Annotated in this window: 54 protein-coding genes and 3 tRNA genes (1 of these 57 running past the window's edge); 23 read left to right on the top strand and 34 right to left on the bottom strand. The window is 45.3% G+C overall.

All coding sequences use genetic code 11. The features are described from left to right. Nucleotides 1-54 precede the first annotated feature (54 nt). Nucleotides 55-1017, top strand: a complete 963-nt coding sequence (locus DN730_RS16040) for a hypothetical protein (RefSeq protein ID WP_115469167.1) — start codon at nucleotides 55-57, stop codon at nucleotides 1015-1017. 230 nt (nucleotides 1018-1247) lie between these two features. Continuing rightward, nucleotides 1248-1961 (top strand): hypothetical protein, encoded by a 714-nt coding sequence (locus DN730_RS16045; protein WP_115469168.1) that lies wholly within the window; start codon nucleotides 1248-1250, stop codon nucleotides 1959-1961. A gap of 121 nt (nucleotides 1962-2082) precedes the next feature. On the opposite strand, the gene DN730_RS16050 is transcribed toward DN730_RS16045, so the two are convergent. The 3 genes from DN730_RS16050 to DN730_RS16060 form a co-directional block, all read right to left on the bottom strand. Then, on the bottom strand, nucleotides 2083-2349 hold the full coding sequence (locus DN730_RS16050; protein WP_115469169.1) for a hypothetical protein: 267 nt from the start codon (nucleotides 2347-2349) through the stop codon (nucleotides 2083-2085). Further along, entirely contained in the window at nucleotides 2331-2561 is a 231-nt protein-coding gene (locus DN730_RS16055; protein WP_158541230.1) for a KilA-N domain-containing protein, read from the bottom strand. Before DN730_RS16055 ends, DN730_RS16050 begins: the two co-directional genes overlap by 19 nt. A gap of 122 nt (nucleotides 2562-2683) precedes the next feature. Then, entirely contained in the window at nucleotides 2684-4069 is a 1386-nt protein-coding gene (locus DN730_RS16060) for a DUF6161 domain-containing protein (protein WP_115469171.1), read from the bottom strand. A 523-nt stretch (nucleotides 4070-4592) separates the two neighbouring features. Here DN730_RS16060 and DN730_RS16065 point away from each other — a divergent pair. Then, entirely contained in the window at nucleotides 4593-5093 is a 501-nt protein-coding gene (locus DN730_RS16065; protein ID WP_147290592.1) for a fascin domain-containing protein, read from the top strand. A 327-nt stretch (nucleotides 5094-5420) separates the two neighbouring features. Here DN730_RS16065 and DN730_RS16070 read toward each other — a convergent pair. From DN730_RS16070 to DN730_RS16105, 8 genes are all read right to left on the bottom strand, one after another. Further along, nucleotides 5421-5507, bottom strand: a tRNA-Leu gene (locus DN730_RS16070). Between the two features lie 13 nt (nucleotides 5508-5520). Next, a tRNA-Cys gene (locus DN730_RS16075) sits at nucleotides 5521-5594 on the bottom strand. A 25-nt stretch (nucleotides 5595-5619) separates the two neighbouring features. Further along, nucleotides 5620-5694: transfer RNA gene (locus DN730_RS16080), tRNA-Gly, on the bottom strand. A gap of 117 nt (nucleotides 5695-5811) precedes the next feature. After that, a complete protein-coding gene (gene pgsA, locus DN730_RS16085; RefSeq protein WP_115469173.1) occupies nucleotides 5812-6372 on the bottom strand; it encodes a CDP-diacylglycerol--glycerol-3-phosphate 3-phosphatidyltransferase in 561 nt (186 codons plus the stop codon). 42 nt (nucleotides 6373-6414) lie between these two features. Beyond that, on the bottom strand, nucleotides 6415-8232 hold the full coding sequence (gene uvrC / locus DN730_RS16090; RefSeq protein ID WP_115469174.1) for an excinuclease ABC subunit UvrC: 1818 nt from the start codon (nucleotides 8230-8232) through the stop codon (nucleotides 6415-6417). An 18-nt stretch (nucleotides 8233-8250) separates the two neighbouring features. Beyond that, on the bottom strand, nucleotides 8251-8892 hold the full coding sequence (locus tag DN730_RS16095; RefSeq protein WP_115469175.1) for a response regulator: 642 nt from the start codon (nucleotides 8890-8892) through the stop codon (nucleotides 8251-8253). Nucleotides 8893-9038: 146 nt separating this feature from the next. Beyond that, nucleotides 9039-9848 carry a replication protein P gene (locus DN730_RS16100; protein ID WP_245957995.1) on the bottom strand — a complete coding sequence of 270 codons (810 nt, stop codon included), beginning with the start codon at nucleotides 9846-9848 and terminating at the stop codon, nucleotides 9039-9041. Further along, nucleotides 9754-10518 (bottom strand): DnaT-like ssDNA-binding domain-containing protein, encoded by a 765-nt coding sequence (locus DN730_RS16105; protein ID WP_245957996.1) that lies wholly within the window; start codon nucleotides 10516-10518, stop codon nucleotides 9754-9756. The genes DN730_RS16100 and DN730_RS16105 overlap by 95 nt, the downstream gene beginning before the upstream one ends. Nucleotides 10519-10839: 321 nt before the next feature. Here DN730_RS16105 and hpf point away from each other — a divergent pair, with 321 nt between their 5' ends. The 6 genes from hpf (at nucleotide 10840) to DN730_RS16135 (ending at nucleotide 13387) form a co-directional block, all read left to right on the top strand. After that, on the top strand, nucleotides 10840-11157 hold the full coding sequence (gene hpf / locus DN730_RS16110) for a ribosome hibernation-promoting factor, HPF/YfiA family (protein WP_115469176.1): 318 nt from the start codon (nucleotides 10840-10842) through the stop codon (nucleotides 11155-11157). A 136-nt stretch (nucleotides 11158-11293) separates the two neighbouring features. Continuing rightward, nucleotides 11294-11950: a Bax inhibitor-1/YccA family protein gene (locus tag DN730_RS16115; RefSeq protein ID WP_115469177.1), complete on the top strand. Its 657-nt coding sequence runs from the start codon at nucleotides 11294-11296 to the stop codon at nucleotides 11948-11950. Between the two features lie 81 nt (nucleotides 11951-12031). Beyond that, nucleotides 12032-12424, top strand: coding sequence for a sulfurtransferase complex subunit TusD (tusD, locus tag DN730_RS16120; RefSeq protein ID WP_115469178.1), 393 nt, complete (start codon nucleotides 12032-12034; stop codon nucleotides 12422-12424). A gap of 1 nt (nucleotide 12425) precedes the next feature. Beyond that, nucleotides 12426-12770 (top strand): DsrE family protein, encoded by a 345-nt coding sequence (locus DN730_RS16125; protein ID WP_115469179.1) that lies wholly within the window; start codon nucleotides 12426-12428, stop codon nucleotides 12768-12770. A gap of 8 nt (nucleotides 12771-12778) precedes the next feature. After that, complete coding sequence (locus DN730_RS16130) at nucleotides 12779-13063, top strand: DsrH/TusB family sulfur relay protein (protein WP_115469180.1); 285 nt, start codon at nucleotides 12779-12781, stop codon at nucleotides 13061-13063. A 3-nt stretch (nucleotides 13064-13066) separates the two neighbouring features. Next, a complete protein-coding gene (locus DN730_RS16135) occupies nucleotides 13067-13387 on the top strand; it encodes a TusE/DsrC/DsvC family sulfur relay protein (protein ID WP_115469181.1) in 321 nt (106 codons plus the stop codon). A gap of 53 nt (nucleotides 13388-13440) precedes the next feature. Here the strand turns inward: DN730_RS16135 and cobA are convergent, their stop codons facing one another. The 7 genes from cobA to DN730_RS16170 form a co-directional block, all read right to left on the bottom strand. Next, nucleotides 13441-14181: a uroporphyrinogen-III C-methyltransferase gene (gene cobA, locus DN730_RS16140; RefSeq protein ID WP_115469182.1), complete on the bottom strand. Its 741-nt coding sequence runs from the start codon at nucleotides 14179-14181 to the stop codon at nucleotides 13441-13443. A 59-nt stretch (nucleotides 14182-14240) separates the two neighbouring features. Continuing rightward, complete coding sequence (gene serS, locus DN730_RS16145; RefSeq protein WP_115469183.1) at nucleotides 14241-15536, bottom strand: serine--tRNA ligase; 1296 nt, start codon at nucleotides 15534-15536, stop codon at nucleotides 14241-14243. Nucleotides 15537-15591: 55 nt separating this feature from the next. Then, complete coding sequence (gene crcB, locus DN730_RS16150; RefSeq protein WP_115469184.1) at nucleotides 15592-15963, bottom strand: fluoride efflux transporter CrcB; 372 nt, start codon at nucleotides 15961-15963, stop codon at nucleotides 15592-15594. Continuing rightward, complete coding sequence (locus DN730_RS16155; protein ID WP_115469185.1) at nucleotides 15960-17312, bottom strand: replication-associated recombination protein A; 1353 nt, start codon at nucleotides 17310-17312, stop codon at nucleotides 15960-15962. The genes crcB and DN730_RS16155 overlap by 4 nt, the downstream gene beginning before the upstream one ends. A 3-nt stretch (nucleotides 17313-17315) precedes the next feature. Continuing rightward, complete coding sequence (gene lolA, locus DN730_RS16160) at nucleotides 17316-17921, bottom strand: outer membrane lipoprotein periplasmic chaperone LolA (protein ID WP_115469186.1); 606 nt, start codon at nucleotides 17919-17921, stop codon at nucleotides 17316-17318. Between the two features lie 22 nt (nucleotides 17922-17943). Continuing rightward, nucleotides 17944-20637, bottom strand: coding sequence for a DNA translocase FtsK (locus DN730_RS16165; protein ID WP_115469187.1), 2694 nt, complete (start codon nucleotides 20635-20637; stop codon nucleotides 17944-17946). Nucleotides 20638-20741: 104 nt separating this feature from the next. Beyond that, a complete protein-coding gene (locus DN730_RS16170) occupies nucleotides 20742-21560 on the bottom strand; it encodes a hypothetical protein (RefSeq protein ID WP_115469188.1) in 819 nt (272 codons plus the stop codon). 470 nt (nucleotides 21561-22030) lie between these two features. Between DN730_RS16170 and aat the strand changes: the two genes are divergently transcribed. Next, entirely contained in the window at nucleotides 22031-22786 is a 756-nt protein-coding gene (aat, locus tag DN730_RS16175) for a leucyl/phenylalanyl-tRNA--protein transferase (protein WP_245957997.1), read from the top strand. Nucleotides 22787-22921: 135 nt separating this feature from the next. Further along, on the top strand, nucleotides 22922-23140 hold the full coding sequence (gene infA / locus DN730_RS16180) for a translation initiation factor IF-1 (protein WP_055461515.1): 219 nt from the start codon (nucleotides 22922-22924) through the stop codon (nucleotides 23138-23140). A gap of 73 nt (nucleotides 23141-23213) precedes the next feature. On the opposite strand, the gene clpA is transcribed toward infA, so the two are convergent. Both clpA and clpS read right to left on the bottom strand, forming a co-directional pair. After that, nucleotides 23214-25478, bottom strand: a complete 2265-nt coding sequence (gene clpA / locus DN730_RS16185; protein ID WP_115469189.1) for an ATP-dependent Clp protease ATP-binding subunit ClpA — start codon at nucleotides 25476-25478, stop codon at nucleotides 23214-23216. Between the two features lie 20 nt (nucleotides 25479-25498). After that, on the bottom strand, nucleotides 25499-25846 hold the full coding sequence (clpS, locus tag DN730_RS16190) for an ATP-dependent Clp protease adapter ClpS (RefSeq protein ID WP_115469190.1): 348 nt from the start codon (nucleotides 25844-25846) through the stop codon (nucleotides 25499-25501). 276 nt (nucleotides 25847-26122) lie between these two features. On the opposite strand from clpS, the gene DN730_RS16195 reads away from it, so the two are divergent. From DN730_RS16195 to DN730_RS16220, 6 genes are all read left to right on the top strand, one after another. Further along, nucleotides 26123-26362 (top strand): cold shock domain-containing protein, encoded by a 240-nt coding sequence (locus tag DN730_RS16195; protein WP_115469191.1) that lies wholly within the window; start codon nucleotides 26123-26125, stop codon nucleotides 26360-26362. A 98-nt stretch (nucleotides 26363-26460) separates the two neighbouring features. Continuing rightward, nucleotides 26461-27165 (top strand): pseudouridine synthase, encoded by a 705-nt coding sequence (locus DN730_RS16200; protein WP_115469192.1) that lies wholly within the window; start codon nucleotides 26461-26463, stop codon nucleotides 27163-27165. After that, on the top strand, nucleotides 27098-27496 hold the full coding sequence (locus tag DN730_RS16205; protein ID WP_115469193.1) for an NUDIX domain-containing protein: 399 nt from the start codon (nucleotides 27098-27100) through the stop codon (nucleotides 27494-27496). Before DN730_RS16200 ends, DN730_RS16205 begins: the two co-directional genes overlap by 68 nt. A gap of 76 nt (nucleotides 27497-27572) precedes the next feature. Then, nucleotides 27573-28682 carry a tRNA 2-thiouridine(34) synthase MnmA gene (gene mnmA, locus DN730_RS16210; protein ID WP_115469194.1) on the top strand — a complete coding sequence of 370 codons (1110 nt, stop codon included), beginning with the start codon at nucleotides 27573-27575 and terminating at the stop codon, nucleotides 28680-28682. Nucleotides 28683-28707: 25 nt separating this feature from the next. Further along, nucleotides 28708-29337, top strand: coding sequence for a high frequency lysogenization protein HflD (gene hflD, locus DN730_RS16215; RefSeq protein WP_115469195.1), 630 nt, complete (start codon nucleotides 28708-28710; stop codon nucleotides 29335-29337). 266 nt (nucleotides 29338-29603) lie between these two features. Beyond that, nucleotides 29604-31823 (top strand): NADP-dependent isocitrate dehydrogenase, encoded by a 2220-nt coding sequence (locus DN730_RS16220; RefSeq protein WP_115469196.1) that lies wholly within the window; start codon nucleotides 29604-29606, stop codon nucleotides 31821-31823. Nucleotides 31824-31966: 143 nt separating this feature from the next. Here the strand turns inward: DN730_RS16220 and gbdR are convergent, their stop codons facing one another. From gbdR to DN730_RS16240, 4 genes are all read right to left on the bottom strand, one after another. After that, a complete protein-coding gene (gene gbdR, locus DN730_RS16225) occupies nucleotides 31967-33073 on the bottom strand; it encodes a choline metabolism transcriptional regulator GbdR (RefSeq protein ID WP_115469197.1) in 1107 nt (368 codons plus the stop codon). A 365-nt stretch (nucleotides 33074-33438) separates the two neighbouring features. Further along, nucleotides 33439-34149 carry a 3'-5' exonuclease gene (locus tag DN730_RS16230; protein ID WP_115469198.1) on the bottom strand — a complete coding sequence of 237 codons (711 nt, stop codon included), beginning with the start codon at nucleotides 34147-34149 and terminating at the stop codon, nucleotides 33439-33441. A gap of 14 nt (nucleotides 34150-34163) precedes the next feature. Further along, nucleotides 34164-36047: a DUF294 nucleotidyltransferase-like domain-containing protein gene (locus DN730_RS16235; RefSeq protein WP_115469199.1), complete on the bottom strand. Its 1884-nt coding sequence runs from the start codon at nucleotides 36045-36047 to the stop codon at nucleotides 34164-34166. A gap of 30 nt (nucleotides 36048-36077) precedes the next feature. Beyond that, complete coding sequence (locus DN730_RS16240) at nucleotides 36078-37205, bottom strand: FAD-binding oxidoreductase (RefSeq protein ID WP_115469200.1); 1128 nt, start codon at nucleotides 37203-37205, stop codon at nucleotides 36078-36080. Between the two features lie 285 nt (nucleotides 37206-37490). On the opposite strand from DN730_RS16240, the gene DN730_RS16245 reads away from it, so the two are divergent. Beyond that, nucleotides 37491-38765: an aromatic ring-hydroxylating oxygenase subunit alpha gene (locus DN730_RS16245; protein WP_115469201.1), complete on the top strand. Its 1275-nt coding sequence runs from the start codon at nucleotides 37491-37493 to the stop codon at nucleotides 38763-38765. 437 nt (nucleotides 38766-39202) lie between these two features. Here DN730_RS16245 and DN730_RS16250 read toward each other — a convergent pair whose 3' ends face one another. The 9 genes from DN730_RS16250 to DN730_RS16290 all read right to left on the bottom strand — a co-directional run bounded on the left by DN730_RS16250 (nucleotide 39203) and on the right by DN730_RS16290 (nucleotide 51025). Beyond that, a complete protein-coding gene (locus tag DN730_RS16250; protein ID WP_115469202.1) occupies nucleotides 39203-40783 on the bottom strand; it encodes a BCCT family transporter in 1581 nt (526 codons plus the stop codon). Between the two features lie 374 nt (nucleotides 40784-41157). Then, on the bottom strand, nucleotides 41158-41400 hold the full coding sequence (locus tag DN730_RS16255) for a hypothetical protein (RefSeq protein ID WP_115469203.1): 243 nt from the start codon (nucleotides 41398-41400) through the stop codon (nucleotides 41158-41160). Nucleotides 41401-41412: 12 nt separating this feature from the next. Continuing rightward, nucleotides 41413-42183, bottom strand: coding sequence for an electron transfer flavoprotein subunit beta (gene etfB, locus DN730_RS16260; protein WP_115469204.1), 771 nt, complete (start codon nucleotides 42181-42183; stop codon nucleotides 41413-41415). Further along, entirely contained in the window at nucleotides 42173-43429 is a 1257-nt protein-coding gene (gene etfA / locus DN730_RS16265; RefSeq protein ID WP_115469205.1) for an electron transfer flavoprotein subunit alpha, read from the bottom strand. Before etfA ends, etfB begins: the two co-directional genes overlap by 11 nt. Further along, nucleotides 43429-45342, bottom strand: a complete 1914-nt coding sequence (locus tag DN730_RS16270; RefSeq protein WP_115469206.1) for a (Fe-S)-binding protein — start codon at nucleotides 45340-45342, stop codon at nucleotides 43429-43431. The genes etfA and DN730_RS16270 overlap by 1 nt, the downstream gene beginning before the upstream one ends. Before the next feature lie 87 nt (nucleotides 45343-45429). Beyond that, on the bottom strand, nucleotides 45430-47493 hold the full coding sequence (dgcA, locus tag DN730_RS16275; RefSeq protein ID WP_115469207.1) for a dimethylglycine demethylation protein DgcA: 2064 nt from the start codon (nucleotides 47491-47493) through the stop codon (nucleotides 45430-45432). A gap of 45 nt (nucleotides 47494-47538) precedes the next feature. Further along, entirely contained in the window at nucleotides 47539-48084 is a 546-nt protein-coding gene (locus tag DN730_RS16280; protein WP_115469208.1) for a DUF5943 domain-containing protein, read from the bottom strand. 145 nt (nucleotides 48085-48229) lie between these two features. Further along, complete coding sequence (locus DN730_RS16285; protein WP_115469209.1) at nucleotides 48230-49207, bottom strand: dipeptidase; 978 nt, start codon at nucleotides 49205-49207, stop codon at nucleotides 48230-48232. A 216-nt stretch (nucleotides 49208-49423) separates the two neighbouring features. Next, nucleotides 49424-51025: a methyl-accepting chemotaxis protein gene (locus DN730_RS16290; protein WP_115469210.1), complete on the bottom strand. Its 1602-nt coding sequence runs from the start codon at nucleotides 51023-51025 to the stop codon at nucleotides 49424-49426. A 203-nt stretch (nucleotides 51026-51228) separates the two neighbouring features. On the opposite strand from DN730_RS16290, the gene purB reads away from it, so the two are divergent. The 3 genes from purB to DN730_RS16305 all read left to right on the top strand — a co-directional run bounded on the left by purB (nucleotide 51229) and on the right by DN730_RS16305 (nucleotide 54299). Further along, the gene (gene purB, locus DN730_RS16295) at nucleotides 51229-52602 is read left to right on the top strand and encodes an adenylosuccinate lyase (protein WP_115469211.1); all 1374 of its coding nucleotides are present in this window, start codon (nucleotides 51229-51231) and stop codon (nucleotides 52600-52602) included. A gap of 71 nt (nucleotides 52603-52673) precedes the next feature. Further along, entirely contained in the window at nucleotides 52674-53873 is a 1200-nt protein-coding gene (locus DN730_RS16300; protein ID WP_115469212.1) for a cupin domain-containing protein, read from the top strand. A gap of 9 nt (nucleotides 53874-53882) precedes the next feature. After that, nucleotides 53883-54299: a GNAT family N-acetyltransferase gene (locus DN730_RS16305; protein WP_115469213.1), complete on the top strand. Its 417-nt coding sequence runs from the start codon at nucleotides 53883-53885 to the stop codon at nucleotides 54297-54299. Nucleotides 54300-54375: 76 nt separating this feature from the next. Here the strand turns inward: DN730_RS16305 and bamJ are convergent, their stop codons facing one another. After that, nucleotides 54376-54996: a BamJ family beta-barrel-assembly machinery protein gene (gene bamJ, locus DN730_RS16310; RefSeq protein WP_115469214.1), complete on the bottom strand. Its 621-nt coding sequence runs from the start codon at nucleotides 54994-54996 to the stop codon at nucleotides 54376-54378. A 327-nt stretch (nucleotides 54997-55323) separates the two neighbouring features. Between bamJ and DN730_RS16315 the strand changes: the two genes are divergently transcribed. Together DN730_RS16315 and DN730_RS16320 are read left to right on the top strand one after the other, a co-directional pair. After that, nucleotides 55324-55809 (top strand): universal stress protein, encoded by a 486-nt coding sequence (locus tag DN730_RS16315; protein WP_115469215.1) that lies wholly within the window; start codon nucleotides 55324-55326, stop codon nucleotides 55807-55809. 363 nt (nucleotides 55810-56172) lie between these two features. Next, nucleotides 56173-57671: the 5' portion of a DNA topoisomerase III gene (locus DN730_RS16320; protein WP_115469216.1), read on the top strand. 445 nt of this gene lie beyond the right edge of the window; only the first 1499 of its 1944 coding nucleotides appear in the window; it begins with the start codon at nucleotides 56173-56175; the stop codon falls past the right edge of the window.

Genomic DNA, 57671 nt, shown 5'->3' on the forward strand with positions numbered 1-57671 from the left:
TCAGCTTGTTTCAAAATCGCCATAATCTGGCTGTCGGTATAACGTGACTTTTTCATGCAGAACCTCCTGCGTTTAGATTACGAGAAAATTCTACTTTTGGCTGCTGTTAATTTTCGGGGGGATTACCAAACGACCATCAAAGGAATGAGGAATGCTGACGTGATTGAGACCCCACCAGAACTTTACAGATATTTAGAACAAGAAGCTCAACTAGCTCAGAGTCTGCTAACAAGTGGGCTACAAGAAATTGCAAATGCAGATTTTTGCGATTACTCAAAGGGAAAGTTTTACGGCGGTGCTTTCCAGCTATCAATTGGTTTAGAAAGGCTATTTAAGCTAACGGTAACACTTGACCATATGCTAAAAAATGACTTTCAGGCACCAACAAGTAAACAGCTCAGGTCTTATGGGCACAACCTAGTTGATCTCTACCAAAAGCAAATAGAATTGCTCGACGTAGAATGCGAGGATATTTTTGCTCCCGAAACATGGGAATTTCAAACCATTGAAATACTGTCCGAATTCGCAAAGGAAACCAGATATTATAACTTAGACAGAATACACGATGCTTCTCAAAACTTAGACCCAAGGGGGCCTTTTGTCGATTACGACTCCAAAGACCCACTCACTAAAATCGTTCTCCACATCGCCAGACTTTACGAAAACCAATCAAGAGAACACGTGAGGCAAGCACGACTATTTAAAGCATGGAACACCCTGACCCATTCGGAAACCAATTCATATGTTAGATCCCCAATTACAGGTGGGCTAGATATGTACGTAGATGTCGTACAGCTAGAAAACTATGTTTATTATGGAAAGGGTCATTTTAATTTTAATATCATTAGATACATGCGCTTAGCCTGCACATTGCTGGAATCCTTAGTCGAAAAATGCCACGAGTACGAATTGAGCCGTGGGTTAACTAAAACTGTTGTAGTTCCTTATCTACACCATTTTTTTCCTCTTCAGTTTACATCAAAGCAAGATGCTCTAAAAAGAAAACGATGGGGCTAGCCCGTCAGGCATCTACCATGTCAAAGCAACCGCATTTTATGCGTAACTCTATGATACAAATACAAAACATTTACGTTTTACGCACTTAAATCACGGCCATTATATAGCAACTAAATCAAAGACTTAGATTGATAACAGAAAAAGCTTTATCTATCTTTGACTGCTTTTTCGCTTTGTATCCTGAACATTTTTGTTGGTAAACTGAGCCAACAACCAATGCAGAGATCGCAATGTCTGTTTTACCACTTCACCGTTCACGCATATTTACTTGCTGGCTAATTTTCAGTGTTATCACCACTATTGCTTTAACCAATTGGTTAACGCCTCTAGGCTTCATTAGCAAAGCGGTAATTCTGAATACACCGGAGCAGTTTAAAGTTTCGCTAGCGTACGCTGGATTCTGTATTACTATCCTCACCATAATCTCGCTAGTACATAGATCGATAGAGACGAATGAGCAAATCAACCTTAGCAATAAGCAATTCAAATTCGCTACAAACCAAGCTAATATTCAGCTAAAAATCAAGCTTATGGAGCAAGCAAATCTTACAACTGCGACTATTATGCGCCTTCAAGATAGAGCTTTTCACTTCAATTCATTAATTGATAATGCGGTTAACACTTATGAACTTGAATTTAAGGTCCATAAAAAGATCCACTCAGCAATAAAAGTTAATATATCGGAAAGTTACCGCATATATGAGAGCATGCTTGACAACAGTGCTGAGCTTTTAAATCACATATCACAGCCTGTTCAACAGAACATTGATGCCAAACTCTATGGCGCATTTCAGGCTGTGTCTATATGGTTTGATGACCCTTATGAAGTATCCACAAAAGAACTAACTTCAGCTAGGATGAACATTCAACCTCTTAAGGATTTTGAAAGCCAGGCAAGAAATGCTTCTTTACAAGCAAGCAAAAGACTACAAGTAGCTTATTAACGAGTCAGCGTAAAATCATAGTCAAACCATGAAGCATCCCGCTTAGTTCTCAATCACAATCAAGGAGGACTGCGAACTCGCCTCCGTTTTAATCGCAGACATCTCGGAAGCCCCTGTATAGTTATTTATAGGTCAAATAAAAAGGTGTGCGAACTGCAACGATCATACGACTGACTTCTTGGTTTGGAATAACCACAACAGGTTGTTTGAAATCCATTGAAATGACGATATTGCGTGTGAGTAATTTCTTCGGGTACGTTCGGGCCAACACCTGCGGTACGGACAATTGCTCTGATCCGATATTTGGAGTTGATCGAATGCACAGATTACTTTGAGGTAAAAACTTGGGCTGATCCATATTGCGTATGCTTAGACCAGTTCTTTGCATACCCAAGCTCCTATTCCGCGAACTGTCTTCACGAGGTTGTCCATATCTGGACAACCTACCATTTCTTCAATCAGCCCTTTTGTTTGATCTAGGCGAAGAAACTTTGCTGGGCGAAATTTGTCTTGCCCTCCACTAGCTTGTTGCAGATCGTTAAGAGAGTACATTCCGTGATAGGTACGGATTTCTTTCGAGAGGATAATTAGATTTGCCATCATTGGCCCCCTTGCATTTTTCTGAAATGATTGGTGTCAGGAGGTTCAGAACGACTGTAAGAAACCGCAAGCGGCTTTCCCATAAAAGTGTTGCATCACTGCTACCCTCCCGACATAGAACACTAATTAGGCTTAGATGACTGCCTTTCAAATATTTTTACGATAGTGTCAGACGGAACGATATTATGACTCGCATCGTTGAATATACCTGTCTGTGCAGGGCGGAAAAGCGTATCCAGTGCAACCTTCCGGTCTTCTTGTTCTTTGAGCTTGTTCTCATTCATCAGCGCTAGATAGGTCATAAGCATTACCTTACGCTCTTCGGCCTCTAAGTATAGATGCTGCTGCGTTGAGTACTGTTTAGCGAAAAACTTAATTAAATAACTGATAGCCGATATTGCAAGTATGGTACTAACCAGCTCTAAAGGATTGGTGCCTAAGCTTTTTAAAACACCTACCGCACTATCAGCTGTAACCGTAGAATCAGCACTACTAAAGCGGCCGTGCAAAAGATATGGGGTAAGAGCAATCATTGCGACTAATGAGAAAAGGCCACCCATCCATGAATTTTTAGAGCGTTTATGGATTTGACCTTTTGTTTTCCAGTACTGCACTGATGCATCTAACTCAACTTGGGATAAGTAGGTGTCTTTTGCTTGCTCGACTACCTGCAAGCTCTCCTCGTACTTCGCATCTACACTTTTTCTAAAGTCTAAACTTTTCCGAATTAAATCCCTGGCAAGCCTCCGTGCAAATTTATCACTACGCGCAACAACCTCAGACTGCTTGCTTTCATTTGACTCAACAAATTTAGATGACCAATTAGTCACACTCTCCTCAAGATCCGCAAAATATTCAGTTAGCTTTTCATTACTCTTTCGAGCCCCCTCCATGATTCCTTCAAGCTCTTCAATTCTATTAGTGAGGTAGTCATCACTAGATGCTACTCCAAATTTGTAGTAATCACCCAACAACACAGCGGCACGATATCGATATGGATTAAGCTGTTCAAACTGCTGCGATTGCCTTGAATTTGACTGTGGGTACAGCCCGCTGACAATAGTATTGCTTAAGTCTAGCCCGCTATCGAGCCTTCCACTCATCAGCAAGTAAACTAAATTGATAGCTATTTCAGTTGGCTGGTCACGGACAAAACGACCGATATTTCTATTGTGAAATGGAAAATCTATGTACTTCAAATGTAAGCATATTTTCTGAATGCTGCCTTCAATCTCAACTTTATTTGCCGACTCCCATTGTTTCATGAGCGTATTCAATGGCTGCAAAAATAGTTCATTTAATCGGCGATGCAACTGAGTAGCATAATCACGGTATTTATTGCTTTGCTGCAACCACTTCCATGCTTCTTCTTCTGATTTTAAGAATGATTTCAAAGTTTCTACGTCATGAAATGTCATTCCAGTATCGTTGTCATTGAGAGGTAGTGTGATTGATATCACTTCTGATATCCCATCATTCCGCTCTTCCATTTTTAAACCACTTTCCATAGTTGCTCCAGTTACGGCCCGCTTACTCATTTGAATTAACTTAATGACATCCTAATATTGTTAAGAACTCAAGGCAAAGGAATAGCAACGAATTCAGAAGTGGCATTTATCAAAACATTTAAGTATGAAAGCGAGCCCAACCGGGACCTGCAACCCGCTTATGCGCAATACAAAAGGTTGCGTAAATAGATTTGGATCTAAATGTGTTGATGGCAATGGAGCAACTATCTAGCTATTTGGGGTCAGATGAAAAATTGTTGCATGGGCTCGACCGAATTCGGTCTTCAGTACACCTATGATCCCCTTTATCGTAGAGAGTGCATAGGCCGATTGCATCGGTATATAAAGCAGGAGGGTCTTGTTCAACTGTAATAATGGTACGAAAGAATAGAGTTTTTCTAAACGCCATCTCACGGCTCATAATCCTAGGACACAAAACACATTTGACATTTTTTTACACTGTTCTACATTCAACTTTCACCCTTAGGGGTGGCAATAATTATCAAACAACAGGGATAAGACTATGGGATTACCAACTACGACGATCGGACCATATCAAATAGGTGGCATATTTTTAAGGATGGATGGGAGTGATGTTAAATCCTTTAACCCTAGTGGGGCGGGAGAAGTCAACTGTCAGGTTAGCGAGGGACCATGGGAGCAATTCCATTTAGAACCTCAAGATGATGGAACCTATGCCATCGCTTCGATTAATTTTCCTGGAGTTTACCTTCGAATGGATGGAACAGGGCTAAGTGAAGACAACCCAGGAGAAGGCGTTGTTAACTGTCAGTTTGGGGTCGGGCCATGGGAAAAATTCAAGATCAGCAAAGGAAAAGGACCATTTACAGGCTTAACAATAGAGTCCGCTCACTTTCCTAATGTTTTTCTCAAAATGGATAGTAGCAGCTGTAGCACTTTCAATGGTTTGGGTTGCGGAAAGGTAAGCTGTGTGTGGGGCGCCTCATTCGAACCTCCTTTAGATGAGTCATTTGAGATTTTGCCACCTCCGAATATCAGCTAACTTCTTATCAAAGAACGCAGCTTAGCAGAGACTAGGCTGCGAATTTCAACTTCTTAGTACTGGCGACACAAGGATTAACTATAAATCTAAAGCCATTTCATTGCTTCATGGTTACCTTAGCGCTTTAGTGCGCTAAAGCCTCCAAATCAGCATGCTAAATTACGTGCGCAGTTTAGTGTGCTAAATGCGCGCCAAACTTCAGAAAAGACACCATAAGACTAGAAAAACTATGTGGGAGTGTAAAAAACAGGAAACAGCTAGAAGCCTTGGTACAACTGGCTTAGAGAGAAGTTAGGGAAGGTATAAAAACAAAAAAGGCACCATAAATGGTGCCCGGGACCGGAATCGAACCGGTACGATATTTCTATCGCAAGATTTTAAGTCTTGTGCGTCTACCAATTTCGCCACCCGGGCATTTAAACTGAAATGGAGGCCGGAGTCGGAATCGAACCGGCGTACACGGAGTTGCAGTCCGCTGCATGACCACTCTGCCATCCGGCCTCATCATCAGTTTATCTTTAGAGAATGGAGCGGGAAACGAGGCTCGAACTCGCGACCCCAACCTTGGCAAGGTTGTGCTCTACCACTGAGCTATTCCCGCGTCTCAAAAGATGGAGCGTATTTTATAGGACTCGCTTCACACGTCAAGAGAAAAAACCAAATAAATAACTAACTTAGCAACTTTTTATAAAATTGATCACGCTGCGATCAACAGTGATTAAACTTTGTTCGGTGTCTGGGATTTCAGCTCGGGCCAAGCCGCTTTCAGGTAGATATACATCGACCAAAGTGTCAGCAACGCCGCGACAACGAGTACGCCTTCGCCTATGTTTGCCCACATGGTTGCAGGCTGGTTACCAAGTAGTATAAAGATGGCAATCATCTGCATGGTCGTTTTGATTTTGCCGATAAACGACACTGCAACGCTGGCGCGCTTACCCATTTCAGCCATCCATTCCCGCAATGCCGAAATCACAATCTCTCGACCTACTATGACCGCACTCGCCAGTGTCATTAGGATATTGTCATACGCAGCAACCAGAAGCACCAGCGCCACAGATACCATGACTTTATCCGCGACGGGATCAAAGAAAGCACCAAACGGCGTTGCTTGATTCAGCTTTCGAGCTAAGAAGCCATCTAGCCAATCAGTAATCGCTGCGATGGCAAACACGCCTGCACTGAGATAAAAACGCCCTTCCAAGGGTAGATAGTAGATAACCACCAATACAGGTATTAGTAGGATCCGTAGCGACGTGAGTAAATTTGGTATGTTCATAACTGCCTTGAAAATGAAAGTGACATAAACTTGCGGCTAAGCTTAACTTTTATGGAGGTACAGGTATATCTCTTGCGCCGTATTTCCACCAATACCTTTGACCTTAGCGATGTCGGCCTGACTTGCAGCCAACAACTCTTGATATCCGCCAAACGCTGTTAATAATTCTTTGCGACGTTTGGGCCCAATCCCTGGGATGTTCTCTAAGGCAGAGTGACGACGCTTTTTATCACGGCGGCGGCGATGCGCGGTAATCGCAAAGCGATGGGCCTCATCACGAATGTGTTGGATCAGGTGTAGCGCAGACGAATCAGGTGGCAAGACCACTTCGTCTTCCTTCGAGCCGATATAGAGTGTTTCCAAACCCGGCTTACGAGTATCTCCTTTTGCTACACCGAGGAGAAAAATGTCGACCAACCCTAATTCTTTTAGCACATCTTGAGCTTGCTTTAATTGGCCTTTACCACCATCAATTAACAGTACGTCGGGAGGTGGCAATTCGCCATCTTTGACACGTTTGTAGCGACGAGTGAGTGCTTGATGCATCGCACCATAGTCGTCCCCAGCGGCTACGCCTTCGATGTTAAATGAACGATAGCGCTTTTTGTCCGGTCCTTCTGGTCCGAATACGACACAGGAGGCCACTGTCGCTTCACCACTAGAGTGAGATATATCAAAACACTCCATATGAGTCGGTGGCTCTTTGAAACCTAGCACTTTTTGCAGCGCTGTGATACGGCTAAAGTGGTTACGCTTATCGCTCAGTCTGGCTTGAAGCCCCTGCTCAGCATTGAGCTTAGCGAGATCCAACCAACGGGCTCGTTGCCCTCTTACACTGGACGTCACTTCAATTTTTTTGCCGCTGGTTTCAAACAAAGCTTCTGCTATCGCTTCCTGATCTTCGATGGCATGGCTCAGTATGATGGATCGTGGCAATTCATTGATACCGCCAATGTAGAGCTGCGCTAGAATCGACGAAATAAGTTCTGACTCGGTAATTTCGATGGGCATTTTAGGGTAATGACTTTTACTGCCTACAACCTTACCTTGACGAACCATCATGACGTGAACACACAAACCACCCGGCTGAATGATTGCTGCCACCACATCGGCATCGCCAGTTTGTCCGTAGACATTTTGCTCTTCTTGAACATGTTTAAGCTGTACAATTTGATCGCGCAAGGCAGCGGCTCGTTCAAATTCCATATCGCTTGCCGCAATCGACATCTGTTGCGTAATCTCGCCTGTAAGCTCCTGATTTTTACCTTCTAGAAACATGCGCGCATGACGAACATCTTCTTGATACTCTTCGTCTGAAATAAGATCAACACAAGGCGCTGAACAGCGCTTTATTTGGTACTGCAAACAGGGGCGTGTACGGTTGGTATACACGGAATCTTCACATTGACGGACCTTGAATACTTTCTGCATGGTAATCATGCTTTCTTTAACCGCACTGCCACTAGGATACGGCCCGTATAGCTTACCTTCTTTGCTTTTGTTACCACGTCGAAACAATATGGCGGGGTGTTGGTGATTTGAAATCAATATATAGGGATAGGATTTATCATCACGCAATAAAATATTGTAGGGCGGACGATGTTGCTTAATGAGGGTTTGCTCAAGCAAAAGCGCTTCCGTCTCGCTTTTGGTGACAGTCACTTCAATGGCGTCGATTCGACTGACAAGCGCCATTGTTTTAGTGCTCAAACCAGTCGCACGAAAATAGCTCGACACACGGTTTTTTAGGTTTTTGGCCTTCCCTACATAAAGCAACTCATCATTGCCATACATCCGATAGACACCGGGGCGAGAAGTAAGATTTTGTACGAAATGCTTTGGATCAAAGTCTTGCGACACTTGATAACTACCTTCTACTTAGATTAATCCAAGTACATTATACCTCATAGCAAGGCGTGCAAGCTCTACATCGCTCTCAACACCTACTTTATTGAATATTCTTTTGCGAAAAGTGCTCACAGTCTTATCCGAAACATTCAGCTTATCGGCAATGTCTTTGGTCTTTACGCAGTCTACAATCATTTGTGCAACTTGCAGTTCACGGTCAGATAATTCATCGAAGGGTGACTCGGCGCCTTTCTTAGTGGTGCGGGACAACGCCACTTTTTGCGCCACGACCCTCGAAAGGTATTGCTCGCCTTTGAGCACGACGTCAATCGCTTCCAGTAATTCGGGCATGTCTGACCCTTTAGCAACATAACCACTTGCACCGGCCTCCATCATTTTAGAAGGATATGGTGCATCGTCGGTACCTGATAAAGCGATCACTTTAACATTTGGGAATAAGCGTTTTATTTCTCGTGTTGCCCCAAGACCACCAATCCCTGGCATATGCACATCCATAAGGACAATATCAACAGGGTCTTTACGAAGCACTTTCAAGGCATCTTCACCACTGTGAACTGCCCCCCATACTTCGACACCTTCGACGTCTTCTATGACACGCTTGATCCCTTCACACACCATAGTGTGATCATCAACGATCAAAATCTTACGCATCTCTACCTCACAAACTGCTTAATCTATAACGCCACATCTTACCGATTACTGTTAGTTGCTAAAAGCAAATAAGTTTCACAATCGGTAGCATTTTGTAATAAAAGAACGCTACAACATGGTTTTACTAATCCGCCAACGCATTATATTTATTGCGGCAACGTTCCAGAATAGCCTAATTTCTTCAATGCTTCTTGCGCACGAGCTCGATATTGCGCACGAATTTTGGTCCGTGGAGTTTTGTAAAGGTAATACAAATGGGGGGCTACATCCGTCTCTGGAACATTCAGATCACTCGCAATGCTGGCAATCAATGCGTCCAACACTGGAGACTTTTTATCTTCTATCATCACAACTGAAGGTATCTTCAGTTTTTCACCATTAATCACTCTATCTACTAGCGATATATAGCTTTTTTCAAACAATGGCCACGTCACTCTCTCGTCTTCCGTACTGAGCCGATACCATCCTGTATCCGCTCCCGCAAAAAATACCGCCGGGTGAGACCAGTGAAATTGGCGCGGATCACTCCGACATTGGCAGGCTTCAGCGTAAGCTCGTCGAGGATCAGGTAAACCATAGGCTTGATACGCGGTATGAATAACCGACAAGAACTCAGAAATGGTTGGCGGCCAAGCAAAGCGTTCTTTTGTACGCTCGACGGCATATGCCAACAGCGGCTCTTGGAATCCCTTTAACGCTATCGCCCACTCTCGCTTCGCCAGCTTCACCTCTTCGGTCGTAGAATAAGCAGACGCAAACTTATGGGTATAAATCGCTTTAAAGCGTGCAAAAAGCATATTGACCAACACTCGGGTGCGTTGATCAGCTTCTTGAGACTCTTGGGTCGTCCCAGGTCGCTCGCTACCAGTCTGTGTCGTGGATGTTTGTGAGAGCGCTGCTGACTTGTTCGCGATTGGATTTAGAATTTGCCGAGTAGGCTGTTGAGGTTCCTTCATAGGATTGTCGATCCGATTGCTTGTATTGCCATTGACGTTTCACGTATTTAAAAAATTCGCTGTTCCAAGTTCTAACATTTTTACGCTGTTCTTTAATTCTAAGCAAGAACTCCGCAAGCAAAGACTCTGCGAACGCTCGCTCAATACCAGCCTGTTGAATTTGTTCGAATGTAGCGTCTTCAGGTAGCCATTGATCGGGTTGGCGGTTGCGCTCTTTTGCTTCAAGGTATAAATCGAAATCTGAAACGCCTCGCCGATCGCCTTTACCTGCCATAGGCATTGGTGCCACACCACGATTGTCTGGTTCCGAAACACGATTTCGATTTGTGAAGGTCGCCTGAGGCTGATCTTTTTTTGAGGCTTCGCTTTGTAAACGAGATAATTTGCCTAGAGCATCTTCTTTCTCATTAGATTGGCGCTTGAAATGATCTCTTGATGCGGGTTTCACACTCTCAATTTTTTCGCTGTCGTTTCGTTCTTGCTCTAGTAAAAGCTCTAGACCTACATCAGTTTTACGAAACTGAATATGCCCTGCCATTTGGAGGCTGGTCAGAAGTCGAACGATATAAGGGGCCGTCCAAAACGGCAACATATCAACCAAATCACGGTGTGAAATGACCATTTGTCGAGTACGTAGATGGTGCGCTCGCTGACGAAGAAAAGTCAGCAATACGCACTCTTCTAGCCCTAATTCAGCGGCTAGGTTAAATGAGATCGGTAACGTGAAATCGGTAACGGACATAAAAATAAAAGAAAATAATTGGTAGTTTTTCAGTCTATCAAATGGTGCGCGTATTAGCACGATAACTCTAGTTTTGCGTACCAATCAAGCTATGCATTTTGCTCTACCACAAACGTATTGCAAAATAATTTCTAAAGCATGAATTACAGTTGACAGGGCAATATCGCACTTCTATGCTGGGATTGTGCCGTAAAGTTTGTCTCCCTTACGAACTTAATTGTCGGCCAACTTTACTGAGGAGAAAGTTGTATGTACACAATAAATATTACTGGTCATCACGTCGACATCACCCCAGCCATCAAAGATCACATCAACGAAAAAATGAACAAAATAGCAAAGCTCAGTGATCAAATTACCTCCGTCAATGTGACCCTAGTGAAAGACAGTAAAGAACAAAAAGCGGAAGCACGAATTCACTTACCTGGCAAAGAACTCTTTGCAACGGCTTCCACTGAAGACCGCCTATTCCACGCGATTGATAGCATGATTGAAAAGCTGGCGCGCCAAGTTGATAAACATAAAACCAAACAGGCTTCTGGCACGCATAAAGCGACTGTAGCGTCTTAAATATAACCTTGCCTTACCTGAAAACGCCTGCCTTGTGCAGGCGTTTTTAATTGTCGTATCGAAATGAGTTGAAGTTTTGAACTACTGGCCGCATAGTCTGTCTTATAAAGGTATTATTCATAAGGAGAACCTTAACATGCGTTATACAGATGCCCTTTCGACACACACGTCCCAAGAGGCCAACAAGACGCTTCGCAACACCTACGGTTTGCTTTCTTTAACCTTGTTGTTTAGTGCTTTCACGGCAGGGATCAGTATGGCATTCAACTTGCCACACCCTGGTTTGATCATTACTTTGGTTGGCTTCTACGGGTTACTTTTCCTTACTCATAAATGTCGTAACAGCGCGACAGGTCTGCTTTGCGTATTTGCATTGACTGGTTTCATGGGGTTAACCCTTGGTCCAATCCTTAATGCGTATCTAAGCATGGCCAACGGCACAAGTATTATTATGAGTGCGCTTGGGATGACGGGTTTATCATTCTTAGGCTTGTCAGCTTACGCAATCATTTCTAAGAAGGATTTTAGTTTCTTAAATGGCTTCTTGATGGTTGGTTTCTTCGCTCTACTGTTTGCGATGATCGCTGGCTTCTTCATTCAGCTTCCTGCACTGCAAATATTCATCTCCGTTGGTTTTACTTTGTTCTCAGCGGCAGTCATCCTGCTTCAGACAAGTGAAATTGTTCGTGGTGGTGAAACGAATTACATCATGGCAACGGTTAACTTATACGTTTCCATTTATAATATGTTCCTTAGCCTACTGTCTCTTTTTGGTATGGCTAGTGACGACTAGTAAAGATTTTCTCTTTAAAAGGCCGCAGACTGCGGCCTTTTTTATGTGTAAAATTCGCCAAAAGACTTTAACGAAAGCACTATGAAATTTTCTTTGTTCATTACAGGTAGTCCAACATCCACTAAAGCGTGCCATAGCGCTTTAGATTTCGCGCTCGCTCTGATGCGCGGAGGTGATCACTCTCTCGCTGGTGTTTTTTTCTATGAAGACGCAACATACATAGCAAACCAGTTTGCGATGCCACCAAGAGATGAGTGTCACATTGGTCAGGAGTGGGCCGATTTTGCCACTCAATATGAAATACCTTTGTATGTCTGTATCGCGGCTGCGATCCGCCGTGGGATAGTCAATGACTCCGAAGCCAAGCGCTATGAGTTGGACACATCAAACCTTGCAAAACCATATCAGTTGGAAGGGCTCGGAACTTTGATTAGCCTTAGCAGTGAGTCTGATCGAATAGTGAGGTTTCGCTGAGATGAAAACGTTGATTTACCTTACTTCACCTACCTATTCATCGTTAGCTTTAAAAGAGGGCTTGGATCTCGCCTTGGTGTTAGGAACATTTGAGCAAGATGTCAGCTTATGTTTGACCGGTGATGCGTTAAGCCTATTACACATAAACCAGTCACCTTTACAGCGCCATGGGAAACATCTTTATAAGTTACTCGATGGGCTGGAGTTCTACGATATTGTCAATGTCTATGTTAAGGAAGATGAACTGCATAATAGCACCATAGAACTTTGGGACGGCATCACTTCTCTTAGTCAAGACGCATGGCACTCCATGCTCCGTGACCATACACATATCTATCGGTTCTAGGGCAATATATGGCACTCTATCAAATCAACCAATCTATTTACCCAGCTGCCGTTGAGCAGGATTGGCAAGGCAGTTTGCAGGCAGGCGATGCCGTTCTATTAATTGAAGCTGGCGTGTTAAGGGCATCGCAACACGCACCCGATTTAGCACGACTGCAAGAAAGAAATATTCAGATTTTTCTACGCGAGAGTGATGTATTAGCCTATGGCATCTCACCCACCGTCGGACATCTTATTTCTGATGATGAATGGGTAACACAAACCACCGCCCACGACACAATAATCAGCTGGTAAATTATGACTCTTCCCTCCGAGCTATTTGACGAAGAAGGCTACTTACTCGATGTTTCTCAATGGAATGAACAATTGGCCGAAGACATCGCTGCCAGCGAGTCCGTCACTTTAACCCAAGAGCATTGGGAAGTAATTCGACTATTACGTCGATTTTACGAACAATTCGAAGTATCACCTGCGATGCGTCCACTAGTAAAAGCAGTGGGTAAAGAGCTGGGCAGCGATAAAGGAAAAAGCATTTATCTTATGAAATTATTTCCAGGGAGCGCCCCAAAACTTGCAGCGAAGATTGCCGGCTTGCCTAAACCCGCAAATTGCCTATAAAAAAGGCAGCTCATCAGGCTGCCCTTTCCTATCTTCAATTACGAGAATCAAAGTTAGTTATCAAACCACGCTAACTTGTTTTGTAGTGTCACAACATCCCCGATGATCAATAGTGCCGGCGACTTCACATTATTGTCTTGCGCAACTTGATAGACATCTTTAATCGTAGACGTGAATACTCTTTGTTCTGACGAGGTTCCCTTCTCTACAATGGCGATGGGCATAGATGGCCTCATTCCAAAACGGATTAAGGACTGTCCGATCGTTTCCAGTCCAGTTAAGCCCATATAAATAACCAAAGTCTGGGCTGGATGAACGAGTTCGTCCCACGGTAATTCCGTCGTGCCATCTTTTAGATGACCCGTTAGAAAGCGTACTGACTGGGCGTAATCACGATGTGTAAGTGGTATACCAGCATAGGCGGCACACCCTGCTGCTGCCGTCACACCAGGCACAACCTCAAAGGGTACTTGCTCCTCGACTAGCTCTTCCAGCTCCTCACCACCGCGTCCAAAGATAAATGGATCCCCGCCTTTCAGGCGCACGACTACTTTGCCTTCTTTTGCTTTTGAGGCCAATAATACGTTGATGTCACCTTGCGGCAGACTATGTAACGATTTTTCTTTGCCAACGTAGAGCTTCTCAGCGGTATCAGGGATCATGGCGATGATCTGCTCACCAACCAAACGATCATAGAGCACCACATCAGCGGATAATAACAACCGATGGGCTTTGATTGTCAACAAATCCGGATCACCTGGCCCAGCACCAATTAAATATACTTTACCTGTCATAATTCCAATGTCTCAAATAAAAAGCCCCATATTGGGGCTTTTCAAATCGTCAAAACTCATTAACCGATCTGTGTTTTTCCACCCATATAAGGAACGAGCACCTCAGGCACTGTGACACTACCATCTTCATTCTGGTAGTTTTCCAATACAGCCACCAAGGTACGGCCTACTGCTAGACCTGAACCATTCAAAGTGTGTGCCAGTTCAGGTTTACCGGTCTCTGGGTTTCTCCAGCGAGCCTGCATACGTCGAGCTTGGAAATCCCCCATATTGGAGCAAGAGGAAATTTCACGGAATTTCTGTTGTCCAGGTAGCCAGACTTCTATGTCGTAAGTCTTATAGGCAGAGAAACCTAAATCCCCACCGCAAAGGATAACCGTTCGATATGGTAAGTTTAGTTTTTGCAGGATCACCTCAGCATGGCCAACAAGCTGTTCAAGGATCTCCTCAGAACGATCAGGACGACATACGTGAACCAGCTCAACTTTTTCAAATTGATGTTGGCGAATCATGCCTCGAGTATCTCGTCCATAACTTCCTGCTTCACTACGGAAGCAAGGTGTGTGCGCAACATATTGTTGGTGCAACTCAGCATCATTCAATATTTCATCCCGTACAATATTTGTGACAGGAACTTCGGCAGTAGGAATTAAATAGAGATCGCTATTACCACTATCTTTGTCGACTGGTACTTTAAACAAGTCTGCTTCAAATTTAGGTAACTGCCCTGTGCCTTTCAATGATGCTGCATTCACCAAGTAAGGGACATAGACTTCAGAGTAGCCATGTTCTTCGATATGGGTATTCAGCATGAACTGTGTCAGAGCTCGGTGTAATCGCGCCAGATCAGAACGCATAACAGCGAAACGGGACCCCGTTATCTTAGCTGCCACCTCAAAGTCCAACATGCCAAGCTCTGCACCGACATCTACATGATCTTTGATGTCAAAATCAAACGTGCGATGCGTCCCCCAACGGCGAACCTCGACATTATCATCTTCCGTCGCGCCCTCAGGAACTGAAGAGTGAGGAATATTTGGAATCGACTCTAGCAATGCTTCAAGCTCACTCTGAACATCATTTAATTGCTCTTTCGCTTTTGCTAGGTCATCACCCAAAGTCGCTGTTTGTGCTTTGAGATCATCCGCCAACGCTTTATCGCCCGCTTTCATCGCGGAGCCAATTTGTTTTGAGACAGAGTTGCGTGACTGTTGCAGGTTTTCGGTTTCCATCTGAATAGACTTACGGCGTTCTTCTAACTCTGAGAACGTCGCGACATCTAAATCAAAGCCTTTTTTCTTAAGTAACGCGGCAATCGCTTCTGGATCCGCTCGAAGAGCTTTAATGTCTAACATTGCTGCAACAAAACCTTATGTAGTTGGGTGATAAAAAAGTGTCTTTGCACATTGACTAAAATAAACGCGCTAGTCCGATACCAGCTATCAATGCTAAAACACCTAACAAACAGCTTAATGATAAATAGCTTACAGCACTTAGCCAAGCCTGCTGATTAAGAAGGGAGACAATTTCCAACGAAAATGTAGAAAAGGTCGTAAATGCTCCCAAGAAGCCAACCATTATCAATGGTCTTAATGGTTCGAGCGATGGCATTTTTTCACTAATGACAACAAATGCCATCCCCATCAAAAAACTGCCAAGGATGTTAATCGACATCGTTGCAAGAGGAAAGTGCTGTCCCCACAGATTATTAATCCACTTTGTTGCACCAAATCGACACAAGGCTCCGACAGCCCCTCCTAACGCAATCATGATATACATCATTCGAGCCCCTCTCCTTCCGAGTAACGCTGATGTGGACTTGTGCGATCTTGCTCGGCTAACCAAGCAAGTTTTTCTCCTATCTTTTTCTCAAGCCCTCGGTCCGTAGGCTGATAATATTTCGCTCCATGCATTTCAACGGGTAAGTAAGCATCCCCAGCCGCATAGCCATATGGCTCATTATGAGCATAACGATAATCGTCTCCATGGCCCATTTCCTTTGCCAAGCTCGTTGGTGCATTCCGAAGATGGTTGGGCACCTCAAAAGTCGGCTGATTAGCCACGTCCCTTTGCATTTGGCTAAACGCCATATACAAAGCGTTACTCTTCGGTGCGCAAGCCATATACACCGCCGCCTGTGCAATCGCGCGATTTCCCTCTTTAGGGCCTACTCGCTCAAAGATATCCCACGCATTTAAGCCAATTTGAAGCGCTCTAGGATCAGCATTACCAATATCTTCAGATGCGATTGCAAGTAGGCGACGAGCGATATACAAAGGGTCACAGCCGCCATCTAACATGCGCGCCATCCAATACAACGCCCCATCAGGCGATGACCCCCTTACAGATTTATGAAAAGCAGAAATCTGATCATAAAATACGTCACCATTTTTGTCGTATCGACGTACACTTCCAACAAGCACATCTTCTAGGTGAGCCTTAGTGACCGTTTCACCCTCTTCCACAAAATCGGACAATATCTCTAAAAAATTAAGGCTTCGCCGTACATCGCCATCTGCCGCATTCGCTAGAATTGCCAACAAATCATCGCCGATCACTATTTGCTTTGTCCCTAAACCACGCTCTGCATCTGTTAAAGCCCGCTTCATAGCACGCAGTAGCTGATCTTGACTGGGAGTCTGCAGACGATAAACTCGCGCTCTAGATAATAGCGCCGAATTTAATTCAAAAGCAGGGTTTTCGGTGGTCGCACCGACAAATAGAAAGGTTCCATCTTCGATAAATGGTAAAAATGCATCTTGCTGAGATTTATTAAACCGATGCACTTCGTCAACAAATAGCAACGTCGACTTTTGTGTCATTGTGCGCCATTGCTTCGCTTCGTCTACGGCAGCACGAATCTCTTTGACCCCCGACATTACTGCCGACAATTCGATAAATTTGGCATCCATAGAATGCGCAAACAACTGTGCGAAAGTAGTCTTCCCAACGCCCGGAGGGCCCCATAATATAAAAGAGTGTCCTTGCTTTCGCTCTACCATTTTACGCAGTGGCTTTCCCTCGCCTACCAAGTGCTCTTGACCGACATATTCAGTCAAGTTCTTGGGCCGCATTCGAGCAGCTAATGGCTGTGCAAAATCAACATCTTGGGAAGAAAACAAATCATTCATAGACTACTGCTCTACGATTAGGTCAACCGTCTCTGGAAGTTCCACTTTGAAGTTCTCATCGGAAACCCCCTCATGCGCATCAACATTCGAAAATTCAATCACGGTAGTCTGACCCAAGACATCTTTAATACTCATTGCATCAATGATTCCTTTCGCAAAGGAGAGCGTCAATGTATTGAATAAGTCATCAGTCTCTAACGGCTGTAAGCGGTATTTGTCGTCGCTTATTTGAGTCACCGAGTAATGACTTAAGACATTATCAGCAGAATCACCTAGCAACGCGGCAGGGGAATTACCAACGGTACCCGCGAAAGGCTTTTGAGTGGCTTGCTCTAGATCAACATCCCATATTGTCACGAATTGGCCATCTGAAATAATACGCTGAGGGAAAGGCGAAATCGTATCCCACACAAAACGATTGGGTGCCGCTAATAGAAACACACCTTCACTCACCTGAACTTGTTCCCCCCCCTCATTATACGTAACTTGGCGGAACTCCCCTTCGACATTGCGATTGTTTTCTAGCAATTCAGATAAGTCTGAATTTGATGTTTGCGCCCACACTGAGCCAGACAAACACAACAAAATAATTAATACGATTCGATACATGAAAACTCCAAATATATTGCGTCTACTCGGGGATGAGTACATCACGCTGACCATTCGTCCCCATTGGCCCCACTAAGCCCGCAGACTCCATGGCTTCAACAAGGTTTGCGGCTCGGTTATAACCAATTTTCAAGCGCCGCTGAATAGAGGAAATTGACGCTTTACGTGTTTCTGTAACAATTTTTACAGCTTCGTCATAAAGTGGATCTTGATCTTCACTACTTCCAGCAGAACCCGTCTCTTCTACATTAGTGACAATATCATTAATATACTCAGGCTCCCCTCGCGCTTTCCACTCTTCAACCACTGCATGAACCTCTTCATCGGAGACAAAGGCACCATGAACTCGAATAGGCGTTGGTAAACCTGCTGGTAGATACAACATATCACCTTGACCAAGTAATTGATCAGCGCCACCTTGGTCAAGAATCGTACGAGAATCTATTTTTGAAGACACCTGAAACGCCATGCGAGTTGGTATGTTTGCTTTAATCAACCCGGTAATAACATCCACTGATGGTCGTTGTGTCGCCAATACTAAATGTACGCCTGCCGCTCGAGCCTTCTGAGCAATACGGGCAATAAGCTCCTCTACCTTTTTACCTACTATCATCATCATATCTGCAAATTCATCTACAATGATGACAATATAAGGTAGTGGCTCTAAATGGGGGACCGTTCGAGCAACACCGTCTTCAGAAAACATGGCCATTTCAGGTTGCCATAAAGGGTCTTCAATTGGCGTCCCTGCAGCAATCGCTTCACGCACTTTTTTGTTGTAACCTGCAATGTTTCGAACACCCAATTTCGACATCAATTTGTAGCGGCGCTCCATTTCATCTACAGACCATCGTAAGCCGTTAGCCGCGTCCTTCATATCTGTAATAACAGGAGTCAAAAGATGCGGAATCCCTTCATAGATTGACAACTCAAGCATCTTCGGATCAACCATGATCATGCGAACTTCGTCTGGTGTCGATTTTAAAAGCATGCTCAAAATCATAGCATTAACACCAACCGACTTACCGGAGCCTGTCGTACCGGCAACAAGCACATGCGGCATTTTTGCCAAATCTACAACAACGGGCTCACCCGAGATATCATGGCCTAGAGAAAGTGTCAAAGGCGAGCTCGCACGGTCATACATATCGACATTGATGACCTCAGAAAAATACACTGTGTCGCGATTTTGATTGGGTATCTCGATACCGATCGTTGACTTGCCTGCAATGACCTCCACCACCCGGACACTCATTACGCTAAGAGAGCGCGCTAAATCCTTTGCTAAATTGGTAATACGAGATACTTTTACACCCGGAGCAGGTTGAATCTCAAAACGGGTAATAACAGGACCGGGATTCACCTCTACGACTTCCGCTTTTACACCAAAATCCAAAAGTCGCTGCTCAAGGAGCTCTGAAAGTGCCAAGAGCTCGTCCTCTGTATAACCGCCTTTTTTGGGCTTCGGCTTCGTCAATACACTGCGATCTGGCAAGGTGTACGCCGCTTCCGTTCGCTCAATTTCAGAGGATGGTCCACCCAAACCATCCAGTTGTTTCGCTTCCGACAACGTTTTAACGGCCGGTTTATGTTGTGGGATCTTAGTCTGCTCAGGCATTACTGTAGGGACTGGCTCCTCCAACTCACTCACCGATGTTCCATTCTTTTTTAAAGGAGGGCTAACGCTATCATTTTGCTCTTCGGCAGGTGCTTTGTGGTTGTTTGATGAAAAAGCACTAGAGAATGAATCATCGACTGACCGGGCTTCTTCATCCCCCTCAATGTATAACGTGTCACTGAACGACACCTCTTCGTCATCAATAGTAAAGCTGTCCAGATCATCAAAACTCGGGTCAATATGCTCACGAACTGTTTCATCAGCAGTGTTGGAACGTTCTTTTTTCTCTGATTCCCGCTTAAACTTGGACAACAATCCACTAATCTTAGAAACTTTTGGTTCTTTTGGCGTATCCGTGTCTTCAACGTGCGGCACTTCTTCAGATGCACTTAACTCTACAGATTTAGTCCGCTTCCTAAATATCGCAGGCTCATCTAGTTGATCAGATTCTTCAGGCTGGTCTTCAATAGAAGACCTTTTTGTGGCTCGATTGGAAAAATACTCAACCGCCGCCGCATACATGCGATAAGCTCGCTCCCCAACAAACTCTAGCAACGCAGACCAATGTACTTGAGCCAAAAGAGTAAAGGCCAGCACCGTCAAAGCCAGACTGACCAACGTGGCACCATCATATCCTAGCCAATGATACAGCGTTTGCCCGAGGGTCTGCCCTAGAATTCCACCTGCGCCAAACTGTAATTCTGCGTTACCGACTGTATGTAAGAAGCACAATGTTGATCCGAAGCTCAGGTATAAAATCGATCCAACACTCGTTAGTAAAGCATTATTGAGAGGAATTAGATGATGTGGGTTGCGCCACAAAATATAAGCAACCAGCAGAAACAACAAGGGTAAGGAAAAAAATACGCTACCAAAAAATGCAGACAACACATCACTCATCGCCGCCCCTAAAGGCCCCATTGAGTTTTGTGTTATTGAATTACTACCAGAATAAAACCATCCCGCATCCTCTGGATCATATGTATAGGTCGCAAAGGCAAAAAAAAGAAAAAACAGCAACGCAGCAATGAATGCCGCCTGCTTCGCAAACGTTCCCCAGATGGGTGATCGTACTGACTCACTCCTTACTTGTGTCAAAAGCCACCTTCCAATGTAACGGGTTCATAAATAAGGTTGCTAGCTTACCATAAAAAAAGCCAGCCCAAAGGGCTGGCTTTCGCTTTCACTAAGATAGGGAAATCTTAGAACGAAGCGTATGCACCTAGAGTAGTTGCTTCTTTATCACCAGTTAGGCTTGTTGCGAAGTAAGTGATATCGCCAGCAGTGTAGTATGCAGTAATTTCAGTGTTGTTTAGTTCGTTTTCAAGATCTGCAGAGTACTGTGCAGAAACAGAAAGCGCATCAGAAACAGCAACGTCAGCACCCAAAACAGCAGTAGAGAAATCAGCGCTGTTAGTTTCGCCGCCAGAGTAAGAAGCGATAACGGTTGCCATACCTAGAGGAGCTTTAACACCTACAGAGTAGTTAGTTGTTTCGTTTTTAACGCCAGCAGGTGTTTCACCGCTGAAAGAACCAGCAGAAAGACCAAGAGTCATGCCGCTAAGATCTTGAGAGTATTTAACAGCTGCGCCTACACCGTCATGACCTTCGTCCATTTCTAGAGCAACAGTTAGACCGTCCATAACTACGTAACGAACACCAAGGTCAGTTACAGAACCGTCAGAGTACTCGCCTCCTTCCCAAACGCCAGCAGTGTAACGAGCGTCGTCAGAGATCGAACCATCGAAATCACCGAAAGATACAGCACCTTGCTTAACGTACGCTTCATCAAGTACGAAGTTGCCCGCAGCAGTGTTCATGTCTAAATCAAAGTAAACAACGCCAGTGTCAGCGATGATGTTTACTTCGCCTTCAGAAGACCAAGACTCGCCACCACTTTCTGCATTGTAAGATAGACCAGCTGTACCTGAGAATACTGGCTCAGCGGCGATAGTTGTTGTAGATACAGCAGCTGCTACAGCAGATACCGCGAAAACTGAAGCAAGTTTAATCGCTTTCATTCAAGATTCCCCTTTAATTTTATATGTTCGGTCTTTTGACCGTATTTGAAAGGCTTTGGCACCTAATCAAGAAACGCTGAAAAATCAACGACTCAGATATACTAAAACCTGACAGTTTCAGTTTTGTGACAAGAACACAACACTGAAAAAATACCTAGTTCTTAAAACGTTATCCGAATAGTGTTTTACCCGTCGCTCTGAACTAACCTGATTAAAACCAAGTTTTCCGTTACTGGTCAAGCACTACAAACACTTTTTTTCGGTTTTTTTTGCATTTTTATCATTTGAATTATACATGCGTCACAAGATAAGCATATTTCTGGTTCAATACGACCAACAATCGATCACTTTTTAACTGACCAACTGTCATTCAAACAATCAAATATGCAAATCAAGCTCAAGAGCTAGACCAATAGCGTAGAAAGTATGGATAATCAAAACACATCCGGACTCACTTAGACCAGACAAATATGCAAAAAATGGATAAAAACGATACATTAGAGCCAGAATTACTGCTTCTAAGCGAATCTCCCTACGATACCCCCGACCCCTTTAGGTCATTAACAGACCCTGCTGGCCTCGCTGCAATCGGTGGTGATCTTAAACCAGAGCGTTTAATTCACCTCTACCAACATGGTTTTTTCCCATGGTTTAGCGATGAGGATCCGATTTTATGGTGGCACCCTCTTGAACGCTGTACATTGGTACCGTCTGAATTTCACATCAGTCGGTCCTTGAGAAAAGCGGTACGAAAAGACAATTGGCAATGGCAAATCAATGCAGATTTTGAACGTACCATCCGCTACTGTAGTGAGTTAAGAGCTCAAACAGAGGGCACTTGGATCACCGAAGACATCATTCAGGCATATCTCTCTTTGAATCAACTTGGATACGCTTTCTCAATTGAAGCATGGCATAACAAAAAGTTGGCTGGGGGGTTCTATGGCGTTGCCATGGGCGGTTTCTTTTTTGGAGAATCTATGTTTTCACTGCGCCCCAATGGGTCAAAGATAGCGCTTCTGCAATTTTGTCGTTTATCTCCAGCACTCGGAGTGCAACAAATCGACTGCCAGATTGAGTCTGATCACATGTTGTCGCTAGGCGCAAAAATGCGAAGTAAGCGGGCCTTCGTTTCTGACTTAAAGACACTCATTCCCACACCCGACCGAAACACAGGTTTGCTTGGCATTGCTCAATCAAACGCCCCAATAGACATTGTGATATAGCGTACAAAATTTGCTTTTTGGGGCTAATTTCGGCAGAATACGGCCGAAAATTTAGCAATCTCGCCAACGACAAGCCTAATCTTTAGCCTAAATAGCGAGAAAGTGCTTCACCTTAATTAAAACAGGACACTCATTGTGGCAAAAGAAGACAGCATTGAAATGGAAGGTACGATCGTTGATACACTTCCTAACACTATGTTTCGCGTTGAGCTAGAAAACGGTCACGTTGTGACTGCTCATATTTCTGGCAAGATGCGTAAAAATTACATCCGTATTTTGACTGGTGACAAAGTTAAAGTTGAGTTAACTCCTTACGACTTGTCTAAAGGTCGCATTGTTTACCGCTCTCGCTAATCACGCGGTATAACAGCACAAAAAAAAGCCGCCACAGCAAAGCTGTAGCGGCTTTTGCGTTAAAACGCAGTCATTAACACTCAACCGTCTCTTTTTTGACAGTAAATGCTAGTTTATCGTTCTCTTCATCCAAAGACACATTCACCACGCCGCCTTCAGACAGATCACCAAATAGAATCATATTAGCCAAAGGCTTCTTCAAATGCTCTTGGATGACGCGAGCCATTGGGCGTGCGCCCATCTGACGATCATAGCCTTTGCTGGCCAACCAACCTCTAGCTGTATCGCTGACTTCAATCATAACGGATTTGGCGTCTAGCTGTGCTTGAAGCTCAACCAAGAACTTATCCACTACATTGAAAATCACCTGCTCATCAAGCTGTTTAAATTGAATGACCGCATCTAGTCGGTTACGGAATTCGGGCGTAAAAGTTTTATTAATGACCTCCATACCGTCGCTAGAATGATCTTGCATTGAGAAACCAATTGATCGTTTAGCCAATACTTCAGCCCCTGCATTAGAGGTCATCACAAGAATAATATTGCGGAAATCAGCTTTGCGACCATTGTTATCTGTCAGTGTACCGTGATCCATAACTTGAAGTAGTAAATTAAAGACTTCTGGGTGCGCTTTCTCAATCTCATCGAGTAATACAACACTGTGAGGGTTCTTTGTCACCGCTTCAGTTAGCAACCCCCCTTGATCAAACCCTACATAGCCTGGTGGTGCGCCAATCAAGCGGGAAACAGCATGTCGCTCCATATACTCGGACATGTCAAACCTTATCAGCTCTAAGCCCATTATTTTAGCAAGCTGGCGCGTCACCTCTGTTTTACCAACCCCTGTGGGACCCGCCATCAAGAAAGATCCTATCGGTTTCTGGTCAGCCTTCAACCCTGCGCGTGAGAGCTTAATTGCATCGGCGAGAGATTCAATTGCACTGTCTTGACCAAACACCACCATTTTCAAGTTACGCTCAAGATTCGCGAGCACTTGCTTATCATCGGAGTTTGCAGCTTTAACAGGGACCCTAGCAATTTTAGAGACGATCTCTTCTATATCTTCAACTGTAATTAGCTCTTTACGTGAAGCTTCAGGTTGTAGACGCTGATACGCGCCGGCCTCATCCACAACATCAATTGCTTTGTCAGGCATGTGTCGATCTGGCACGTAACGTTGTGCTAATTCAGAAGCTGCTTTGAGCGCAGCATCTTCGTATTTAATCTGATGATGCTCTTCAAACGACCCGATAATACCTTTAAGTATTTCGTAAGTGTCATCCACACTTGGTTCATTGACGTCGACTTTCTGGAAACGACGCGCCAAGGCATGATCCTTTTCAAACACACCGCGGAATTCTTGAAATGTCGTAGAACCAATACAGCGGAGCTGACCTGAACTCAATGCTGGTTTTAGCAAATTCGACGCATCCATAACGCCACCAGATGCCGCCCCCGCACCGATAATGGTGTGAATTTCATCAATAAATAGAATGGCATTCGGTAGCTTTTTCAGCTCACCAAGCAAGTGCTTTAGGCGTTTTTCAAAATCCCCTCGATATTTTGTGCCTGCTAATAAAGCCCCCAGATCGAGTGAATACACGACCCCATCAGCTATCACTTCAGGAACTTCTCCATCCACAATGCGCTTAGCAAGGCCTTCGGCAATCGCCGTTTTACCCACACCAGACTCACCAACTAACAAAGGATTGTTCTTTCGGCGTCGAGAGAGTGTTTGAACCACACGCTCTACTTCGTATTGGCGACCAATTAAGCGATCAATACGCCCAGATCTAGCTTCTTCATTCAAATTAGTGGCGTACTTCTGAAGCGGAGCCTTAGACGCCTCTTCTCCTTCTTCATCCTCTTGTTCGATGGCGTCCTCCTGGGAAGAAGCATCACCCAATTTAGAGATGCCATGAGCGACAAAATTCACCACATCGATGCGCGCCACATTATGACGGCGTAACAAATAAACGGCTTGGCTTTCCTGCTCACTGAACATCGCCACGAGAACATTAGCACCCGTCACTTCTCGCTTACCCGAGGACTGAACATGAAAAACAGCTCGTTGTAATACTCGTTGAAATCCTAATGTCGGCTGGACTTCACGCTCTTCGTCATCTTGCGGGATAATTGGTGTGGTGCTGTCTACAAACTCCTCAAGCTCTTTACTCAAAGTGTCTAGAGCAACGCCACACGCCTCTAACACTTTTGCTGCCGCAACATTATCGATCAATGCTAACAACAGATGCTCAACGGTCATAAACTCATGGCGTTTATCGCGGGCTGCTTTAAACGCATTGTTTAAGGTTTGCTCTAATTCTTTATCTAGCATCGCTTATCCCTCTCTACAAATCAGTCGACTTGCTGTAAGTCGCACATTAGGGGGTGCTCGTTTTGCTCGCAAAACTGCTGCACCATAGCTACTTTGGTCTCCGCAATACCGTAAGGGTAGATTCCACAAACACCTTTTCCCTTGGTATGCACTTCCATCATTACTTGCTGGGCTTTATCAGAGTCCATATTGAAAAAGCGTTGGAGAACAAACACGACAAAATCCATTGGCGTGTAATCATCGTTAAAAAGCACCACTTGATACATGGACGGCGGTTTCAGTTCTGTATCCTCTGGTGCGATGGCTACAGAAGAATGACCTTGATCATCGTCTTCTAAATTTAGACTAATTTGCTTAAATGCAAACATCTTGACCTCTAAGAACTACAAATATTCATGTTAAAAGTTGTTTTCTCAATCAGTTTTTACAATGAAAGACGAAAACAATAAGAATTTTACAAATTACCGATAGAGTTCTACTCTCAACTATATGTGGTCAAAAGTTGTACGTTTAAACCCCGATAATAGATGTACTTTAATGCTGATATTATCACGACTTTGGCTGAGTAGATTGAACCGATTTAATTCATAGGGTTTATTTGCGGTTCGCCCCGTCGAGCCCATAGAGTATGGAAGGAGTGACTCATGCATCGTGGATCCGTTAAGTGGTTTAATAACGCAAAAGGATATGGCTTTATCGTCTCAGACAGTTTTGATGAGGACCTGTTTATTCATTATTCAGCAATAAATGTGGAAGGTTACAAAACTCTGAAAGCAGGACAAGCGGTAACTTTTGATGTTGCCCCTGGAAAACGCGGACTGCACGCAACGGATATAACGCCGATTGCAGAAAAAGCAGAGGAGCCTTCCGTGCAAACCGCTTAACGAGCAAATACTCCACCTCACTCCGCACCTTTGCTACACTCTGTTGGACAAAGGTGTTTTTTGACGCCTGTAGCTTACCGACAGATTAGACAGGTGAAATGTTACTCATACTCAATAAACCGTTTCAAGTCCTCAGCCAGTTCACTAGCGACGGCGATAAAAGCACCCTTGCTCAATACATAGACATACCAAATGTTTACGCTGCGGGTCGATTAGACTTTGATTCTGAAGGGCTGCTTTTATTAACAGACAATGGTCCACTGCAACACCTAATCGCCTCACCGAAATTTAAGCTGCCAAAAACTTACTGGGTGCAAGTGGACGGTCAAATCACACCCAAAGCCATTGAGCAGTTAAGGTCCGGCGTGGAATTGAAAGATGGCAAAACTCTCCCTGCTATATGTAACAGCATTGAAGAGCCGGAGATATGGGACAGAACTCCACCGATTCGAGAACGCGCCAATATACCAACTAGCTGGTTAGAGCTAAAAATCACGGAAGGCAAAAATCGCCAAGTTAGGCGTATGACCGCCAAAGTAGGCTTTCCAACATTACGATTAATCCGAGCGGCTATTGGCCCATACTCCATTGAGAACTTAGCTGTAGGGCAATATAAACATGTTGAAATAGATGAGTCCTTACAACAACAGGTACAAAATTTTGAACGAGAAAAAGCGAGAAAGGCTTCCACACCTAACCGTCGCGGCACTGGTCGAGGATCAGGGAAAGTATTTAATGATCAAAGAAATACAGGACGGTCAGGTGGTTCTCAACCAGCCAGCCGGACACGTCGAAAACGGTGAGACTTTACAGCAAGCTGTCGTCAGAGAATCACTAGAAGAATCCGGCTGGCAAGTTTTACCTCGCTCGATTTTAGGCATCTATGCTTTCACGCCATTTCAAGAGGCAGATACCTATCACAGGGTCTGTTTCATCTGCACGCCAAGCCACAAACAAAGTGACGTTTTAGATGCCGATATCATTGAGTCAGTCTGGCTAACCAAAGACCAAATCTCAGCCTTACCTCAACGAAGCCCCTTGATCATGCAATGCATTCAAGACTTTGAGGCGGGCCAAGCGGCGCCATTGGAAATAATTGAAAATATGCACATCAGTCCCAAACTACAGACCTAATCTCCGTGTTCCGCTACAATAGCGCCTTCAATCTAATGACGGGCCTTTACCCCGTTTCAACTATTAGAGATTTTTCATGAGTCAAGATAACGCAAACGCATCTATAAAAGTCATCGTCGGCATGTCTGGCGGTGTAGATTCCTCAGTATCTGCATTACTTCTTCAGCAACAAGGCTATAACGTTGAAGGTCTATTTATGAAGAACTGGGACGAAGACGACGGCACCGAATACTGTACGGCAAAGGATGATTTAGCTGATGCTCAAGCCGTCTGTAACAAACTTGGTATTCACCTACATACGGCGAACTTCGCTGCCGAATACTGGGATAATGTTTTCGAACATTTCCTCGCAGAATACAAAGCTGGGCGCACTCCAAACCCAGACATTCTCTGCAACAAAGAGATAAAATTCAAAGCGTTTTTGGAGTATGCAATTGAGCTTGGTGCTGACTACATTGCTACGGGGCACTATGTTCGTCGTGGCGATATCAATGGTGAACCCGTTTTACTGAAAGGCCTCGACAACAATAAAGACCAAAGTTACTTTTTATACGCTGTTGGTAAAGATGAGATTGGTCGTACATTCTTCCCCGTTGGTGAACTTGAGAAGCCTGAAGTACGTCGCCTAGCCGAAGAACACGATCTGGTTACTCACAATAAAAAAGACAGCACAGGTATCTGTTTTATTGGTGAGCGCCGCTTTAAAGACTTCCTCGAGCAATATCTGCCAGCACAACCAGGTAATATCGAAACGCTTGAAGGAGACGTTATTGGAGAGCATCATGGCTTGATGTACCACACAATAGGTCAACGTCAGGGCCTTGGCATAGGTGGGCTGTCAAACTACCCAGATGAACCTTGGTACGTAGTTGAGAAGGACTTGGGGCGCAACGTATTGGTGGTAACCCAGGGTGGTCAACATGACTCACTCTATAAAACACACTTGATTGCAGATGGATTTGATTGGGTAGCGCGTGAAAAACCAGTCATGCCTTTAACCTGCATGGCCAAATGCCGCTATCGTCAGCCTGACCAAGCCTGCACTCTGACAGAACTTGCTGATGGGCGTGTCGAAGTGAGCTTTAAAGAACCTCAACGCGCCATTACACCAGGCCAGTCAGTAGTATTTTATGTCGGCGAGCACTGTTTAGGTGGTGGAATTATTAATATTGCATTCAATAAGTAGCCGTTGATTCGCACCGGAGATGTCAATGCAACATGATGAAAAAGAACAAGCGATCGCACTAGCCGCACTCTTTCAAGCGTCGGAGTTAGTCGCCACGTTAGCGCGCAAAGGAACGTTAGATAAAGATTTCGCTGAGCCACTGCTTGACAGTGTGCTTATTGTGAGTGCGCCAGCTACTGTCGACATATACGGCGGACAATTCGAGTGCCAAGGTAATCTAGCCTTGGGACGACGCATTGCTAAACAAGTAATGGGGAAACAACGGGATGCAGTCAACCCAGATACCATTCGCTACGCACTCAGCCTTATCCATTTAGAGTCGAAGCTGCAAAAAGACAACTCTATGCTATCTGCCATCGGTCAACGCTTGGGACAACTAGAGCGCGCTATGGAACATTATGAGTCTTCAATGCATGAAAACCTTATTGCCGGCATTTCTGGCATGTATCAAGATACTTTGAGCAAAATGCCGTTTCGCATTCAGGTACATGGAGATAGCCGCTTTCTGCAGCAACCCCAAACAGCCCATCAGGTACGAGCATTACTGATGGCTGGCATTCGGGCTGCCATGTTATGGCGGCAGCTTGGTGGGCGCCGTTGGCATCTAATTTTTAAGCGCAAGTTACTCGTGAAGCATTTAGAAGAGCGGTTTTAAGTCGCTTTTTACCTTCTCGATGTGGCTCACGGCCCCTTCATTGAAGGATACGTAATAGGTCACCATATCGCTGCATTTCGGCCAACTTTTCGCACAATCACTGACATCAATCTTGAGTATATCTATGGTCGATATATAAAAGAGGGGCAATTAGAGTACTATATTGACCAAAATTCTAATCAAATTGATTTGATTACACTGAGAATGGCGGCCAAAAGTCACCTTCTATCCAACCGGCTAACTAACCAGAATGTTAGGGGAATTACATGTCAAAACAAACGATTTACTACACATTGACAGATGAAGCACCAGCACTTGCTACTGCATCTCTTCTGCCAATATTTAGTTCATTTGCGAAAGAAGCAGACATCGAGCTAAAACTTACCGATATTTCTTTAGCAGGCCGCATCCTTGCAGCGTTCTCAGATCGCCTTCCTGAAGATCAACGCGTAGAAGATGGTCTTTCATTCCTTGGCGAATTGACAGCAGAACCTACTGCAAACTTCATCAAGCTTCCAAATATTTCAGCGTCAATACCTCAATTGAACGCCGCAATTAAAGAGCTTCAAGGCCAAGGTTACGACATCCCGAGCTACCCAGAAAAAGCCACCTCCGATGAAGAGAAAGACACTCTTGCTCGCTACGCTAAACTACTTGGCAGTGCAGTAAACCCTGTTCTACGTCAAGGTAACTCAGATCGTCGCGCTCCAGCTGCTGTAAAAGCGTTTGCTCGTAAGCACCCACACTCCATGGGCGAGTGGAAAAAAACCTCTCAAACACATGCTGACTACATGCGCGATGGAGACTTCTTCTCTTCTGAGCAATCCATAACAATGGATAAAGCTCAAGATGTCCGCATCGAGTTTGTTGATAAATCTGGCAATATTGAACTAAAGAAAACACTTCCTTTACTTGAAGGCGAAGTACTTGATGGTATGCGCATGAGCGCATCTAAACTACGCAGTTTCTTCGAGCAATCTCTTGAAGAAGCGAAAGACGCTGGCATTATGTGGTCTCTGCACGTTAAAGCGACCATGATGAAAGTCTCGCATCCTATTGTCTTCGGCCATGCTGTAACGGTTTTCTACAAAGAAGTATGGGATAAGTTCGGCGACCTATTTGATCAAATCGGGGTTAATCCTAATAACGGTCTTGGAAGCGTTTACGATAAAATCAAATCTTTACCGCAATCTCAACAAGACGACATTCTGCAAGCCATTCACGACTGTTACGAACATCGTCCTGAAATTGCAATGGTCGACTCTGTACGTGGCATAACCAACCTGCACGTGCCTTCTGATGTCATTGTAGACGCATCGATGCCTGCGATGATCCGTAACTCTGGCAAAATGTGGGGGCGTGATGGTAAGCCTAAAGACACTAAAGCCGTTATGCCTGAATCGACTTATGCTCGTATTTATCAAGAAGTGATTAACTTCTGTAAAACAAATGGGGCATTTGATCCTACTACAATGGGTACTGTGCCTAACGTTGGTTTAATGGCTCAGAAAGCGGAAGAGTATGGCTCTCACGATAAAACGTTTGAAGTGAAACAAGACGGTACTATGCGTGTCCTAGATGCTGCAGGTAATGTCTTAATGCAGCATGATGTTGAAAAAGGTGACATCTGGCGTGCATGCCAAACCAAAGACGCAGCCATCAAAGACTGGGTTAAACTTGGTGTTACACGTGCCCGCAACTCCGATACACCTGCTGTATTCTGGCTAGACGCTGAACGTGCGCACGATAACGAGCTACGCAAAAAAGTTGAGCTGTACCTGAAAGATCATGACTTAGAAGGCTTAGATATTCGTATCATGTCTTACAATGAAGCCATTCGATTCTCTATGGAACGCATCATCCGTGGTCAAGATACTATTTCAGTAACTGGTAACGTATTGCGTGATTATTTGACTGACCTATTCCCAATTATGGAATTGGGCACATCTGCGAAAATGCTATCAATCGTTCCTATGTTGAATGGTGGTGGTATGTACGAAACAGGTGCAGGCGGCTCCGCTCCAAAACACGTGCAACAGCTTCAGGAAGAAAACTACCTACGTTGGGATTCTCTAGGCGAGTTTCTCGCGACTGCTGTGTCATTTGAAGAGCTTGGCATTAAGCAAGGCAACAAAAAAGCGACTGTCCTAGCTAAGTGCTTAGACAAAGCGACCGGTAAACTACTGGAAAACAATAAATCACCATCGCGTAAGATTGGTGATATTGATAACCGTGGCAGCCATTTCTATTTGGCTATGTACTGGGCGCAAGAACTTGCAGCGCAATCTGAAGATTCGACATTAGCACAAAAATTTGCACCACTTGCTAAGCAGTTGACTGACAATGAAGCAACGATTCTTGCTGAGCTAGCAGCAGTTCAAGGTAAGCCAGCTAACCTAAATGGCTATTACCACATGGACCTAGAAGAAATCTTCAAAGTTATGCGTCCAAGTCAAACCTTTAACGCTGCTTTAGAGTCTCTATAAGCAAACGTTTAGGTTGCGGCCCCTATTTTAAGATTATTGAATTAGGGGCCAAATACGCGATTAGTAATGTGTAGCACTTAACCAAAAAAGGCGCTCGTCCGATAAAGATGAGCGCCTTTTTTAAGTTTTAAAGTGATTGCCTGTTAGATAGCAACAATCGAACCATAACTTGGTTCAGAATGAGCGTTGTTTAGAGCGTGCGTTGAGTGTGGCATATAAACCAAACTACCGACCCCTTTCTCAAGCGGAGTAATACTTCCCATCCAAGCTACCTTGCGCTCATCTCGAGGTGAAACTCCCAAATGCTTGCGGTAACAACGACTAAAATGTGGCGTTGAAATAAACCCACAAGCTGCGGATATCTCAACAATGGACATATTAGATTGCTTCAGAAGTTGTCGAGCTCTGTCTAACCGTAGACGCAAGTAATAACGCGATGGCGAGCAATCAAGATACTTATGAAACATACGCTCCAACTGACGTCTAGATACATCAACAAACGTCGCCAACTCGTCTAAATCAATCGGCTCTTCCAAGTTGTTTTCCATCAACTCGATAACGTCAACCAATTTAGGTTTACAGCCCCCTTTGTTTAGCTGGCGCAAAGGGACGCGCTGCTGATCTGACTCACTGCGAATACGGTCACAAATAAACATATCCGATACAGCACTGGATAATTTGGCACCATGTTCACGAGCAATAATGGTTAAGAACATATCTAATGGGGCATTACCGCCTGTCGATGTATAACGCCCCTCATCCATTGAGAACAAGCGATTATTACAACGTACTTTGGGATAACTTTCTTGCAATGCAGTCATACACTCCCAATGTACACTGCAGTTATACCCATCAAGTAAACCTGCATGAGCTAGCACAAAAGCACCAGTACAGATACCACCGAGCGTGACACCTTTACGGGCCCTTTGCTGCAAAAAGCTTATTTGTTTGGAAGTGAAAACACGCGTGATGCCTAAACCACCTGCCACGATGATCATATCAAGTTCAGGACATTCACTAATCGAAGTGTCGGCAGCGATACTTAGACCATCACTTGCAAGAGCTGCCTCACCCGTTTCAGTGATCATATGCCACGTATACAGTTCTTCTGCATACAATTGATTCGCCATACGCAAAGGCTCGAGAGCCGAAGCTAAAGCAATCATTGTAAAATTATCAAGCAGTAAAAAGCCAACGCGAGTCGTTTTTTTACCGCTGGGAGTCATGGTAGCTGGGGTCGTGGAAACCATGTGAATGCCCTCTTATACGTTTTGCTTTAACCTACGCAAGAACTAAGCCAAAACATGTCAACGCATTATTTTTATTATGATGGACTAACAATAATAAAGAAGTTTTGTCCTATCCGTACTTATCAACCTAATTACACTTAGCCTCAAAAATGAGACCCGTATAATAGTAGAGAAGCATAGAACAAACATCCCAATAACGACAACATCACAGAAATAATTTACAAAAAACGACACTTAGATTCACATGCAAATTAAACCTTAGAATCAGATCTGTTACTGGTTCTCATTATTTATTAACAAGTCTAGTACGCTTTGCAATTTTTGTATTTATAAAACGCACTGAAATGAATCAGCTGACACCATTTTTAACGCCAAATACCCGATAATAGGGCCTGTTCACTGTAAAGATAGCGCACTTGGGCTTGAAGCAACTCAGCGGTCGCAATCGCGTCGGTTACCGAACTATGCAACTGGTATCTAGGTAACCCATATCGGGCCCGACTATCGGCTAATCTAATCGAGGGCAATCTGAGATTTAGCAATTTCTTTAGGGTATTACGCCATCCCTTTCGATGCTGAAGCGCTTCAATTGCCATTGTATCGATCATCGGGAACAGCAACTCAATATTGAGATGCTCCTTAATTGAATGATATAAAAACTCGCGCTCGATAAACTCGTGATGAACCACCACTACCTTACCTTCTAATGCGAGTAATACTTCATCCATCACATCCAACAAGGTTGGAGCATCGGTTAATTCTGAATCAGTAATACCGTGAATGACGACCGATTCCTCACTTAAAGAACAACTAGGGCGTACCAACCAATGTTTAGCTTGAGCAACTTTAATGCGGTTCAGTGAAAAAGGGACTAAACCAATGCTGATAATGTCATCTTTTTCTGGATCCAGCCCTGTCGTTTCAAAATCTAACGCAACATATTCCGCTGCCCCAAGAGTCAAAGACTCGTTAAAAGGCTGATTACGGTAAAATGACATAACACTTTGAGGCAGATCTTCCTCTAACTTAGACGCTAGATATTGATGCCAATTGAAATCACTTCGAGATCGCCCCATTAAATCTATACGCCCTATTTAGAAAAAGGATAACGATATTTGAGAAAACGTTGACTATTGCTTAGCACGCCGAACGCCTCTTTTAAGTTACGGCGCTCATGGTCGCTTAATGTATCTGGTTCGATCGTATTGTCAGGCTCTTCTCCCAACTCAATGTCTTCTACCTGATGATGAATACGCACCATCGCCAGATATTCCAGTGCATTTTTGAGGTCCAATCCTCGCTTATCAGGCAAAATACCGGCCTCGATCACATCATCCAATCGCTCGAACGAATTTCTAGCAGTAGAGCCTACAGCAAACGCATGTACCCGAATCAAATCTGCGAGAGGGGCTGTACCTCTACGCTTTAAGTTAATCGTGCGACGATGGCCTCCATCTTGCTCCATCACAAATTCCTTGAAGAAACCTAACGGTGGCGTTCGTAACAGTGCATTACGCGCTAAACTTGCCAAAAACTTTGAGCTATTTTGGGCTCTGCCAACAATAAATTTATTGAGCTCTTCAGCCCAATCGTTGCGCCCCCATACACCTTCAAGATCGAAAAAAATCGAACAGTTTAGTAATGCATCCGGATTCGGAACGTCAATCCAGTCTGAGAAGCAAGTTCGCCACTCTGACACCGTTTTACGCCATCGTGGATTTGTCGCCATGATGCGCCCTGTACAATAAGGGTAACCGCACTCGTTTAGCCCATCACTCACGAATGCAGCGAGTGATTCGAAATAAGCACCATGTTGGCTCGCAATGTAATCATCTGAAAGAATCAGGGCATTATCCTGATCCGTGATCAAGAGCTGCTCATCTCGCGCCATAGAACCTAATGCAAGATAACAATACTCAACTGGGGGAGGACCTAGCTCTTCTTCCGCCAATTCAAGTAACCGCTGCTTGAAGCTTTGACCAATAACAGACATGGCACTGCCTATCATATGCGCACTGGACCCTTGACGAACCATGCGTACAAAGCAATCAGGCACGTCTTTGGATACTAACGCCAATTCATTTCTATTCTGTTGTCGATGAATAAGCCCGACAATGTAAAGACTGCTTTTAGATTCATAACGAACAATATCTGATATCGCGATTACACCGATGGGCTGCCCACGTTCAATAACTGGCAAGTGATGTAAATTAAAGCGCAGCATCATTAACATGGCTTCGAAGATATACGTTTCTTTATCAATCGTCTTGGGGTTTCGCGTCATTACATTGACCACTGGAGCACTCAAATCGACGCCCTGCGATACGACCCGTGTGCGCAAATCTCTGTCCGTCAAGATGCCAACCAGATCGATACGGCTATCACCTCCATCCTCGTAGGGCGGGTATTCTTCAACAATTAGAAGCGACGATACCGACTCTTCAGTCATCCGTAGCGCTGCATCGCGAATGGTTGCACCAATAGGAATGGTCACCAAAGAACGAGCAATCAAAGATGATACTTTTTCACTGGACAACGCATCACTATCACGCTGATCATCAACCACCTTATTTAACATCCGATGGTCATCAACTTCGACATAATAAGCAAACGCTTCGTATTCGTCGCACAACTCAGTGAACATCGCCTCTGGCACGAAATAGATCAGTGAGTCTTCCATGGCACGAGCGGGTAAACGCACGCGGTTTGACATCAACAAACCTAGCTGCCCAAACACGTCTCCTTCACTTAATCGATTATAAAGATTGCCATTACGACGGTAGATCTCTACAGCCCCGCTGCGCACCACACATAGATCGTGAATCTCTTCTCCAAACGTAAAAATGTCAGTATTTTCGCGGTAGTAACCGATTTCTATCGAGCATGCGACTCGCTGGCGAGTATTTTCCGGTAGGTAGGAAAAAGGGGGAAAGCGCCCCAAGAATTCAGCGATCTCAATTTGTTCCGCTTCCATTGGGGCACCTATATCAGTGGTAGTGTTAAATTAGTATTCGATGACAACGTCTGATTTTGGGATGGTACAGCATGACAGCACGTAACCCGCTTCAACGTCCTCTTCGGTAATACCACCGTTATGCTCCATAACGGTTTCACCTTCTTTAACCAAGACTTTACACGTACCACAAATCCCCATACCACAAGCTTTTGGTATATGAAGATCCAATTTAGCCGCTGCAGTATGCAATGTTTCAGTCGGTGCAATTTGAATACTACGTCCATGATTAGCGAAATCAACGCGCAATAAATCTTCAGATGTTAGCGCTTCGGCTTCTGCTTGAGCAACCTCAGCCTGCTCTAGCGCATCCTCTACCACGTCTTCAGGCGTCGCACCAAATGACTCCTCGTGGTAGCGAGTCATATCAAAACCTTTCGCTTTAAGAAGCGCCTTGACCGCTTTCATATAAGGCGTTGGGCCACAGCAGTAGACTTCCCTCTCCATGAAATCAGGGACCATTATTTCCAACTTAGCTTGATCCAAGAAGCCACGGTAACCGTGCCATGCCAGGCCGTTGTGCATTTGCTCAACAATGGTATGAATACTAAGGTTATCAACACGTGACGCCATATGATCAAGTTCACGAGGATAGATCAAGTCTCTCGGTGAACGTGCGCTGTGCACAAACGAAATATCAACATCCGCATTAGTGTCAAACCACCAGCGAGTCATAGACATCAACGGTGTGATGCCAACACCACCTGAAAGAAGCAACACTTTGTCAGCAGGGAAATCGATACAGTTGAAATTACCAACTGGTCCATGTACCGCCAATTCCATACCAACACTCATGTTGTCATGTAGCCAATTCGACACTAAGCCACCTGGAGCACGCTTTACCGTTATGGAAAAGCTGTAAGGTACGGATGGCGAACTAGAAATAGTATAAGAACGCATCACTTGTTGCCCTTGAATCTCAAGCTCTAACGTCACAAACTGACCTGGCTTAAAGAAAAACATAACGGGCTGCTGAGCCATAAAGCAGAACGTATTGACGTCCCAAGCTTCTTGTATAACTTTTACACAGCGCACATTGTGACGGCCATTCACCCAAGTCTGGGTGTTAACGGGAGCTAAGTAATCTGCAGAAGCAGGTACTGATGAAGGGTTGGTCATAATGGTTCTCTCTATGATATGGCGTTGACGTATCACCTTTTGAGCCATTGTCGTTCGAGTTCGACACAATAGGTTAACTATTTACGACATTGACTTGCTCATAGAGGTCACTTCAATGCCCCGCGCCACTTGGGATAGAGTGAATAGTCGATTTATGTATCTGAGTATGTCGCGTTTGGTCATTTCACATTTTCAAACATGCGCGACGATAGCGCCTAGACTACATTATATAACGGTGAGCCTCGCGCCCATCCACTCGGCCTATGCTATGTAAGGATCAGCCAAATGAACCAAAATGATCTACTAAATATGCGTTACGCGACCATCAACGATGCTCGTCAAGACATGTCAAAAATGCTTGAAGCGCGCCCTGCTAACTATTCGTTAGATGCACCGCTCTATAACGACCCTCACATGTTCCGCATTGATATGGAAGAAATCTTCCAAAAAGAGTGGCTATTTGTGGGCATGACCAGCGAACTGCCGAAGCGCGGCGATTACATTACTGTGGAAATTGGCCAAAACCCAGTTTTGGTTATACGTGATGCGGATGGCTCTATCAACGCATTCCACAACACATGTCGCCACCGTGGTTCCCGAATTTGCACAGAACATCGCGGAAAAGTCGCAAACCTAGTGTGTCCTTACCACCAGTGGACGTATGACCTAAAAGGCAACCTACTGTTTGCTGGCACCGAAATGGGTGATTCATTCGACAAACAAGCACATGGGCTGAAAAAAGCACATTGTAAAACAGCAGGTGGGTTCATTTTCGTCAGCCTAGCAAAAGAAGCGCCTCAAGGTGGTGATTTCGACGAATTCCTAGCGACGCTAGAAGAGTACATGGCGCCTTATGACGTAGAAAATACGAAGCTTGCTGCTGAGTCAAACATGTACGAACGCGCTAACTGGAAGCTGGTACTGGAAAATAACCGTGAGTGCTACCACTGTTCTGGCAACCACCCTGAACTACTCAATACGCTGCTAGAATGGGATGATACGAACGATCCACGTGCACCGAAGTCTTTCACTGACCACTACAACCGACAAGCCGCTAAATGGGACGCTGAAGGCATCCCTCATGAACACCGCAGCTTTGGACCTGGCTTGCGTAACCGCATCGTGCGCATGCCGTTGAAAGAAGGCACTCAAGTCATGACGATTGATGGTGGGGCTGGGTGTAAAAAAATGATGGGGAACATTAAAAACCCTGAACTAGGTTCCATGCGTATCTTGCACCTACCAAACTCTTGGAACCATATGCAATCTGATCACTTTATCGTGTTCCGCGTATTGCCGATTTCCGCTCAAGAGTCATTAGTGACAACTAAATGGTTTGTGCATAAAGACGCTCAAGAAGGCATCGATTATGACGCTGACCGCCTCCGTCAGGTATGGGACGCAACCAACGATCAAGATCGTATCCTAGGTGAGCAAAACCAGCTAGGCATCAACTCAATCGGTTACCAGCCTGGGCCATATTCTGAAACCTATGAATACGGCGTGATGAACTTTTTAGAATGGTATACAGAGACCATCAAAAAGAATCTCAAAGTCTAATTTTGTAGAGATTTAAAATACAAAAGCCAGCATACGACAGTGTGCTGGCTTTTTTGCGTTACGTGACTCTACTTATATTCTGATTCAAGTCGCCAATACTTACGCAAATCTATTTTTACACCTAGGCACATGCGCCCTAAGCGCTGCGAACGGTTAAAGCATCCTCAAAAGCACCTGCGAGTTCACAATTATCTAGACCTTTACTCCCCCCCTTACTGCGTCCACACTAATATTTGGCCAACAGAACATTTGCTTTTGGACCCCCTTATAACGCGACCATCCTTAGCAACACGATTAAATTCGCCACCAATAATTCGTTCATCTAGTTGATACCAAGTGACACAATAGAAAGCATAAAAAAACCGCTGCAGCGACACTACAGCGGTTTTCAGTAGGGCAACAAAACTACCCCTTAACCATTCAGTACATACAACGCATTAACGCAATTCAGAGCGCAAACCTTTATACGTACTGATACACATAAGCAGCAAGATTACGACAAAGGGTAGACCTGTTGTTACGGCACCAGCCTGTAATGCTGTCAGAGCCTCAGAGCCACCACCAAACAACAACACAGCAGCAATGAAGCCTTCCATAGTTGCCCAGAAAATACGCTGTGGTACCGGAGTCTCAACTTTACCGCCCGCAGTAATCGAGTCAATGACTAGAGAGCCAGAGTCAGAAGACGTGATGAAGAACACCAATACTAGGATGATTGCTACAAACGCCGTAATTTCGACCATTGGCAGTTGCTCTAGCATCTGGAACATCGCAGCCGTGACATCAGTAAGTCCGTTTTTACCCAATTCACCGATACCTGCTTGGATTTGATCCAATGCTTGACCACCGAATGCAGACATCCAGAAGATAGATACAACCGTCGGTACAAGCAGTACAGCCGTCATAAATTCACGAACAGTACGACCTTTCGATACACGCGCGATGAACATACCCACAAATGGCGACCAACTAATCCACCAAGCCCAGTAGAATACCGTCCAACCCTCATAGAATTTAGTATCGTCACGACCAACCCAGTTACTCAGCGGAATCACGTACTCAACATAAGCTACCGTTGTGCTGAATAAGTGGCTGAAGAAACCAGAAATTGAACCGAAGATAATAACGAATAGCATCAACACGGCAGCGATAATCATGTTGATGTTACTCAACAACTTCACACCGCCATCAAGACCACGAACAACAGAGAACACAGCAATCGCAGTCACGACAAAGATAATGCCGATTTGCGTGCTAATGTTGTTTTCGATACCGAATAAGAACTCAAGACCACCGGCTGCTTGTGATGCCCCTAGACCAAGAGACGTCGCAAGACCAAAAATAGTCGCAAGTGCAGCAATGATATCGATCACGTGACCAATCGGCCCCCAGCAGCGCTCACCCAATAATGGATAGAAAGCTGAACGAATCGTCAGCGGCAAACCTTTATTGAAAGAGAAGAATGCTAGAGCCAGTGCAACAACACCATAGATTGCCCAAGGGTGAAGTCCCCAGTGGAACATGGTCGCACCCATCGCAGCTTTCGCCGCTTCAGGCGTATTCGGCTCAACACCTAGTGGTGTGCCCCACCAGTCGGTGTAATAGGCTGCTGGCTCGGCAACACTCCAGAACATAAGACCGATACCCATACCCGCTGCGAACAGCATGGCAAACCATGACATGGTTGAAAATTCCGCTTTCGCATCCTCTCCACCCAAACGAATCTTACCGACTGGCAAGACAATCACGGCTAAACAGAACAACACAAAAACATTACCACCGATCATGAACAACCAATCGAACGTTTCGATCGACCAGGTTCTTGCGCCCATGAGAATGTCTTTGGACTGCGCTGGAAAGATCAATGCTAGCGCGATAAACGCGATAACAAAGACAGCACTTGTAGTAAACACTGGGTTATGTACGTCCATACCTAAGATTTGGACGTTATCCTGCCCTGCTTTGTAATCCGACGTATAGTCAGATGACTTAGAGCGATTACGCGTTTTTGGATCCATCTTTTATTTCACCTCGTATTGTAGATATAAGCCGTCAGCGTTCCTTTTGTAAAAGTTGACTGCTTTACCTACTTTGTTTGAATTGCGACTCTAGCCGGAAGCAAATGCTTTTCCTTACTTTTGTTAAAAAGCGTAAAAAAAGCACAACTCGATTTGAATAGTACGACGAGTCTCCTCGCGCGATATGCCTCATTGCGACACCAAAAGATACGATCAGCCCAATGACGACCAAAACTGGGAAATAAGAAAAGTCACCGTTAATTAATCATTTAGTGACATAATTTCGGACACAAAAAAAGCACGACCCTTTCAGGTCATGCTTTATCGTGTTTTTTGATGATCAATAAACTATTTAGACCACCACTGTATTTTGATCACTGAATGACTTGCTTTAATGATGCCATAACAGTCAGAACTTCTGGCAAAATAGTGGCCCCCGTATCTTCAAGCTCCGTTAACGCGCCACTCAACACCGTTGCGCGCTCAGCATCAGCTTCTAACCACTCAATCACTTTGGCTTGAACATCCTCTAGCGACTCTTGAGAAGAAACTGGGACACCGATCCCTATCATTTTTTCTTTAAAATCCACTTCATCGATCAAGTCTACAATCATCATCTGAAACACCACCTAGCGAATGACTTTTTCTTCAATCAACAGATCAAAAATTGCTTGTGCTTTTTCTTCCGTTGACTCGTTTTTCATCACTTTACCAGATCCGCCAGCAGGTTTGGCCGTTGCCGCTTTAAATCGATCAGCAGCTGTTTTAGCTTTCACCATTTTCAATCGTTTAGGTCTCGGTTTAGCGGGAGCCTCTGACCAGTTCGCTCGCAATTCATCAAGCTCATTTGCCCCACTTTGCGCAACCATATTGGCTCGTAAACCTGGGCCATAAGCACTTTGACGAGCTTCCTGTGCAGCACTGTCTATCGTCGCAATGAACGGTAACTTAACGGTCGCCGCTCGGCGTTGACCTCGTGGCAGTGCTAACAGCACCTCAGCTGTACCGTCTTTTATTTCGACGATGTCTGCAACACGAGCTACCAAAGGCCAACCTAGTGCCTCAGCTAAAATATAAGGCACCATGCCTGATGATTCGCCACTTTCTGACCTCACACCCGTCAGAACAATATCGGCATCGCGTGATGCAAGGTAAGTAGATAAGGACGCAACGGCATCCATACTTTGGTCTTGCTCTAGAATGGTAATTTCAGCAAGCCCCATGCCAGCATACTGACGTAATACAGGCTCTTCCGAATCACCGGCATGAACAACTTCTAACTGACTGCCTGATAGCTTCAAGCCCAACTCCACAGCCCGACCATCTTGGTCTGAACGTCGTGCACGGCCAGATTGAGGATGACGACCCACTGATATCAACGATATGATTTTATGCGGCATGACTATTCTCCTCTGACTCCGACGAAGCTTGATTACGATGAGCGTTAACCAGCGCCATGAGTTCGGACAATATTTCTTCACTGTCACCAATGACACTGAGTGCAGCTCGCTTCACCATGTCACAACCCGCATCAGTATTAATCGCTACCACCTTGTCCACTTGGCCGATACCCTGCATATGCTGAATGGCGCCAGAAATGCCAACAGCAATATAGACACGCGCCGTAACCCAAGTACCCGTTGCGCCAACCTGACGTATACGTGGCATAAAGCCATCGTCTACAGCAACACGACTTGCACCCTCGGTTGCACCTAACGTGGCAGCGGCTTGATGGAATTGATCCCAGTTATGAATACCATTGCCCGCCGACAAAATGAATTCAGCTTCGGCCAATGGAATCGCGTTCGGATCCACATCCATTAGACCTTTATCCACGATGTGTCCTTCAAGAAGTGGTATATCAGCAAACTCAATCGATGACGCTTCATGACGAGTTTCGTCAATGGCATCACCACACTCTTCAAGTAACATAGCGATACGAGGCATCGCTCGGGAGATGTCCAAACTTGAAGACGCGCCACGACACACTACTTGCTCAGCGGTCACTTGCCACGCCTGTGTAGCCGGCCGCTCACCCAATTTAGCGGCCAGTCGGGATCCAAGATCCGCGCCACCGTGCACACTATCAGGGAACAACCAATGTTTCACCGTAAGCTGTGTATCAACATACGCCAACGCCTGAACTCGTGCTTCCGGTGCATAACCATCAAAAGCAGGATCGTTTAGGTGGATGAGACGATCAACGCCCGCTAAATCAAAGTGCTCTTCCTTCACTTCACCGAAGCACAGTGCGGCCACAGCCCCTTGCCCGCCATGCTCACTGATTAACTTGTGAGCAAGCCCCAAAATATCTTTGTCATGTGACGTCAAACGACCACCGACCAAATCAGGAACCACCACCACGTAAAACTCTGGCGAAGATATCTGATGCAAGGGCAACTGAACTTCTTGCGTCGCACTAGAGCGTTTTCCGGTTGCTGAAGCGGCATTGCCTTTCAAGCGATCAATACGCTTGACTCCGTTCGGCCCAATAAAACCTACTTTGTGAGGAAATTTACGAATGATGCCAGAAGGACCACGTATCTCACCGCCCTCTTCTTGACTTACATATTGATCATGGAGTGGATGCAGACGGTTACGAATAATCCACTCTGCACGTGGGTCACGACGAATAATGTCACTCATTAGTGCACCTCCTCTACTAGCTGGCCAACCAAGATCTCGGAAATATCCTTAACCTCTGGACGTGGCTCAACAACACCTTCAAGCATAGCCGTACATTGTTGACAGCCTACAGCAACGAGTTCGGCACCTGTCTCGGTCACATCTTCCATGCGCATGTCTGCAATACGACGCTCTCCTGGTATGTCTGTGATCGGAGCACCGCCACCACCGCCACAACAGCGAGAGCGGAAACCAGAGCGTTCCATTTCAGCGATTTCAATCCCCAACGAACGTAGTAGCTCACGTGGCGCTTCGTACTCACCGTTGTAACGTCCCAAATAGCATGGGTCGTGATACGTCACTTTGCCACCTTTGAATGCATCCAACTTCAAGGCACCAGACTGAACTAGCTGATTCAAGAATGTAGTATGGTGCAACACCTCCACACCTTCCAATGCGCCATTGGCATCAAAATCAGCGTATTCATTCCGCAAGCAATGATATGCATGCGGATCAGTCGTCACAATTTTCTTAAATTTATACTGACCTAAAGTGGCCAAGTTACGCTTCGCAAGGCTTTGGAACGTTGCATCATCCCCAAGACGACGCGCCACATCACCACTATCTCGCTCTTCATCACCTAAAATCGCGACATCTACATTGGCATGTTTCATGAGCTTAACGAATGCTCGAAGGATACGCTGACTACGCATATCAAACGCACCATCAGACACCCAGAATAAGACGTCTGCTTCTTTCTTCTCTTTCATCACCGCTAAATTCTGATCCGCCGCCCAGTTTGTTCGGCTGCCAGGCGCGTAACCTCCTGGATTGTCTGTTGCGATAATGTTTTCTAAGACTTCTGAACCTTTGTTTGGGGTTTCGCCTTTTTCCATCGTTAGGAATCGACGCATGTCCACGATTGCATCTACGTGTTCGATCATCATCGGACACTCTTCGACACACGCTCGACATGTAGTACAAGACCACAACGTTTCTTGGCTAACTAGGCCAGCCGTAATCACCTCGGTAGGACTGCCTTTTGCGTTGCCTATTTCTTTACCAGGATATGGGCTACCCGCATAATTCGCATCAGTCCCTCCAGCAAGACCAACTACCATATCTTGAATCAGCTTCTTGGGGTTCAGAGGTTGTCCCGCTGCAAATGCCGGACACATTGCTTGACATTTACCACACTGTACACAAGCATCAAATCCAAGCAGTTGGTTCCACTTAAAGTCACTCGGTTTAGCAACACCTATCACGGCTCCTTCAAGATTAGCAGGCTTTAACCCTGTCGAACGGCCACCACCAAATCGCTCTGGACGACGGTGAAATGCGAGATGCAACGCGCCCGCAAAAGCGTGTTTCATCGGTCCACCCCAGCCCATGCCGAACAGCAGTTCACCTAACCCGATCACGATACCGATACTTAAGACCACGATCAGAACAACACCTCCTGTGCCCTCTGGTAAGATTCCAGCAGCAGGTAATGTCAGAACAATGAAGGTTACCGCAAAAGTAATAAGGCTTTTTGGCAAGCGCATCCACGGGCCTTTCGATAAGCGCTCAGGGGGATTAAGTCGACGTTTAAATACAAAAAATGCACCGATCAGCATGAGCGCTAAGGCACCCAGCAAAGCCCAAGCTACAATGCGTTCTTGAACATTGAACACGTGAACGACAAGAACAAGCACCATTGACAGTACAAATCCACCGCCGGTTGCAACGTGAGTACGCGACATGTACTTGTCACGTTCAACCACATGGTGCAAATCTTTTAAATACCGGTTTGGCATTGCCAATAGACCAGCAATTAAATTGACTTTTTCGGGTTGTCCTGCGCGCCAAAGATTGACGCGTCGAAGCGCACCGATGACACCAAGAGCAAGAAGAGCAACAATTAGAACAGAAGGTAACCAGTCGATAACCATCTTTCACCCCATATAGCATTAAAGAGGCGGCCGCATTGCCGCCTCTTGGGTTCAGTTGTATTGGTTTAGTTTTGAGTGGCTAAACGATTACAGGTCTTTACATAAACGAAGTGCATCGTACATCGCAGCGTGTGTATTACGTTGCGATACGCAATCACCCAAACGCCACAAGATCATGCCATCGCCACTTTCTGAAAGAATTGGCTGAGGTTTGATATCAAACAACGCTTCAACATCAAGTTGGCCTTTGTTGCGAGATTCTTCTTTCAGTTCGTAATACAGCTCTTCATTCGGGCGCGTGCCGTTTTCAATTACAACTTGATCGACAACACGCTCTTCATGCTGACCTGTGTACTCGTTTTCCAGTACCGCCACTAGGTTGTCACCTTCACGGTAGACCTTCTCTAGTAGAAAATCAGAAGTCATCACAACTTCTTTTTCGTACAGTGAACGGTAGTAAGTTGGGAACGTCGTACCACCAATGCCTACACCAGGTTTGATATCGTCAGTAACGATCTCAACTAACGACCCTTTGGACGCCAAGTAGTCAGCAGCAGACAAACCTGAGAATTCACAAATCGTATCGTAGATCAATACGTTTTTACCTGGCTCTACCTTACCATTGAGGATATCCCAGCTTGATACACATAAGCCCTCTTCCGCACCCCAAGCAGGATTCTGTTCCATGTATGGACGACCACCGGTAGCCATAACACAAACATCTGGTTGCAAGTCACGGATCATTTGCGCATCGGCTGTCACACCAGTACGAACATCGACGCCTAGACGATCAAGTTCCATGACCAACCAACGAGTAATACCCGCGATTTGGTCACGCTGAGGCGCTTTCGCAGCAATGGTAATTTGACCACCCAACTCATCTGCACGCTCTAGTAACGTTACTTTATGGCCACGCTCTGCAGCAACGCGTGCTGCTTCCATACCACCAGGGCCACCGCCAACAACCACCACGTTACGGATAGGTCCGTCAGTCTTCTCAATAATGTGTGGGAGCCCCATATACTCACGAGACGTTGCCGCGTTCTGGATACATAAAACATCCAACCCTTGGTACTGACGGTCAATACAGTAGTTTGCACCCACACATTGGCGGATCTGATCAACTTGATCCATTTTAATTTTAGCAATGAAGTGTGGATCGGCGATGTGAGCACGAGTCATCCCTACAAAATCGACATAACCTGCCTCAACGATACGTTTTGCTTGGTTAGGATCTTTGATGTTCTGAGCGTGAATAACCGGAACACTGACAACTTCTTTGATACCTGCGGCTAGGTGCAAGAAAGGCTCAGGTGGGTAACTCATGTTTGGAATAACGTTCGCAAGCGTGTTGTGCGTATCACAACCAGACCCCACAACACCGAAGTAATCGATCAGACCTGTGTCATCGTAGTACTTCGCAATCTGCTTCATGTCGTCGTGGTTTAGACCGTCTGGGTGGAACTCGTCACCCGTAATACGCATACCAACTACAAAGTCAGGGCCCACTTCGGCACGTACTGCTTTCGCGACTTCAAGACCGAATTTCATACGGCCTTCAAATGTGCCGCCCCATTCGTCAGTACGTTTGTTTACACGTGGTGACCAGAATTGGTCGATCATGTGTTGGTGCACTGCCGACAGCTCAACACCATCTAGACCGCCCTCTTTCGCACGGCGGGCAGCTTGTGCGAAATCGCCAATGACGCGCCAGATTTCTTCCACTTCGATTGTCTTACACGTCGCGCGGTGAACAGGCTCACGAATACCAGATGGAGACATTAGGTTAGGCCAGTTTTCACCGTCCCAACGCGAGCGACGCCCCATATGAGAAATTTGAATCATAATCTTGCCGCCGTGCTTATGCACCGCGTCCGCTAGATTCTGGAAGTGTGGGATGATTCGATCTGTTGAAAGATTGACAGAGCTCCACCAGCTTTGCGGGCTATCGATGGAGACAACACTTGACCCACCACAGATACACAAACCACAGCCGCCTTTTGCTTTTTCTTCGTAGTACTTCACGTAGCGGTCTGTCGTCATACCGCCATCCGTTGCGTAAACTTCAGCGTGAGCAGTACTCACAATACGGTTACGGATTGTTAATTTATTAATATTCAGAGGCTGAAACAGCGCATCAAACTGGGACATAGTGGAACCCCGCCTTTTCTAAAACGATAAACAGATAATGGATAATTAAAGCGGCGTTACTTCGAAGTAACCCACATCACAACCTTCTTCGGCCGCGCACTGTGTTTGCTCTGCTTTGGTTCGTACAGCCAAACCTTGAGCTTCTGCAATTTGATCAAGCGCCCCAGCAAACCAACCCGTAAACATGTAATCGACTTTACGGTTAACTTTTTTGCCGTGAATTTTTTCGTAATGGTAAACAAACGCTGAGTTCTCTAAGCGGACTTTTGCAGTACCTTTTTCGATATCTAGCTCTTCTGTGATAAATAGCCCCCAACCACGCTGAGAAAGACGCTTAAGGTAATGATGCCAAACATCAGCGCCGGAAATACCGTGGCACTCTGCTTCTTGCTCACACCAGAAGTAAGCTGATTTATAGCCTGCTTTGTACAAAATTCCAGCGTAACGCTCTGCACCAATTTCGTCTTCAATTCCCATATGGTTGTTAACGAAAAAGTGACGAGGGACATAAAGCATTGGCAACGCATCCGTTGTCCAAACACCAGTTTGATCATCTACTTCGATTGGCATTTCTGGCGCATGTACACCCATTTTCACACCTCAAATATCTTGCTGTGACGCTTTGCGTCGAGATTATCCAGATTTAGGTAAAGACACTAAGGCCAGCGGAGAGTCGCATCCGCTGACCTAGGTCCCCCCACCACAGGTCTTAAAATTCTTAGAAACAATGTGGAGGCTATTCGCCCCATACTTCGCGTAGCAGATTCACCCAGTTTTCACCCATGATTTTGCAAACTTGACGTTCACTAAAACCATGACGCAACAAGGCTTCTGTTAAATTAGGGAACTCACCGACAGTACGAATGCCTTTCGGGTTGATAATTTCACCAAAGCGCGTCAAGCGTCGCGCATAACCTTTGTCATGCGTTAGATATTCGAAAAAGTCTTGACCATGGCCTTGGGTAAAGTCAGTACCGATACCAATGGCATCTTCACCAACGATGTTATAGATGTATTGAATCGCTTCGACGTAATCATCAACCGTTGCGTTAACACCTGCACGCAAGAAAGGGGTAAACATTGTCACGCCTACAAAGCCACCGTTGTCCGCTATAAATTTCAGCTCTTCATCCGAACGATTACGCGGGTGCTCTTTTAGGCCTGACGGCAAGCAATGCGAGTAAGCTACTGGCTTTTTAGATTCGATAATGACTTCTTTAGCAGTATTCGGTCCGACATGAGATAAGTCACACAAAACACCGACACGGTTCATTTCAGCAACGATTTCTCGGCCAAAGCCAGACAAACCACCGTCTCGTTCATAACAACCTGTACCGACCAAGTTTTGCGTGTTGTAACACATTTGCACGATGCCGACGCCCAAGTCTTTGAACACTTGCACATAGCCAATTTGATCTTCAAATGCGTGGGCATTCTGGAAGCCCATCATGACGCCAGTTTTACCTTCCTCCTTTGCACGAAGAATATCTTTAGTTGTATAAACTTTCGTCAACAAGTCGCTATTAGCTTCAATCAGTTGATTCATTTCTACAACATTGCGAACGGTACCTTCGAAGTTTTCCCAGAAAGAAACGGTACAGTTTGCTGCCGTCAACTTGCCTTTGGCCATATCTTCGAATAGTTCACGATTCCATTTCGCACAGATCAAACCATCGATCACTATTGCTTGGTCGTGTAATTCCGCTGCGTTCATTTTAGTATCCTTCGTACAGGTTCTGACAGGAAGGGAGATACCCCTTTAATGAACCCAGTTTAGGGCTAAGGGGTAAAGAGTTAGAGGCTGGAAACGACTTCCGAATTACCAAAACCGACCACATTTACGACATGTCCGTGGCGTTATTCTGAAAACCATCCGATAAAAAAATAGGAGCCTAAGGCTCCTATTGAAAATACGACGATATTATGAGGATTAGACTCGGTAGCCCGACACCAAAACACTGAGACTTTGCGCTTGTTCGCCCACCTGATGACTGGCTTGATTCGACTGCTCCGCATTGGCAGATGTTGCAATCGCTTCATCGCGAATCAAGCGAATGCGCTGATCAATATTTTCAGCGACGGCCGCCTGCTGCTCCATTGCCGTCGCAATTTCGGTTGCTTTCGCCGACATGCCTCCAATCGCTTGGGACACTTTAGCAAGCGCTTCCGTCGCGGCTTGGGACTTCACTACAGTCTCTTCTGCTTGGGTTTTACTCTCACCCATGACCGACACCGCGCTGTGAGCCCCTTCTTGCAACTGTGTGATCATATCTTGGATCTGTTCAGTCGATTCTTGGGTCCGTTGTGCCAGTGTCCGCACTTCATCAGCGACCACCGCAAAACCACGCCCTTGCTCCCCTGCACGAGCCGCCTCAATTGCGGCGTTAAGTGCCAACAAGTTGGTTTGATCGGCAATATCTCGAATGACATCAAGAATCGAACCTACGCTAGCGGTTTTAGCTTCTAGCTCCTGCAGCGCCGACGCAGCGCGCTCAACACCGTTTGCAAGGCTGCCAATGGAGCGCGCATTATCTTCGACAATCACTTCTACTTCTTTAGTGTACCGATCAGATTCTTTTGCAACAGTAGCGGTTTCATCCGCACCTTCAGCAACGTAACGAATAGTACCCTGCATCTCCTCAACTGCGCTGGCGATACCCTGGGTTTCGGCCTGTAACCCTTCCATTCCCTTTCGTGTTTGAGTAGAAGCCTGCAGCATCTGCTCTCCAACACTCGACATCGAAGTGGATTGGGTTTGTACGGTGCGTATTAATTCATTGAGGTTGCCGATAAACTGATTAAAACTCTTAGCGACATCTGCAAGTTCGTCATTACCTTTTTCGTCTAGACGTACCGTCAAGTCGCGAGCTCCAGCGGCGATATCATGTAGAGAAGCTTCCAGTTTACGCAGATCTGGTAACGTTTTTTGGCGCAGTAGCAAAATCACACCAATGATTAAACAAGCGGATACTAAGCTGCTAATCAACGACACTTTTTCTGCCTTCAGAATATAAGCGACGGCCATCTCTGAACTTTCTTCAAGGCGCACATTGATTTCTTTCACAACCTTTTCTAGAGAATCAGACAGCTCGATTGATGCTTCATCTAACCCTCCAGCACCTTTCATCAAACGGTTTCCAGCTTCAGTGCCTTGTTCTATGTATGCAATCGCCATTGTGTAGCCAGAGTCATACAAACTGTCTAACGACTTTTTCAATGAAACGACTTCGTCTGAGTATTCAGGCAGGATAACAGCTAAACGATCCAAACTTTCTTTGGCTCCTACTAAGCTTTCTTGTGCTTCGCCCAAAGCATCGTCACCACGCGTTGCTCCCATATCCGTAAGAAACTGCTGCACTTGAACTGTATAGTAACGTGCGTCTTTCATGGCCCCCATCGCATTGGCCAATTGCACTTCTCGCTCGATGGCATGCTCATTTTGTTTCAACCCATAGGTACTGATAGTAAACAGCCCTATCAAAGCGACCACTACTGCTAATATCCCGAGCGAAAATAACCTGTTTATCGTCATGTACAGCCTCTTACTATTCTTTTTTAAGGAATGAATACTAAAAAATAAACTATAAATGTAACAGCATTAATACTATTAGTTTTCTTTATATCACAAGTATTCGACCTTTTTATTCGTTAACAATCTTTTACAGCATGGCGATAGTAAGGCCTTTCCCCTATAATAGCGGCTCCCTGAAAAACCATGTTCGAGGCGTTTACTCAATGCAATTAACCAGCTTAAATGCGATTTCCCCGATCGACGGTCGTTACGGCTCTAAAACAAACGCGCTACGCCGCTCTGTTAGTGAGTACGGCCTATTACGTATGCGTGTTATCGTGGAAGTACGTTGGCTTCAAGCGCTTGCAGCGCATCCTGAAATTATCGAAGTCCCAGCACTAAGTGCTGACGCAAACGCGGTTCTTGACGACTTAGCAGCAAACTTCTCTGAAGAAGATGCACAAGCGATCAAAGACATCGAAAAAACCACCAATCACGATGTCAAAGCGGTTGAGTACTTCATCAAAGGCAAAATTGCAGACAACGCTGAGCTGGCGGCGGTTTCTGAGTTTGTACACTTTGCTTGTACCTCTGAGGACATCAACAACCTTTCTCATGCTTTAATGCTAAACGAAGCGTTGACGGAAGCGATTGTGCCAGAGATGAAAGCGGTGCTGACAGCCATTGAAGCATTGGCCATCGAACATGCAGAGCAATCTATTCTATCGCGTACCCACGGTCAGACAGCGTCACCAAGTACTGTTGGTAAAGAAATGGCGAACGTAGCGGCTCGTCTTGCGCGTCAAATCAAACAAGTAGAAGCCGTTGAATTCTTAGGCAAAATCAACGGCGCGGTGGGTAACTACAACGCTCACCTTTCTGCTTACCCGCAAGTTGATTGGCAAGCCCACGCAGAGAAGTTCGTAACTTCATTGGGTCTGACGTTCAATCCTTACACCACTCAGATCGAACCACACGACTACATAGCAGAGCTATACGATGCGATTTGCCGATTCAACACAATCCTAATCGACTTCGACCGTGACGTTTGGGGCTACATTTCCCTAGGTTACTTCAAACAGAAAACGATCGCCGGTGAAATCGGCTCTTCTACCATGCCGCATAAAGTCAACCCAATCGACTTCGAAAACTCCGAGGGTAACTTGGGCATTGCGAATGCCATTATGGGGCATCTAAGCGCAAAACTGCCGATTTCTCGCTGGCAGCGTGACCTTACCGATTCTACGGTTCTACGTAACCTAGGCGTTGGTCTGGCGCACAGCTTGATTGCTTATCAAGCGTCTCTAAAAGGCATCAGCAAGCTTGAAATCAACGCCGTTCGTTTAGACGAAGACCTAAACAACTCTTGGGAAGTACTCGCAGAACCCATCCAAACGGTTATGCGTCGTTACGGTATCGAAGCTCCTTATGAGAAGCTAAAAGAGCTAACTCGTGGTCGTACGATCAACCAAGAAATCATGCAAGAATTTGTTGATAAACTAGAGCTTCCTGAGCAGGCGAAAGAAGAGCTCAAGGCCCTAACGCCTTCTAATTACATCGGCAACGCTGTAGCACAGGCCAAAGCTATCCGCGACTAACTCGAAACCTCTCGGATAATTCGCTAAATTAAAAGAGCCGTTTTTACGGCTCTTTTTTGTGATGAGATGAAATGATGAACATCGATACGCCTATTTCAATTCTTGCTGGCATGAGCCTGCGCACATTTATCACTGAATACTGGCAAAAAAAACCGCTGCTCATTCGAGGCGGAGCGAAAGATATTGACCTCCCAATCACGGCCGATGAGCTGGCGGGGTTAGCCATGGAAGAGGAAGTGGAATCCCGCATCGTGATGGAGCATGGAGACACGCCATGGCAACTCCTGCAAGGCCCTTTTAGCGAAGAGGACTTTGCCCAGCTTCCCGAAAAAGACTGGACACTACTCGTTCAGGCCTGTGACCACTGGGTACCGGAAGTACAAGCTCTACGAGAGCGCTTTAACTTTTTACCTAGCTGGCGTGTTGACGATATTATGATCAGCTACGCGACAGAGGGTGGAAGTGTCGGCCCTCACTATGATCAGTACGACGTCTTTCTTATCCAAATGGCGGGGCAACGTCGCTGGCAAGTCTTAGCACCTGAGCAATTTACCGACACGCCACTGAATGATGTGTCCCTTCATATCCTTGACCAGTTTGATGTCGACCCAGAGCAAGACTGGGTATTAGAACCTGGCGATATTCTCTATCTTCCCCCTAACTTTGCGCATAATGGACGGTCACTGGATAACGACTGCATGACCTTCTCCGTCGGTTTTCGAGCCCCATCGGTACAAGCCGCGCTACGAGGACTGTCTGACAAGCTATGCGAAGACGTCGACGAAAAAAATCGCTTTGCTGCGCCAGAGCCTATTGAGCGTGAACACCATGCTCAAATTCTGCCAAGCGATATAGAACATTTAAAACAGAAGATAACAGCACTGCTTGATAACCCAGAGCTATTAGCTAACTGGCTTGGTGAAACAATGAGTGAAGCCAAATATCCAGAATATACTGCTCAGTTAAATGATGACGAGCTGAATGACTGTTTTAGTCAGGCACTTAAAGGCGATACATTTATTCGCCCTGGAGATGCTCGTATTTGCTATTACACCAGTGAAGGCTCACCCAGCACTACTTTGCTATATTGTAATGGCGCAAAAATGACGATCGACGCAACACTGGTACCGTTTGTTGAAGCGATTTGTGACCAAGAAGAATTTGATTTTAGTGCGTTGGATTTAACACAACACTCTGAGTTACCCGATCTACTGCGTTTTTTATTACAACACCAAGCAATCGTCGCATTACCAGATGAGGAAGAGGAGTAACTAACATCTATGAATATACTCACCTCTGACTGGCACAGCAGCCGAGCACAACTGACCTTTGTTCGCCGCCAAGTTTTTATCCTAGAACATGGCATCGACGAACAAGATGAATGGGATGATGAAGATGCCTCGGCAACACATTTCGTTGCCTTTGGTACCACAGCGGCGCCTCTAGGCGTATGTCGCTTAACTGAATCTGGTCAGATTGGTCGTCTTGCAGTCCTTCCAAATTACCGTCACCAGGGCTATGGCAAACTGTTACTTCGTAAAGCCTTGCAAGTGGCTCGTGAGATGGGGCTCAAAGAAGTATTCCTGCATGCCATGGTCGATGTTCAATTGTTTTATCAAGCGCATGACTTTGAAACAGATGGGTTAGTATTTATGGAAGCCGGAAAACCACACATCAAAATGGTTCGCAAGATATAGCAATAGCTATTAAAACGAAAAAAGGAGCCTATGTATTCGGCTCCTTTTTTATGTCAGATTGCAGCTTTAAAGTGAATTAAAGAATTGCAATCAACTCGACATCAAAGACTAATGTTGCATGAGGTGGGATCGCTGCGCCTGCGCCTTGAGCACCGTATGCCAGTTCAGAAGGAATGGCGAAACGATACTTCGCACCCTCTTTCATCAACTGAACACCTTCAGTCCAGCCCGCAATAACACCAGATAGAGGGAACTCAATTGGCTCACCACGTTGAATAGAGCTATCGAATACTTGGCCATCCGTTAAACGCCCTTCGTAATGAACGCGTACCGTTGAAGACGCAACAGGTGTGTTACCTGTACCTTCTTCTAATACTTCATACTGTAAGCCAGATTCTGTTACTTGAACGCCTTCGCGAGCTTTGTTTTCTGCAAGGAACGCTTCCCCTGCGGCAACGGTTTCAGCGGCAGCAGCTTTTGATTTCGCTTCCATTTTCTCTTGCAATTCAGCAAACGCTGCTTCAAGTTCAGCGGCAGGAACCGCCATAGGCTGGCCATTCAAAGCATCTTGGATCGCCGCAAACAGGTGATCTAAAGACAGCTCACCTAGATCACTTCCACGTAATTGGTCACCAATTTGACGGCCAATACCGTATGCAATTTTTGCTTGGTTCGTCTCGAAGGACAATTCAGACATAGTTTAATCTCTTTGTGTCATTAAAATTTAGGCGCGAAGAATATCATATTGAGCTCGTCATGCCGATAAGCTGTTGCATAAACTGTCCATCCATTTATGTTTAAAGTTTTCACTCGCCACATCACACGATACCTGCAAAATTCTCTGTGGACTGATGTTGCTTTTGTCAGCGCTATTCTAAGCATTACCGCCATTGGCTTTATCGTCAGCCAACACGATACCGCTGACCTAATGAATACGATCCTTCAAAACCATTAATTGATACAGATCACAGCCAACCTAGTAACAAGGCGTAAACTAAAGCCATTAGCCCAAAGGAGAATTGATATGCTTCCAAAAATTAACACTATTTTATACGCTTGCGACTTAGAACCAAAAACTAACCAAGCGATGGAAATGGTCATCAGTTTGGCGATTTCAAACCAAGCGAGCGTCGTGCTCATGCACGCTATGGAACCTGTCAGTTCACAGGCCGCCAATATGATCCACAACTATGTTTCTGATGACGTTCTAAAACTGATGCGCAAAGATGCAATCGAAACAACTCATAAGCGCATGGAAGACTTACTACAGCAATTTAGCGACGCGCACCCCGATGACATGGCCAAACTTAAATCTGCGCCTACTATTGAAGTGGTCAACGGCATCGCTGCTGACGTAATTGAAAAAACAGCAGAAAAAACAAATGCCGATCTGATTGTCATGAATAGCCGGACTCATAGCAAGATAGGACAAATGGTTATCGGCTCAACAGCAAACAAAGTGGTGCACCGCAGCCACATCCCAGTACTCGTAGTACCGATTTTGAAATAAGTACTTTCCTGAGATAACAAAGCACTAGAAATGAGAACTTAATGCGTTTCTAGTGCTTTCAGCAGCCCCTAAGCATCAAATCCGCAGCTCCCTTTCTCAATATTGGATCAATATTACAACTCAGACGTGACATCGCCCCCTACGAAGGCAACGCTACCCAAAAACACACTGGCACAGCTTTCATGCATAACCGTGTTCTTAACAAATGGTTTATTCAATTTTCTAAGTGATGCATGATCACTAAACTAGTCAAACATGCCATATTGAAGGTATCGCATCATCAAATCAGGGGAAGTGAGTTAGACATTTATAGACAAAGTACTGTATAAACAACCATATTTTAATTTAACACAACGTGTAACCATGATCTTATACATCGCTGAAAAACCCAGCCTCGCACGAGCGATCGCAGCAGGACTTCCTTCTCCTCAGAAGAAGCATGATGGCTATATACAACTTCCGAACGGTGATCGGGTGACTTGGTGTATTGGGCATTTATTGGAGTTAGCAGAGCCGCAAGATTATGCCCCCCATTACAAACAGTGGAGTATGGATCATCTACCGATCATCCCTACTGACTGGCAATGGAAAGCAAAACCAAACACGAAGAAACAGCTCAGCATGGTGCGAAAACTTCTTAAAGAAGCCACCCAAATCGTCCACGCAGGGGATCCTGATCGCGAAGGACAACTTCTAGTGGATGAGGTGTTGCACTACGCAAAAGTACCAAAATACAAATTGGAGGCGACTCAGCGACTTCTAGTCAGTGATTTGACACCCAATGCTGTTAAAAAGGCACTCAAGTCCTTACGATCTAATAAAGAGTTCGCTGCCTTGTCTCGCTCTGCGCTAGCACGCTCAAGAGCGGACTGGTTATTTGGCATCAACCTAACCCGTGCTTATACAGTAAAAGGACGTCAGGCTGGCTATCAAGGCGTGTTATCGGTAGGAAGGGTACAAACACCTATCTTGGGATTGGTCGTTCGGCGCGATTTAGAGCGCGAAAACTTCTTGCCCAAGGAATATTATCAGGTGAGCGCCCAGCTCGTCGGTGAAGGCATTTCCCCATTCAACGCAATGTGGCAACCCAGTGATGCATGCGCCCCCTATCAAGATGAAAATGGGCGCGTACTCAGCAAGGCCCTGGCACACAATGTTGCTCGTCGTATCACTGATAAACCAGCGACAGTAACAAACTATCAAACGACGCCTAAAAAACAGGCTCCGCCACTGCCGTACAATCTATCCTCCTTACAAATTGACGCGGCCAAAGCCTTCTCTATGAGTGCACAAAAAGTCTTGGATGTCTGTCAGGCACTGTATGAACGACATCAGATGATCACTTACCCTCGCTCTGACTGTCGCTACTTACCCACTGAGCAACTGAGCCAAGCACCAGGCATCGTACAATCTTTGCAAAAATTGCCATTCAGTTTTCAGCAGGCCGCACAAAACGCGGACACAGCCCAAAAATCAAAAGCATGGAACGACAAACAAGTTGGTGCCCACCACGCCATCATCCCGACGTCTCAATCTTCAGGTTATAGCAAACTCAGCAGTGATGAACGGAAAATCTTCGAATTAATTGCGCGCCAGTATCTTATTCAGTTTTTCCCTCATTACGAGTATCTCGCCACTAAGGTTTCCATAGAAATCAAAGGCGGTCTATTTACAGCACGGGGCAACACCATCAAAAAGGAAGGCTGGAAACAACTCATGCCCAGCAGCAAAAAAGAGGAACCTAACTTACCTTTATTACGGGAAGGACAACTTCTGCACTGTATACAGGGCGAAGTACTAGACAAAGTTACCACACCTCCCGATGCCTTTACCGATGCCACGCTTCTCGCTGCCATGACAGG

It is taken from the genome of Marinomonas piezotolerans, from assembly GCF_003362755.1.
Taxonomy (GTDB): domain Bacteria; phylum Pseudomonadota; class Gammaproteobacteria; order Pseudomonadales; family Marinomonadaceae; genus Marinomonas; species Marinomonas piezotolerans.

Bases quoted from the DNA above. Each gene is read 5' to 3' on its own strand.
- purB (WP_115469211.1), top strand. From the start codon at position 51,229: ATGCAATTAACCAGCTTAAATGCGATTTCCCCGATCGACGGTCGTTAC.
- DN730_RS16095 (WP_115469175.1), bottom strand. From the start codon at position 8,892: ATGCGTAAGATTTTGATCGTTGATGATCACACTATGGTGTGTGAAGGG.
- DN730_RS16155 (WP_115469185.1), bottom strand. From the start codon at position 17,312: ATGAATGATTTGTTTTCTTCCCAAGATGTTGATTTTGCACAGCCATTA.
- pgsA (WP_115469173.1), bottom strand. From the start codon at position 6,372: ATGAACATACCAAATTTACTCACGTCGCTACGGATCCTACTAATACCT.
- hpf (WP_115469176.1), top strand. From the start codon at position 10,840: ATGTACACAATAAATATTACTGGTCATCACGTCGACATCACCCCAGCC.
- mnmA (WP_115469194.1), top strand. From the start codon at position 27,573: ATGAGTCAAGATAACGCAAACGCATCTATAAAAGTCATCGTCGGCATG.
- hflD (WP_115469195.1), top strand. From the start codon at position 28,708: ATGCAACATGATGAAAAAGAACAAGCGATCGCACTAGCCGCACTCTTT.
- lolA (WP_115469186.1), bottom strand. From the start codon at position 17,921: ATGTATCGAATCGTATTAATTATTTTGTTGTGTTTGTCTGGCTCAGTG.
- DN730_RS16240 (WP_115469200.1), bottom strand. From the start codon at position 37,205: ATGACCAACCCTTCATCAGTACCTGCTTCTGCAGATTACTTAGCTCCC.
- aat (WP_245957997.1), top strand. From the start codon at position 22,031: ATGCAAAAAATGGATAAAAACGATACATTAGAGCCAGAATTACTGCTT.
- DN730_RS16040 (WP_115469167.1), top strand. From the start codon at position 55: ATGCAGAACCTCCTGCGTTTAGATTACGAGAAAATTCTACTTTTGGCT.
- gbdR (WP_115469197.1), bottom strand. From the start codon at position 33,073: ATGGTTTCCACGACCCCAGCTACCATGACTCCCAGCGGTAAAAAAACG.
- DN730_RS16305 (WP_115469213.1), top strand. From the start codon at position 53,883: ATGAATATACTCACCTCTGACTGGCACAGCAGCCGAGCACAACTGACC.
- DN730_RS16300 (WP_115469212.1), top strand. From the start codon at position 52,674: ATGATGAACATCGATACGCCTATTTCAATTCTTGCTGGCATGAGCCTG.
- cobA (WP_115469182.1), bottom strand. From the start codon at position 14,181: ATGACAGGTAAAGTATATTTAATTGGTGCTGGGCCAGGTGATCCGGAT.
- DN730_RS16285 (WP_115469209.1), bottom strand. From the start codon at position 49,207: ATGAACGCAGCGGAATTACACGACCAAGCAATAGTGATCGATGGTTTG.
- DN730_RS16205 (WP_115469193.1), top strand. From the start codon at position 27,098: ATGATCAAAGAAATACAGGACGGTCAGGTGGTTCTCAACCAGCCAGCC.
- DN730_RS16170 (WP_115469188.1), bottom strand. From the start codon at position 21,560: ATGAAAGCGATTAAACTTGCTTCAGTTTTCGCGGTATCTGCTGTAGCA.
- DN730_RS16135 (WP_115469181.1), top strand. From the start codon at position 13,067: ATGACTCTTCCCTCCGAGCTATTTGACGAAGAAGGCTACTTACTCGAT.
- DN730_RS16200 (WP_115469192.1), top strand. From the start codon at position 26,461: ATGTTACTCATACTCAATAAACCGTTTCAAGTCCTCAGCCAGTTCACT.
- bamJ (WP_115469214.1), bottom strand. From the start codon at position 54,996: ATGTCTGAATTGTCCTTCGAGACGAACCAAGCAAAAATTGCATACGGT.
- DN730_RS16045 (WP_115469168.1), top strand. From the start codon at position 1,248: ATGTCTGTTTTACCACTTCACCGTTCACGCATATTTACTTGCTGGCTA.
- clpS (WP_115469190.1), bottom strand. From the start codon at position 25,846: ATGTTTGCATTTAAGCAAATTAGTCTAAATTTAGAAGACGATGATCAA.
- DN730_RS16060 (WP_115469171.1), bottom strand. From the start codon at position 4,069: ATGGAAAGTGGTTTAAAAATGGAAGAGCGGAATGATGGGATATCAGAA.
- DN730_RS16065 (WP_147290592.1), top strand. From the start codon at position 4,593: ATGGGATTACCAACTACGACGATCGGACCATATCAAATAGGTGGCATA.
- DN730_RS16235 (WP_115469199.1), bottom strand. From the start codon at position 36,047: ATGGAAGCGGAACAAATTGAGATCGCTGAATTCTTGGGGCGCTTTCCC.
- DN730_RS16100 (WP_245957995.1), bottom strand. From the start codon at position 9,848: ATGAAGGAACCTCAACAGCCTACTCGGCAAATTCTAAATCCAATCGCG.
- DN730_RS16115 (WP_115469177.1), top strand. From the start codon at position 11,294: ATGCGTTATACAGATGCCCTTTCGACACACACGTCCCAAGAGGCCAAC.
- DN730_RS16050 (WP_115469169.1), bottom strand. From the start codon at position 2,349: ATGCAAAGAACTGGTCTAAGCATACGCAATATGGATCAGCCCAAGTTT.
- DN730_RS16270 (WP_115469206.1), bottom strand. From the start codon at position 45,342: ATGGTTATCGACTGGTTACCTTCTGTTCTAATTGTTGCTCTTCTTGCT.
- DN730_RS16245 (WP_115469201.1), top strand. From the start codon at position 37,491: ATGAACCAAAATGATCTACTAAATATGCGTTACGCGACCATCAACGAT.
- DN730_RS16230 (WP_115469198.1), bottom strand. From the start codon at position 34,149: ATGGGGCGATCTCGAAGTGATTTCAATTGGCATCAATATCTAGCGTCT.
- DN730_RS16280 (WP_115469208.1), bottom strand. From the start codon at position 48,084: ATGGGTGTACATGCGCCAGAAATGCCAATCGAAGTAGATGATCAAACT.
- DN730_RS16290 (WP_115469210.1), bottom strand. From the start codon at position 51,025: ATGACGATAAACAGGTTATTTTCGCTCGGGATATTAGCAGTAGTGGTC.
- serS (WP_115469183.1), bottom strand. From the start codon at position 15,536: ATGTTAGACATTAAAGCTCTTCGAGCGGATCCAGAAGCGATTGCCGCG.
- DN730_RS16250 (WP_115469202.1), bottom strand. From the start codon at position 40,783: ATGGATCCAAAAACGCGTAATCGCTCTAAGTCATCTGACTATACGTCG.
- DN730_RS16195 (WP_115469191.1), top strand. From the start codon at position 26,123: ATGCATCGTGGATCCGTTAAGTGGTTTAATAACGCAAAAGGATATGGC.
- DN730_RS16125 (WP_115469179.1), top strand. From the start codon at position 12,426: ATGAAAACGTTGATTTACCTTACTTCACCTACCTATTCATCGTTAGCT.
- tusD (WP_115469178.1), top strand. From the start codon at position 12,032: ATGAAATTTTCTTTGTTCATTACAGGTAGTCCAACATCCACTAAAGCG.
- clpA (WP_115469189.1), bottom strand. From the start codon at position 25,478: ATGCTAGATAAAGAATTAGAGCAAACCTTAAACAATGCGTTTAAAGCA.
- DN730_RS16130 (WP_115469180.1), top strand. From the start codon at position 12,779: ATGGCACTCTATCAAATCAACCAATCTATTTACCCAGCTGCCGTTGAG.
- DN730_RS16315 (WP_115469215.1), top strand. From the start codon at position 55,324: ATGCTTCCAAAAATTAACACTATTTTATACGCTTGCGACTTAGAACCA.
- etfA (WP_115469205.1), bottom strand. From the start codon at position 43,429: ATGAGTGACATTATTCGTCGTGACCCACGTGCAGAGTGGATTATTCGT.
- crcB (WP_115469184.1), bottom strand. From the start codon at position 15,963: ATGATGTATATCATGATTGCGTTAGGAGGGGCTGTCGGAGCCTTGTGT.
- DN730_RS16255 (WP_115469203.1), bottom strand. From the start codon at position 41,400: ATGATGATTGTAGACTTGATCGATGAAGTGGATTTTAAAGAAAAAATG.
- etfB (WP_115469204.1), bottom strand. From the start codon at position 42,183: ATGCCGCATAAAATCATATCGTTGATATCAGTGGGTCGTCATCCTCAA.
- DN730_RS16055 (WP_158541230.1), bottom strand. From the start codon at position 2,561: ATGGCAAATCTAATTATCCTCTCGAAAGAAATCCGTACCTATCACGGA.
- dgcA (WP_115469207.1), bottom strand. From the start codon at position 47,493: ATGTCCCAGTTTGATGCGCTGTTTCAGCCTCTGAATATTAATAAATTA.
- DN730_RS16220 (WP_115469196.1), top strand. From the start codon at position 29,604: ATGTCAAAACAAACGATTTACTACACATTGACAGATGAAGCACCAGCA.